Consider the following 55838-nt stretch of genomic DNA (forward strand, 5'->3'; position numbering starts at 1 on the left):
CGGGTCGTAGTCGTAGGCGACCGTCTTGCCGAGCGGGTTCTTGACGGAGGTCAGCTTGCCTTCGGCGTTGTGGCCGTAGGTGGTGGTGTGGGTGTTGGCGTCCGTGCTGGTCTCGAGGAACCCGGCCGTGTTGTAGGTGAAGGACGTGGCTCCGGTGTCCGGCGCGGTGATCTTTTTGATGCGGTCGAGTACGTCGTACTCGTAGGCCGTCAGCTTCTGGCGTGCGTCCGTGACCGTGGTGATGTTGCCGGCGGGGTCGTAGCCGGCGGTCCGCTTGTTGCCGAGCGGGTCGGTGACCGAGGTCGGGTTGCCGGCCTGGTCGTAGCCGTAGGCCCAGGTGTACTTGGCCGGGTCGGCGCCGGTGACGTTGCCCCGCGGGTCGACGACGGTGGCGAGGTGGCCGTCGTCGTCGTAGGTGTAGGTGGTGCGCTCGGCTTCGGGGGATACCTCGGCCGCAAGGTGGCTGTCGTCGTCGTATTCGTAGGAGGTGGTGTAGCCGGCCCAGGTCTTCGACGTCAGGAGCCGGTTGTCGTCGTCGTAGGTCAGCGTCATGCCGTGGCCGAGGCCGTCGGTGGTCTTCACGACGCTGCCGTTGTCGTCGTAGGTGACGCTGCGGGTGTGATTGAGGGGGGCGGTCACCGAGAGCGGGCGGTTGTCGGCGTCCCAGGTGAGGGCTGTGGTCTTGCCGAGCGGGTCGGTGACGGTCTTGCGGTTGCCGACCTTGTCGTAGCCGATGGCCCAGGTGTACGGCTTGGGATCGACGCCGGTGACGTTGCCGCGAGCGCTGATGATCTGGGTCTGGCGGCCGGCCTTGTCGTACTGGTAGGTGACCGTGGCGCCGACGCGGTTGGTCTCTTTGGCCAAGCGGCCCACTGGGTCGTAGCCCAGGAGGGTCTGCTTCTGCGCCGGGTCCGTGATGGTCGTCAGGCGGCCGGCGTTGTCGTAGGCGTAGGAGGTGGTGCGCTGCGCGGCGTCCGTGATCGTGAGCAGGTTGCCGGCTTCGTCGTAGCCGTACGTGGTGGTGTTGCCGCGTGCGTCGGTCGCTGTCTTGACGCGGTCGGCGTTGTCGTAGGTGTACGACGTCGTGTACGTGGCCGGGTCAGCGCCGGTGACGTTGCCGCGCGGGTCGACGACCGTCTTCACCCGCGCCGAGGCGTCGTAGGTGAAGGTGGTCTTGCTGCCCTTCGGGGTGGTGATCGAGGTGAGGTTGCCGTCCGCGTCGTAGCCGTATCTGGTGGTCTTGCCGCGCGGGGTGGTGACCGTCTCCAGCAGGCTCGTGGTGGCGTTGTAGCCGTACGTCGTCGTCTTGCCCAGCGGGTCCTTGACCGAGGTCAGCTGGTTGGCCGCGTTGTAGCCGTAGACCGTCTTGTTGTATTCACCATCGATGTAGGTGGCGACGTTCCCGGCCGCGTCGTACGTCCACTCCTCGTCGGAGGCGGTATTCGAGCGGCTCTTGAGCCGGCCCACGGTGTCGTAGTCGTACTTCGTTTCGCGGATCTCGGCGTCGATGACGCTGGTGCGGTTGAAGAACTTGTCGTAGCGGTAGTAGCTCTTGTTGTTCAGCGGATCGATCTGCGTGAACAGGACGTTCTTGTAATAGACGTCCGTCCACACGCCGCCGTCCGGCGCCGTGACGTCGACCTGGTCGAAGGAGCCGTTCTTGGAGTAGGCGAACGTCGTCTTGTTGTTCAGGGCATCCGTCTGCGACGTCACCCGGCCCTGCGCGTCGTAGACGTTGAACGTGACCTGCTTGCCGCGGGCATCGGTCACCTTGTCCAGGCGGCCGGCAGCGTCGTAACCATAGGTCTCCGTCTTGCCGTCCAAGGCCGTCACGCCGGTGAGCTGGTCACCGGTGTAGGTGAAGTCGACGGTCCGGCCGTCGGCCAGGGTTACTTTGTCCAGCCGGTCACCGGCGTAGGCAAGACTCGCCGTGTGGCCGGCCGCGTCGGTGATCGCGGTCGGCTTGCCCGCGGTGTAGGCAAGCGCCAGCCCATGGCCGGTGCGGTCCTTGACGGCAGTCAGCTGACCCGACGCGTTGAAGGAGTAGGCCGTGTGGCCTGCCGTGGTCAGCTTGTAGCCGCTGCCGTCGACGGCCAGCGTGGAGCGTGCCTGGCCCGGCGTGGTGAACGTACCGCTGGACTGCTTCACGTACGCGTGACGGCTGCCGCCCTCGCCGACCAGGACGGCATCACCATTGGCCGCGATCTGCAGGTGCGTTTCCCACGGCAGCTGCCAGCCCTTACCCAGCGCGCCTGTAGCCGTGTTGTCGGAGGAGTAGACACGCCCGACGGTCAACGGCACGCCGGGGGCCGAGACCTGCGTGTCGGTAAAGACCTCGGTAAAGGCGCCGGTGGCCGTGTTCACCGGGTCCGCGCGCATCACCGTCGTACCGGCCGCGCCGCTGGCGTCACCACAGACGGCGCTGCACTCGGCACCGTCGGGCAGCGCCGGCACGATGTAGAACATGTTGTACGAGCCGCACGACTCCGTGGCCGCCGGGTCGTCCGTCACGGTGGTGCAGGCCCAGATCGTGTAGCTCGGGACCGGCTGCGTGCACTGCGTCGTCGGCACCGTGAACGACGCGCTCACTTCAGGGAAGACCTTGTCGGTGTTCAGCGTCGGCGCCTGAACCGTCTGCCCGAAGTCGAAGTACTGGATGTCGTCGTTGCTCAGCCGGCAGCCGTAGTAGTCCACCTTCCAGCGCACCTTCACCGGGTGCACCTCGGTGTCCGCACCACCGGACTGCCAGATCGCCGCCTTCACCTGCAGCGGCTCACCCGGCACGGCAGCACCGATGTGGTTGCCCAGCGCCATGAGCCAACCGCCCTGCTGGGCAGCCGCGTTACCGAACGGATCCGTCGACACCTGATACAGCGCGCCGCTGGAATACGTAGCAGCGGCTGCCGCCTGCGCGCGAGTGGCGAAGGATGCCTGGCGGGCGTTCCCGTCCGAGGCGGGACGTATCGGCGCCGACTTGGGTCCGGAGGAGCGCAGCTGACGCTGGTTCCGCTTCAGTAGCGCGATCTGCGCCGCCGAGGCCAGCTTGCTCTTCGTCACGGGCAGGCCGCGCGGCTTGCCCGGCTTGGCCCGGTCTTTCGTCTGCGCGCGCCGCTCCTTGAGCGACACAGCACGCTGATGCGCCGCAGGCTGCGGACCACGGTAGGCGTAGCTCGCGCCACCGCCACTGGACGCCTCAGCATCCACCCTGAACAGCCAACCGCCGCTTGCAACGACGGACAACACCAACGCAACGATCAAAAAACGCACACGCGCAGACACAGATGCCAGCACTCCCCCACCCCTTACACAGGCTGTGTGCTAGTGGTCGCGCTCGCACACAAGCTCAAGATCCTTAGGGCCAAGCCACCGCCGCTCAAGACCGAGGTATGAAGACGACCGAATAGTGTCGCCACGGTCGTTCAACGTCATGCGGCAACTTGCCTACTGTCGCAGGTACTTAGCCCGGTGCTAGCGCGAGCGCGGCCGCATCTTCTATGCCAGACCTGGCTGAAACAGCCCGTCCCTGCTGCGCCAAAGCACCTGTCAGATTCAGCAAGTCCTCAGCCACCGCGGCTCCCTGACCTGTAACCCGCGAGCCACCGCACCAGCCTGACGCGGGCCACAGTGGCACGGCGTCGCGCCCGGGCGTGGTGAGGGTCCCCCCGGCTCGGTGAAGGCGGCGGCCCGGGGCGGCGTGGGCGGTGACGGCAGTGAGCATGGCCGCGGGCGTGGCGGCGACGGCGGCGCCGTGAGAGCGCGGTCTCCTGTCCTGCGTGTGGCGCTGTCGCCCACAGGGCGGTTTGCCGGGACAGTCCAAATCTCTGGGTGCGCTCGCGAGCCGTGCTGGCATCGTATGAACCATGGCAGCGATAGACAACACATCCGAACCTGACAGCCCTGTCCGCAGCGCCTATCCACCCCTGGTGGAGACAATGTGGCTGTATCAGGCGGATCAGGTGTGTCCGGAAGACCTGCCGATGACCGCTGCCCAGGCAGTCGCGATGGGAATGGATACGCCGGCCCTATGTGAGCTCGCCGGCCTGCCGCGTCATGCGGACCCCTGGGACATCCGCGACGCATTCGAGCAGGCTCTCGAAGAATTGGGGATCCTGCTGCCCGATCGCCGCCTGGCCCGGCGATACGCGCTGCGCAGGCTGGCCACGCGATTCACCGCCGGGGAGGTGGATCTCGCCGAGTTGGCATCGGACGAGTGGTCGGAGATGGAGGTCGAGACCGCTGAGGAGCAAGCATTCGTTGCGCTACTCCCGCCATGCGCGTGCTGCCTCGAGTACACGCTGGGGCTCGACGAGGCGGCATGGGAAGCGCAACTGCGGGTCGCGGCCTGGGCCTTGGTCTCGCATCTCACTGTCTGGCCGCGCTCCTGACAAGTGGGGTCAGAAGGCGTTCCTGGCGCAACATCTGAAGTCTCGATCGCGGAGGGTCACTGCAGCAGAATCATCTGCGGAGGAGTTCGAATCCGGCGCGCCCGTAAAGCTGCCGCTTGATCTTCTTGATGCGGTTGACGGCGCCCTCGATGCTGCCGGAGCTCCAGTCGAGAGTGAGCCCGGGCGGTCACGGCGTCGAGGTCTCGGCGCAGGTGGAGTGCGAAGCCGTTGAGCCCGGGTAGCTGGCTGGCGTCGACTGCGTCGATCCAGGTGGGGAGCGTGGAGCCGAGACGATCGCTGAGTATCTCGCCGAAGTCGCGGACGTGCCCGGCCGCCATGTCCAGTTCGGGAAAGCGGGCCAGGACCTCCTTCAGGCCGGCCCGGTCTTCCTCGGCAGGGCCGAGGGGTGCCGGGTGATCCAGCCGGTCACCTGCCGCACCGTCGGCGGCCGCGGCGGCGTGACGGACGGAGCCCCGCGCAAGGTGGCGACGTGGGCGCGGACCATGCCGTAGGTGACGGGCGCTTGCTCGACCACCAGCTCGCCGTGGAGTTGGGTGACGCTGGTGCATCCCTCGGCGAATCGTCGCTCCAGGTAGGGCTTGTAGGGATCCAGCCTGCTGGGCCGGGGCCGTTCCCGCGGATGGTGTCCTGCCAGCGTGCGGCAGCCGCGTACCGGAGCACGGTGTTGAGGCCCCAACCCAGGTGCCGGGCGATCGCCCGGCGTGAGTGGCCTTGGACGAGCATCTCGTGGACCAAGGCGTGTGCGGCCTTCTTACGCTCGGCCCGTCGGCCGACAGGCTCCGAGTCGTCCTGCGGTCGATCGGAAGCCGATGGGGTGTCCTGAGGCAGCGTGCCGCTGGGAAAGGGCCCACGCAGGCAGTCGCGGTGGGTGGCGACGCAGGTCTCCACGGCCCGGCCGAGGCCCTGCCACAGATGGAACCGGTCGGCGACCTGCAGAGCTCCGGAGGCACCGCGCCGGGCGCCCTCGGCGTAGGCGCCGGCCCGGTCAGATGATCTCCACACCAGGGTGGTCGTTCAGCCAGGCGGCCAACGGGCCGGCCTCACGCATCGGGAGTATGTCGACCACGCGATGGTCTTCGACGCTGGTCAGCACGGTGGCGTAGGTCTGACCGCGGCGGATCGCGAAGTCGTCCACGCCCAGCACCCGCGGAGTACTGAACCGCGGATCGGGCAGTGCCATGACCCTGCGTAACAAGGTCATCCGTCCCGCGCCGAAGCCCAGCTGGGCCGCCAGACGAGCGCCAGCCCGCCCCGCCAAGGCGAGCCCCACCCGTTCCAGGGCGCGGTTGAGCCGCGTAGTAAACCGTGCATGCGGGGCAGACAGCGGGAGAACGGCTCGGCGAACGTCCGGCGCGGGCAGTCCGCCGACCCGCAGATGAAGCGCCGGACCGTTAGCCGGATCACAAAGCCCTGGTCACCAAGCGGTAGATCCCTCAGCCTGCACTGATAACGGTCGTGTACTCAGTCCGAAAGACGGCCGCAGTCCGGACATGCGGCGCCGCCTGCATGACCTCTCGCCACCACCTCGACCGTGCCGAACGCGGCCCCAACCGCCTCGACCTCCACCTCGTCGATCCCGTCGAACACCCGCGAGTCCCAGAACAGTGCATCGGTCAGCATGACCAGCACCATCACCGTCCACAGCCGACCAGAGCAGCGAACGGAATGTACCTGAGGGAGCGTCATTTCCGGCTGTCAGAGGCCAAGGCATACGCCGTCTCATACGAGCCAGTCATTTTCCCCAACCGGCTGGCCGCTGCCCTGGGGGAAGAACTTTCCCTGGCGGAGCGGCTCGGTATCCGGCCCAACAAGCCGGGATCGGCGGACTGGGAGCGGTACATCGACTTCGACGGCGAGCCCGTCAAGTGGGCGGTGCTTGAGGACGGACAACTGGTCATCATGCCGAAAACAGTCAACGGAAAGGAGCTCTCCCACCCGGTGCTCAGCGGAGGCGGGGCGGTCAGGGCCGCCGGTGAGGCAGAGCTCGCGGGCGGCAACGGTCAATACTTCGGCCTGCGCATCGACAGCCACAGCGGTCACCACTTCGTCCCCGATGACCCGTTCTGGGCACCCGGCGGCGGCGCCGAGCAGATCGGCAAGGAAGCCTTCGCAGCGGCCGGGGTGATGTTCTAGTGACCAGTCCCTTCGACGACCTCGACCGGCTCGATCTCGGGCAGCACATCCGCCGCTGGTCGGCGATCACGCCCGGGACCGCCGAGGGCGATGTGAGTGAATGGATGGCCGCGGCGCAGCAATTCGCCGCCCGAATACAGCATGACCCGAGCCGGATCTCCGGTGATCAGTGGGGCGGCCTCACGCGTGCCTGGGCGTCGCTGCTCGCCGCGGCCCAGGCTGCGACCGGGGAACAGCACAACGACTGGCTGCTGCGCGACCTCTGGCTGCGCACCTCGCTCGTGGATGCGGTGGGACCGCGCGCTGGGGTGCCACTGCTCGATCCCCGGCCGGTACTCGAACAGGCGCTGGACGCCATGCCGGTGAGCCGACAAGAAGCCGTCGCGCTCGCGCCGCGGTGGCGCGAGCTGAAACGCGAGCGCATTCTGGAGCTGCGCATGATCCGACGTCTGCTGAACCCGGTGCGGCCGCTCGCCCCGCTGCTCACCGGTCATCCCCGCTACAGCGAGTACGAGGCGTGGGAGCGCCTGGCCAGCGAGTTGCCGTGACGTGCCCGGTGTGAGGCGAACGCAGGCACGGTACAAACGCCGAGGGCGCCTCCTGACGCAGGAGGCACCCTCGGCGCCATACGACGACTGCCTCGAGATCAGTCGGGATGACGCGACCGCCTTCGACGCCAGGCGTCGCTCGGCTCGGTGCGCCATCGCATCGGCGGACCGTACGACTCGCGCACCAGTCGGGTCGGGCGTACGGCTGCACTGCATCGTCAACCTCGACCCAGAACCAGACGCGTAGCAGCGCGAGACGCGAGCAATCGGAGGGAGGACGCAGGCGCCGGCCGCTGCGGCCGGCGCCTGGCTTTGTTCACGAGATCGGGTTCTGGCTCAGCTTTCGGGCAGTGGCCACGGTGAGTGACGACTCTGGAGTCAGCGGCCCCGCAACCGTTCCCGGTCAGGGCGCGTTACGTGCGGCCGAGGAGTTCTTCGCGCCGGGCCAGCGCCCAGGCGCGCTCCTCCTCGATGTCCGGGATGAAGTCCTGCCGCAGGAATGCCGCCCAGGGGTCAACGCCGCGCGGGCCCAGGCGCGCTATCCGCTCGGTTTCGACGCGTTGCAGCGCCGCCAGCGCGTCCAGCACGTCGGCCGAATCGGCACCGTATGCGTCGCACAGCAGTCGCAGTCGTCGCGCCACCGGTGCGCCGGCAGCGCCGTAGCCGACTCTGCGCTGACGGTCGGGAAGCCGTAAAGGCACGCAGTACCAAGCTAGTTGGGCGACGTCGTCCAACGCCTCGCCTGGGATGGCCAGGTCCCAGTCGATGAAGCCCACCAGGCGATCGTCCGCCCAAACCGAGTTCCAGCTCGTGAGGTCCCCGTGGCGCATGATCTGCCCAGGACGCCAGCGTGCGTCCGGATCGCTCCAGACGGCCTGCGCTGAGGGCCGGAAGTCGCGTACGGCCTCGTGGTAGTCACCTAGCCACTGCCCGAGCGCGGTGATGCCCTCGTCCGCGAGAAGTGGCCGGGGCCACGGGTACAGGCCGACTTCGCCGCGCAGCAGCGACACCACCTCATGCCCGTCGACCGGGCCGTCGCCCAGGGCGCGCGGCACGCCCGCGAATCCCACCTGCTCCAGGTAGCGCAGTAGCTCGCGCACCGCGGGAGTCCACACCCGCCAAGGCCTCAGGATGGTCTCACCCTCACGACGCACCGTCGACAGGCCACCGCGCATCGATCCACCGTCCCGGATCATGGCGGGATCCTAGTGCCCTGACAGGCAACGTTCGCCCTCACCAAAGAGAGAGAGCTAGCACCCGTCGCAGGGAGCGTCAGTGGGCAGTGCGATGCTGACGCCGACAACTCCGCTCACGGTGATCAATGGGGGGCCGATGCCTGGTGAACGGTCAGGGCCTGACCTGTCCTCGGTCGGCTTCGACTCTGTTTGGTGTGCCACCGACCTCGGCGAATACCGACCCTGCCGCTACACCTATGAGTACTACCCCTGCGAGAGCCTGCCGCCTCTCGACTCCACCGAGTTCACGGGCGCCTTTCAATGGCTCGGTGGTACCGGCGAACCTGTTCCCGACCGGGTTACGGCGCTCAATCGCTTGACAAACGACCTTGCAGCCAGGGGCTTGACGTTGCCTCGGGATTTCGTCACCTTCCAGGCCGACTCGAAGCTGCGCGGCTCGCTGGATGAGGTCTCGGTGACCGGCTGCTGGACCGATATCTCAGAGCCCCTGCCCAGTCCGGCAGAGTCTGGTGCCTTCCTCGTGCGATTCCTGCGGGATCAACAGGACTGCGTCATCTGGTACCTCTACCTCCGTCCTTCGGGTGAGGTGTTCGTGGTGCACTCGCATCTCGACTACGAATACGAGTACGAGGCACGGCGCGATGGGGAAGAGACGGAGACCGATCTCGAGGATCCGGAGGAGCAAAGGGCCGCGATCCTCTGGTGTGCAGCTTCTTTCGAGGAGTTCGCGCATCGGTTCTGGATCGAGAACCGTCTCTGGCATGCGCTCAACGGCGATGACCTGTCGGGACTCGAGCCTCAGATGCGTGACTACTTGCGCCACTACGCGCTCGGGACACGGAAGACGTCCCATAGGCCATGAGCCCGGCCGACGGGCCTGCAGTGGATGCGCACCAGCCGGCCGCTGTCGCTGTCGGGCGGGCCGACGGTCACGGTCCAAGGTCTCGTCGACGTACCGCCAGGCGGTGGCCTGGGCTATCCCGAAACCGGCTCCGAGCTGCGAGAACGTCTCGTTCATACGCAGGTGCACCAGCGTGAGCAGTGCCTGCTGGAAGCAGCCGAGCTTGCGCCATCGGATGTTTCGGGCCCGGCGGTGCTCGTGCAGCATCCAGGCGGCATGCTCGACGAGCTCATGCGGGACGTCGAGCGTGGCAGGATAAGGAACCAACAGGGCCCCTTTGGTCGCCGGTGTGCTGAGTGGAATCACACGCCGACGACGAGGGCCCTGCCTCGTCACCACACCCACTGAACAGCCCATTTCACCCTCCAGCAGAAGGTGAAAGAGGCTCAGTCGGCACCAATACGTCATGCGGGATCGTGCGGTCGTAGACGCACATGTGCGGGCACTGAGAATGCCAAAGGACGCTCAGCGAAATGGCTGGGCCGAGGCCATCAGTAGTTCACGGAAGCAGGGACGGATCAACATCGCCCGGCTGCATCGCGCTCTGGCCGAGTTGCCGCTGTCATGGCGTTGCGTACACATCAGGAACTGACGGGAGATCAGAAAAACCAGTACGGCGAGGAGTTCAGCTCAGTGACATCTTGATCGCTGAAGCACGCAGGCCCGGCCTGCTGGGTACGCTACGGAGAGGCAACGAGGTCCGCTCGAGGCGCGAGACCGGCGCAACGGTGAGAGAATGGAGCAAAAGGGGCAGGGGGGAGAGAGGGGGAAGGATCATCATGTTCCCTGGCGCTCCCGATCATGATGTGCATTTCCGGCTCCACGTCGCCAGGCACCCGTACGAACGCTCACGGATGATCATGGCCGTGTGCTGGTTGGCGATCCTCTTCGCTATTGCGCTGTGGACAGCGGGGCTTTTGCTGCTTCTCCTCGTCCCGCCTGTCGTGGTGGGGTACTGGTTCCTCATGCGGCTCTGGAACGCCCGTCTTCTCGGGCGCGCCGTCAAAGTGACGCCGGAGAGCTTTCCAGAGCTGCACGACGAGATCATTCGAGTGCAGCACCAGCTCGACTATCACAGGCCCATCCACGTCTACGTGGCCGACCAGGTCGACGGGAAAGTGACGATCACCAGCCTCTTGGGGACGCGTGTACTGCTCGTCGAAGGCGGATGGGCGGCTGATCTCCAGGCAGAGGGCCCCGCGCCACTCCGCTTCCTGCTGGGCAACTTCATCGGCTACCTCAAGGCCCGGCACGGCCAACTGGCCCTCTTCGTCATCATCCTGGACAGGATGCATTGGGCTGCCTTCATCGACCCGTGGATGTTGCCCTATCAACGTGCCGCCGAGTACACCCGTGACCACATCGGCTATTTGTGCGCCAAAGACCTGGACGCGTCGCTCAAGGTTTTGTCCCGGCTCACCGTCGGAAAGGAGCTAGCCGGATCGGTCTCACCTGCGGGGATTCTCGAGCAAGCCTGTCGAGTGGCCGACAGCCCCATGGCGCACCTTGCGGAACTGTTCCAGGCCGGTCCGCACATGGTGAATCGTTATGCCAACCTCGTCACCTACGCGGCGGAGGTGAATCCCGCAGAATTCCAGAGGTATCGCGCTGGTTTGCCAGACAACGGCCAGCCGTTCCTCGGCAAGCTGCTCACGAAGTCGCCGTACCACCACCCCGCCGCAGGCGCTCCCCACCAGCCAGCCGCCGGGCGGACTTGACCGACGACGCGAGAGGAGGGCCGGCGTCCTCGAGGCGGCTCAACGTGGTGATGTAAAGGGTGGCGCCGATGCCCCAGCCGGGCGGGGGCACGACCAGGAGCGGTCCGCGCCCGGCGACCCTGTAACGGATCCGCTGCCACTCGGCCACACGCCCGGGCCCTGGAGGCACTGCGCCAGCAGGTCCCCGCCTGCGCGCGCCGCCGCCCCGACCCCGCCCTCGGCTTCTCGACTGACCCCCTCACGCCGAGGGCAGGGTGCCCTGCCCGAAGGCTGGCACATCTCCGGGCGCCATGTCCTGACGCAACGGTACGAGCCGGACCGGGTGGCGCCACACGCACGCTCCCACACCGCGTCCACCGCAATCTCAGCGACCAGGCCCGGCTCCACCAGCGTCACGTCCAGCGGCGCACTGGTTCCCCCTGACGCCGTGAAGCGGACGCCCTGCCATGGGTGCCCCGGAGCCGGCACCAGCTGCTCGGCAAGCTCGCGCGCCGCGTCCGGGCGCAGCGGTGTGCTGCGCCCGACCGGATGGAGCCTGGCAGAGTCGTCGTAGCGGCCCAGGATGAGCGTCTGCGGCTGTTCCAGGCTTCCGGTGACGGCTCCGACTACCGCCTCGGTGGTGTCGCGACGACGCACCTTGTACAGGGCGCGGGCGCCGCGCAGGTAGCGCTGCTCGGTGCCCCGGATGATCAGTCCTTCCACGCCGGGGACCTGCGTCCAGGACGTGAGCCATTCCCGCGCCGTCGCCGGGTCGTCCGTCTCCGGACACAGCGTCCACGGGGCGCACAGATCGAGGTCGGTGAAGAGCTGTTCCAGGCAGGCGCGGCGCTCGGCATACGGGACGTGCAGCAGTTCCTTGCCGCCGATCTGGAGGACGTCGAAGACGATCAGTTGGGCGGGCAGGTCGTCCGCGAGCCGTGGGGCGCTGCGGTGGCCGGCGGCCGCCCGCCGCTGCAACCCCTCGAACGACATCCCCTCCCCCGCCCACACGACCAGCTCGCCATCGAGGACCAGGCCCTCAGGCACGTCCGCGGCCGCGCGCACCAGCTCGGGAAACCGGGCCTGGATCAGGCTGCCCCGGCGGGACTGGAGCCGCACGGGCGCGGTGAAGAGCAGGGCGCGGTAGCCGTCGAACTTCGGCTGAAAGACCAGACGACCGGGCAGCGCACCGGGCGCAGGCACCGTGTCACAGGCCTGCGCCAGCATCGGCTCCACCGGAGGCCGCAGCACCATACCTCCGGTCTACGGGCTGGGGTCTCACCGAGGGCACCCGCGCCTCCACATGTAATCCCGTCCAGGGCGTGCGCAAGCTCGGCACGGTCGGACCCGCACTGCCCGGGCAGCGGATCGCCACCACCGCGCCGGACGGCAGCATCCTCCCGCCCGGCGAGGTGGGCGAGGTCGTCGTGCGGGGCCCGAACGTGATGCGCGGCTACCTCAACCGCCCGAAGAAGACCGCCGCGACGCTCGTCGACGGATGGCTGCGCACCGGCGACGTCGGTCGGGTCGACGAGGACGGCTACCTCGTGCTCGTCGACCGGGTAAAGGACATGATCATCCGCGGGGGCGAGAACCTGTACCCCAAGGAGATCGAGTCCGTGTTGTACGGCCACCCGGGTGTCCTGGAGGCCGCCGTGGTCGGCGCCCCGACCCGGTCTACGGCGAGACCCCCATCGCTTACGTCGTGGCCTACTCCGAGGTGTCTGTCACCGCCGGCGAACTGCTCGACCACTGCCGGCAGAGCCTCACCAAGGTCAAGCTGCCGGTCGAGATCCACCTTCGATCGCCCGCTCGCTGTCATTGGACTCACTCCGCAGCGCGTGACCGTACGACTCGGAGGTGCGGGCTACCGTGGCGCGCCGACTTCGAGGCCGGGCCATGCGCTGTGCTGCGCCCTGCGCAACCGCGCATGCGCTGGAAGTTGGACTGGTGGCCGAGGGTCCGCAGCCCTCTGTCTGGGGCACGTGGATGTCCGTACGCTTGTCTTCAGCCGGCACATGAGGGAAGCGAGCGGGGGACTGTGACGAACGGGATGGGGCCGGGCCGTGTGGTCGGTGGACGCTACCGCCTGACCCGGCGGCTGGGTGCAGGCGGGTTCGGGCAGGTGTGGCAGGCGCGGGACGAGATGTTGCGGATCGACGTCGCGGTCAAGGCGGTGTCGATTCCTCCCTCCGCGTCGGACGAGGAGCAGCGGCAGCGGTTGGTGCGGGCGGAGCGAGAGGCTCGCAATGCTGCGCGGCTGCGCGACCACCCGAATGTCGTGGCAGTGCACGACGTGGTTGTCGAGGACGGTGTCCCCTGGATCATCATGCAGTTCGTCGATGGCATCTCGCTGCAGGAACGGTTGGACGCGCACGGCCCGTTGGGGGTCGAGGCGACGGCCTCGGTGGCATCGGCCCTGCTCGACGCGCTGGGCGCGGCCCACGCCGCGGGCATCCAGCACCGCGATGTCAAGCCTGCCAACGTCATGCTCACTGGCGATGGAGGGATTCTGCTCGCGGACTTCGGCATCGCGGTCCATCACGACGACTCCGCGCTGACTGGCACCGGCCTGCTGATCGGGTCCGTGGAGTACATCGCGCCGGAACGCGTGCGTGGCGGCGGCGGTCCGGTCAGTGATCTGTTCTCGCTCGGGGTGACGCTCTATCAGGCCGTCGAGGGCCTCTCACCGTTCCGTCGGGAATCGGCGGGTGATGCGCTGAGCGCCGTCCTGTTCGACGAGCCGCCCGAGCCGCGGCTTGCGGGAGCTCTCACGCAGCTCATCGCCCGGCTGCTGGTGAAGGATCCGAACCAGCGGGCGACGGTTCAAGAGGCCGAGAAGCTGCTGAAGGCGGTGTCCGCGGGCGGTGCCGGCCGCGCGCTCAAACTCGCTACCTCCACGCAATCCACGGCCACCGCCGCGCCGGACGCCCAGCGCAGACGCCGGGCGATCGGGGCATTGGCCGCCGCGGAGCGCGCAGCCCGCGCCTGCGACGAGGACGACCAGGCGCGGTTGATCGCCCGAGCGGCCCGTGTATGGGCGGGCATCGACAGGGCCCGCGCGTTGGCCCTCGCCGACGAAGCCGAACGCGGCGCTCGCGCTGCCGATTCGGCGGATGAGCAGCTGGTCATCCTCGCGGAGGTCGCCGGCAGCCTCGCCGCAGTCGACGTAGGCCGCGCGCGGAGCCTCCTGGACGAGGCCGAGGCCCTACTGGGTCAGATCGACAGCGAAGACCGCGCGGCAGGCCTGTTGTTTCTGACCCGGGCTGCCTTCGCTGTTGATCCCGGTCGGGGAGACCGGCTCGAGGACGAGCTAGAGGGCCTGCTGCGCGCTGAGGACGACAGAACAAATTTGGCCGAGTACCTGTGGTTCCTGGCAGCCGAGTGGTACGACGTCTCCCCGAACCGGGCCAGGGAACTGGAGGCCGAGGTCGCTCTTCTGATCGCCGCCGCCGCCGCTGCGGACCCACGTGTGCCCGCACCGAATGCCGTCGGCCGTATCGTCGCGACCGCTGAGGACAGCGCGGCCGCACGCCAGGCGGAGCGCACCGCACGCGCCCTGCCGCCGGGACGTGAACGGGCCCTCACCCGCCTGCGCGCCGCCCGTCTCCTCGCTCCCGTCGATCCGGAGCGAGCCCAGCAGCTGACCGCGGACGCTGACGCAGACATCGCACGCGTCGCCTTCAACTGGCGCCGGGAGCGCCTGCATCAGGAGGTCCGGTCCACGCGCGTCGAGATCGCCAGGGCGTGGGCGGCCACCGATCCCGAGCGGGCCATCGCCCTCCTGGAAGCGGTGACGGCCGGCCTCACCGGCGATGGCGCCGACGAGGAGGCGAACCGCATCCGGGGCGAAGCCGCCGCAGTACTGGCCACGGCCGCTCAAATGCATGCTGCTTCCGACGCGGACCGCGCCCTGGCGCTGGCAGCAAGCAGCCTGTCCATGGCCGGACCGAGCAGTCCTGAACACACGCCCTACACGGCGCTGGTTGCGGTCGGACAGGCACTGGTGAACTCGGCATGGTGGTTCGCACACCGCGCCGAACAGGTGGTCGTCACCGGCACCGACCTTGACCGCGTCGAGCAGTTGCTGGCCGACACCGAACGCGCCCTCACCCTGCTCTCCGAACACACGGCAGCACACCCGCAGCTCCGGGTGGAAGGGATGCGCGGTGTCCTGGTCCCCTGTACGGAGGCGCGGGCACAGATCGCTGAGGCCGCCACCGGTGTGGTCGGCCGCCTGGCCGCCGTCGATCCGGCACGGTGCCTGCAGGCGATCCCGCTGATCGACCGGCTGACATCCGACGGTGAGATCCACTCCAACCAGCTTGACAAGCGAGGCGATCTGGCCCGCAACCTGACCGTCGGGAGGAGGCGCCTGGCAGCCGAAGAACCCGAGCTGTCCGACCGACTGCTCCAACAGGCCCTACGTCTCGCCCTTGACCTTCAGCAACGCGGCTCCTGGATGGCGGAGGACCTGCTGTTGGACTTGGCGAGGACGCAGTCCCGCACCGACCCGGACAGCGCTGAGCAGACCGCCCGTGCCCTTCCCCAAGGCAGCAGCGAGCGCGCGGAGGCCTGGCTCGCCATCGCACAAGCCTGGCTGCGCCCCACCGCACCCTGACACCAGCCCAAGGACCGGCCGCTCGGCCAGGAGCCGCTGACCAGCCAAGAGGCTTGTTGGCCCGCTGGCTCCTGTACCCCTGAGGCCTGACCGTCCAGGGGTTGTGCGGCTACAGGTCGAGGACGGCGTGCAGCCGGGTAGCTGCCTCGCCCACTGCTGCTCGTTTCATCCCAGCCGCCTTCGTCACCCCGTTCGTCCTCGCCGTCTACCCGCTGATTGCACTTGATGGCCTACGCCCAGGTGCAGGAGCGCCGGACCGCCGCAGCGGAGGGGCGGGCGCCGGTCACCCGGCGCGCAGGCTGACGGGGAACCCGGCCCCGGGCGCGTGCCGGGGAGCCGGACGATTTCGCCGTGGTGCCCGTCGCCTGAGTCGGCCGCCCGCTGGGCGGCAGCGGTTTTCCCATGAACGCCCCTGGCACGCCGGGACCGTCGTCGATGACGTCGATCCGCAGGGTCCTTGAGCCGTGCCGCGACTGGCGGGCAGATGCCATCGGCTACTGCGGGCCCGTGTCAGTTCTCCAGGCGGTAGCCGTGCCCCCTGAGCGTGGTGATGCGGGGCAGCCGGGCCGGGCGGGCAGAGGTTCGGAGGGCGTCGGTGAGGCGGCGGCGCAGGCCGGCCATGGTGACGTCGAGGGTTTTGGTGGAGCCGAACCAGTTCTCGTCCCAGACCTCGGCCATCAGGGTTTCACGGGACACGGCTTGTCCCGCGTGGCGTCCGAGGAGGGCGAGCAGTTCGAATTCTTTCGGGCGCAAGGGGAGCTCTGTGTCGTGCAGGGTGCAGCGTCGGGCTGCGGTGTCGACGACGAGGTCGCCGAGCCGGAGCGGGGTGACGGTTGTGCTGGGGGTGTGGCGGCGCAGGTGGGCGCGGAGGCGGGCGAGCAGGACGGTGAGGCTGAAGGGTTTGACGAGGTAGTCGTCGGCTCCGGCGTCCAGGCCCGCGATCACGTCGATGTCGTCGGTGCGTGCGGTGAGGATGATGATCAGCAGGTCGGGGAGGCGGGCGCGCAGGGTGCGGGCGATGTCGATGCCGTCCGTGTCGGGCAGGCCGAGGTCCAGGAGGATGACGTCGTAGGGCGTGCCGGCGGTTTCGGCGAGGGCGCCCTGGCCGGTGCGGGTCCAGTGGGCGGTGTAGCCGTTGCTGCGCAGGCCCGTTTCCAGGTGGCGGCCGATGGTGTCGTCGTCCTCGACGACGAGGACGCGGGGTCGGTCGTGGTCCGGCATGGCGGGTGTGCGCATGCCTGACAGCGTAGGAGGAGGCGTCGTGGCCGGCTTGGTCGGCGGCCGTGGTGCGGTCACAGGTCTCGCAGTTCCTCGATCGCGGGGCGCTTGGCCCGCCGGATGCCGTTCAGGGCTGCGGCCAGTACGGCCAGCAGCGCGGCGAGCGCGGTGAGCGCCAGGTAGGAGCCGGGGATGGCGAGGCTGGCAGGTGGTGGGTCGAAGACGCCGGTCAGTACCTTGACCAGCATTTCGGACAGGGCCCAGCCGATGAGTGCGCCCCCGGCCAGGCCGCCGGTGATCAGCAGGAGGGCTTCGGTGAGGACCATGCCGCGCAGCTGGCGGTTCTTCGCACCGAGGACGGTGGCGATGGCGAAGGTGCGGCGGCGCTCGGCCAGTCCGAGGGCGAGGACGAGTCCGCCGGCTCCGGCGGCCAGCAGGACGGCGAAGGCGAGTTCGATGCGGGTCAGTCCTGCCAGGTCGACGGAGGTGAGGCTGGTGCCGACGGTGCCGCGGGTCTGGGTGAGGTCGGTGACGGTGGCGCTGGTGCCGAGCTGGTGGCGAAGAGTTGCGGCGATCTGCTTCTGATGGGTGCCGCCGGTGTCGAGGAGGAATGCGCCGACGGTGTTGCTTGCGGTGGTCTTGGCGATGTAGGTGGCGTTGGCGACGAAGAAGCTGTCCTTGGGGGCGGTGGGGAACTCCTTGACGATGCCCGCGTAGTGGAACGGGACGGTGCGCAGGGCCTTGGTGTGGGCGTCCTGGATGCGCAGGTTGACCGTGTCGCCCGGGGAGAGCTGGAAGTCGTTGACCGTTTCGGCGCTGACCAGCAGGTTGTCGGGGCGCTGGGCGAGCTGGTGCATGAGCTGGGTTGCGGTGCCGCCGGAGAAGTAGGCGTCCTGCAGGGAGGTGGCCTGCGCGATGGTGCCGGGGCGGACGCCGTAGAGGTCCTGCAGGTCGGAGCCGACGTAGGCGAAGCGGTGCTGGAGCGGTTCGACGTGCCGCACTCCGGCGATCTTCAGGGTGCCGGCGGCACTGGGCGGCAGCTGGGCGCCGGGGGGTTGGGTGACGGTGACGTCGGCGCCGTTGGTCAGCTGGGCGTCGACCTCCGCCTGCTGCTTGTAGGTCGAGTTGAAGACGGCGGTCGACACGGCGAAGGAGACGGCCAGTGCGAGGAGTACCACTGAGCGGGCGAGCGGGCGGCGGCGCCGGGAGAGGACGGCTGCCGTGGTCCCGGCGAGCGTCGCGGTCAGGGGGCGGGCCAGCCGGGCCAGGACGGGGCGGCCGTGGGTGAGGGCGAGGAGGGTCAGGCGCCACAGCAGCAGGGCGGCGCCGATCCACAGCAGGGCGGGTCCGAGGAAGGCCCAGTAGGACACGGAGATGCTGGGGACGCCTTCGGGGGCCAGGACGAGGGCGTACTGGTTCCCGGAGGAGGCTCGGAAGACGAGCCAGGAGCCGATCAGCAGCAGGAAGTCCAGACCGTACCGCATCCACCAGGGGTTGCGGGTGCTGCGGGCGTCTGCCTCCTTGCGGGTGTCGGACACGGTGAGCGTGCGCAGGTCGCGCAGGGTAGGGACGAGGACGGCGCCGGCGGCGACGGCGGCGCCGAGGACGAAGGCGAGGGCGTACCAGAGGGTCCAGATGCCCCCGGTCCCGAACGACGTGGTGCCGAAGGCGAGGCGGCCGGTCAGCGCGGCGAGCCCGAGACCTGCCAGGCCGCCGGCGACGGCGATCAGTGCTGCCTCCAGGCCCGCGAGGGCGGTGATCTGCCGCGGGCGCAGGCCGCGCAGCCGCAGCAGGCCCTGTTCCTGGCGGCGCCGCTCGCTCCCGGCGGCGGCGACGGCGGCGGTGAGAGAGGCGGCCAGTACGGCGCCGGGGACGCCGAGGAAGAGGAAGAGGATCTGCGCGTACAGGGCGTCCTGGCGGGCGGAGTCGAGGGCGGCACCGACGTTGTTGCCGACGAGTGCGGCCCCGGAGGAGCGGGCTTCGAGGTTGTGTGCGGCGCGGGTGACCGTGGTGAACGCGGCGGCCGGATCGGAGGGCAGCCGGCTGTCGTCGCGGGCGACGTGGATCTGCGTGGTGACGCCGGTGGCGCCCCGGGTGAGGGAGGCGAACCGTGCTGCGGGCAGCAGCACGATGTTGTCCGGGGGCGCGGTCGGCTGGGACTGGCTGGGGGCGCCGACCGTCTGGAACAGCGAGTCGGCCTGAGGCAGGTCGACCACTCCGTCGACCTTCACCTGGCGCACGCCGACGCCGGGGAGGAGGACGCCGACCGTGTCGCCGGGCGCGGCGTGCAGATTGGACGCGGTCTGCTGGGCGAGCAGGACACCGTGGGAGGACCCGGAGAGCACTCGGATCTCGCCGGGGAAGTGGCTGCGGTAGCCGTCGGGCAGACCGAGTGCCACCCCTGGGCCGGTGGTCTGGGTGCTGCCCTGCACGCTGGCGGTGAACCCGGAGGTGTGGGCGAAGCCGACCGGAAGGGCGGCGCGGGTACCAGGCATCTTGTGGACGAGTGACAGCACGGTGTTCGTATCGGCGCCCGGCTGGACCTGTACCTGCCAGTCGACGGCGACCGAGCGCACGGCGCGCTGGGTCATGGTCGCCTTCGACGCGGTCAGGAAGGAACCGAGGGCGGCGATGAGGGCGACCGCAAGTGCGATCCCGGCCAGTGCGGCCAGCAGCCGTCCTGCCCGGTGCCGGGTCAGCCCGCGCGCCCATGCGGTGATCATGACGTCTCCCCGGGTGCGAGCAGGCGGCCGTCGCGCATGGCGCGCCGGACGGTGAGCCGGGCGGCGACGGCCGGGTCGTGGGTGGTGACCACGAGAGCCGCACCAGTGTGGTCGGCCGCCGTCAGCAGCACGTCCAGGACACGCGCGCCGGTGGCGTGGTCGAGGCGCCCGGTGGGCTCGTCGGCGAGAATCAGCCGCGGGCCCTGGGCCAGGACCCGGGCCGCCGCGACGCGCTGCGCCTGCCCGCCGGAGATCTCCTCGGGCAGCCGGTCGGCAAGGTCGGCGGCGCCCAGCCGGTCCAGTGCCGCGCGGGCGGCCGTCTGCGCCTCGGTCTCACTGCGGCCGGCCAGGACAAGCGGTAGGGCGGCATTCTCCAGCACGTTCAGGGCGGGAATGAGGCTTTCGCCCTGGAAGACCAGGCCGATGCCGAATGCGCCCAGCGACGCGGGCCGGGTCACTTCCCCGCTGGTGGGCTGCTCCAGCCCGGCCAGCAGATGCAGCAGCGAGCTCTTGCCCGATCCCGAGGGGCCGACGACGGCGAGCCGATCACCGGCCCGGATCTGAAGGTTCGCCCCGTGCACGGCCACCACGGCCTGCGCACCCCGGCCGAAGGTGAGGGCCGCATCACGGCAGGCCACAAGGATCCCGGAACGCGTCACGAGGGTCTCATCCGGTGACATGCCGCTCCTCCTCCTGCTGCCGCGGGTGGCCATCTGTTATGCCGGTGCTGCCGGTTCTGCCGTCCGTCAACGCGATCACCCGGTCGGCGATCCGCACCGCCTCGGCGCTGTGCGTGACGACCAGCACCGCGCAGCCGTCCGCCGCCCTCTCGCGCAGCATCGCGAGAACCAGCTGCTCGGTTGCGCCGTCGAGTTCACCGGTCGGCTCGTCCGCGAGCAGCACGGCGGGCGCGTTGGCCACGGCGACGGCGAGCCCGGCCCGCGCCACCTCACCACCGGACAGTTGCCGGGGCAGGGCGTGCGCCCGCTCGGCGAGCCCGACCTGCCCCAATAGGTCCCGCCAGGAGACGGCAGAGCGGTGCCCTGCCGCGCGCTGGGCCAGGAGGATGTTGTCGCGCACGTTCAGGTGCGGCAGCAGGTTGCGGGTCTGCAGCAGGACGCCGATGTGCCTGGCGCGCAGCCGGGCCCGCTCGGTCTCCGGCCGGTGGCTGATGCGGACGCCGTTCACGCGGACCTCGCCGCCCGAGGGCTCGTCCAGCCCCGCCAGGCAGGACAGCAGGGTCGACTTGCCCGACCCCGACGGCCCGACGACCGCGACCGTCTCCCCGCGCCCAACCTTGAGGGACACCCCGCGCAGGGCGAGCGTCTCCTCCTCCCCTGCCCGGTAGAAGCGGTACAGCTCACGCGCGGTCAGGACGTCCTCCGCCTCAAGCCGGGAGCCAGCGCCGTCGCGGGATGTGTCGCAGGGCATCCTCCTCACCGCCAGGCGAAGGAGTCGCTGATGGTCCGCCAGGGGTCGACGTTGTCGGCGTTGACCGGGCCGGACAGGGTCACGTCGACCTCATGACCGGACCGGTAGTAGGCATACCGCTCGAAGGCGTCCCGCACGACCTTGCCGGTGACCAGGTCTTTCGCCGAGTCACCCTGGTAGGTGAGCAGGACGATCCGGCCGGCGTGCCGGTTGACCTCGGACACCTTGGGGGAGGCGAACTTGGGCACCTGGCTGCGCAGCTCCGGGACCACCGTGCTGGTGACCGAGCCGACCGTAGGTGCGGCGGACGCAGTGGCGGCCGTGATCCGGACGGTGTTCAGCTTGTCCGTGAACACCGTGGTGTCCTTCTGGACGGTACGGGCCCAGCCCTCGGGAACCTTCAGGGTGAAACCGGTGAAAGAGCCGCCGGTGGGCCGGTACGGGACGTACGCCTGGTTGTCAGGTATGTCTCCGGGTGGGTTGGACTCGGTTGGCGCAGGCGCCGGGTCGTTCTGCCCGCTGCCTGCAGCAGAACCCGCGGCGCGTGACGTCGAGGCGGAGCCGGCGTGGGCCCCCGGACCGGAACAGCCGACACTCACCGTCGCGACCAGCGCGAGTCCGAAGGCGGCGGTCGCCCGTGCGTGTACTGCCATGGCCACGGCCTTTCCAGGAGCGTGCCTGCCAGCCTCTCAGCGCGTCCTTCAGCCGGTCGGCCGCAGGCCGGACGGTCAGGGCACCCACGCTAGGAACCTTCCGGTTAGCGCCCGGCTCGGCGACGGTTAGACGACGGCAAAAGCGTGTGCCGCATCCGCCCGGCCCAGGCGGGAGGCCCGCATGATGAACGGCATGAGACAGCGCGTGGTGAAAGTCGCCCTGACCGCCGCCCTGGTCGCCGTCGTCCTCCTCGCCGTCCCCCTGGCCTGGGCCATCAAGTCGGTGCTTTATGCCGACCAGCGGGACACCCTGGAACGGGCGGCCCTTGCCGGAGCCGTCCATGTCAGCCCGGACTACCGGGCCGGCGACCTGGTGGAACTGCCTGCGCCTCCGGCTGGCGCGCGCCTTGGACTGTACGACCCGCAGCTCAGGCTGCGCGCCGGCAGCGGCCCCCGCCCGGGTGACGCACCGGTCGAGCGGGCCCTGCTCGGCGAGGCCGTCCGGAGCCGCTCGGGCGGCGACCTCGTCGTCGCCGTGCCCGTCGCGCACGCCGAGCAGGTGATCGGCGTCGTCCGCGCGTCCGCTCCTGTCAGCGCGGTACGCGAGCGGGTCCTTGCCATATGGGGCGGGCTGCTGGGCGTAGCCGTGCTCGCGCTGGCCGTCGCCGTCCTCGTCGCCCGCCGCCAGGCACAAGCGCTGGCGGCACCGCTGGAGGACCTCTCACGGCACTGCCGCGCCGTCACAGCCGGCGACCTGACCGCCCGCGCCGCCCCGAGCAGCATCGCCGAGATCGACCAGGTCGCCTCCACCCACAACGAGATGCTCCAAAGCCTCTCCGAGCTCCTGCGCCGCGAGCGGGACTTCACCTCCAACGCATCCCACCAGCTGCGTACGCCCCTGACCGGCCTGCAGCTCACCTTGGAGGCGGGCCTGGAACAGGGCGACGATGCCCGACTGCGGCCTGTCGTCGAGGAGGCACTGGCGACCACCCGCCGCCTGCACGGCACCGTGGAAGAGGTGCTGCGCCTGTCCGGTTCCCATGACCTGCTCCGGCCGGCTCCCGCCGACCGCTCGCTGGAAGACCTCCTGAGGTCCTCGGAGGCACGCTGGCACGGTGCTTTCGCGGACGAGGGCAGGCGCCTGGAGTACGCCGGCGGTGACGTGCCGGGGGACGTCGCGGTGCCTGGCGGCCCCGTGACCGAGATCCTCGACGTCCTGCTGGACAACGCCCGCGCCCACGGACACGGCACGGTCCGCGTCAGCGTGCGCGACCTCGACGACGCTCTGGCCTTCGACGTCGCCGACGAGGGCGAGGTGCGCGGTGACACCGGGCGGCTGTTCGACCGGGGACACACCGGCAGCGGGGCGGGTACGGGCATCGGCCTCGCTCTGGCCCATGACCTGGCAGTCGCGCTGGGCGGGCGGCTCTCTTTGACCAGCCGGACCCCGACTACTTTCACTCTGCTCGTGCCTGTGTCGCAGGAGGAGGCTGGAGCCGACGGACCTGGGTGAGATCTCGTGCCGCCCGCGTGAAACCTCACCATACTGCGCAAGGCGTCTGCGGTCCGCCGCTGGCACTCCCCCTCACGGGCCAAGCCGGATGAAGGGCGCGGCAACCTTCACCGGTTCAAGAGACAGACGGGTTGACGGCAGGATCCTTGAGTCGCACATCGTCGCTTGCTTCTGCGGCGCAGGGCTGGCCAGTTGCGACGCTTCGCCAAGGTGGTGCCTGCGGACTGTTACCGCAGCCCCTCATGGCTGGATGGGGTGCTCGGCGAGTCGGCCACGTATCGGGCAGGCGTTGCGACAGCGGTCGTCTATGTATGGCGGGGCCACCGGACGCGGCGCCAAGAAGGAGGCGCCGGCCGCGTGCCGAGGACGCCGCCGGGCCCTGATTGCCACGTGTTGCCTGGTGAGCACCGCGCCCAGGTCGTGGACCAGGCTGAGCAGGCCACCGCATACGCGGTCGATGCCGTCGTTATCGTGCTCCCGGCACGTCTGGCGCTGAAGCCGCGGCGTGCCGCGCTGGTGCTCACGGTGCTGCTCGTGCCATGACCGGGAAGGTTCACCGGATGGCGGAGTTCGCGGCGCCGTTCGGTGAGCACCGCATGGGGCGATGGGTGATCTGCTGCGTCCCGGCCAGGATGAAACAGGGGGCGGTGCGGGGTTGGGTGTGGTGACAGGGCGCTCGGGTGATCGCTCTGTCGTCACCGGACTGCCACCGAAAGGCAACCTCATGTCCCTGCTACGCCTCGGCGTTTCCCTTCAACCGCGCTGGCCGCTCGACGACGGAGCCAGCGTGCTCCACGCCGCACGCCAGGCCGAAGAATTGAATTTCGATCACGTCGCGGTCGGCAACCGCCTGTTGGACAGCGGCTTTGGGCTCGACACGGACCCGCTTGTTCTGCTGTCGGCCGTCGCGGGGGCGACCACGCGCCTGCGGCTGCTGACGTCCGTGCTCGTCGCGCCGTACTATCCCGCACTGGTGCTCGCCAACCAGGCGGCCACCCTGGACGTCGTATCCGGCGGCCGTCTGATCTTGGGCGTTGGTACCGGCTGGAACCCCGACGAGTTCACCGCCGTCGGCGTACCCGCCCGTGAACGCGGTGCACGCACCGACGACCACCTCGCCGCCGCGAAGGCCCTGTGGACCCGACGTCCCGCAGACTTCGACGGACCGTTCACGACACTCCGCGAGGCGCGCCTCGGAGTGCCGCCGGTCACCGTCGGCGGTCCGCCCGTGTGGATCGGCGGCCACAGCGACGCCGCCCTGCGCCGTGTGCTGCGGTTCGGCGACGGCTGGTACGGCACCGGCGCCGATGCCGCGGAGGTCAGCGATGTCCGGCGCCGCCTGCATGACCTCGCCGGTGACACAGGGAATGCAGACCAACTGACGCTGGCTTCGGCCGCGTTCCTAACTCCGCCCGGTATCCCCGCTGTGGTTCCGCCACCGGGACGACCACTCGGCGGTGCTGCGGCCACCGCAGCGAGCGTCGCCGACGATCTCAGGCGGCTCGCCGAGGCAGGGCTCACCGCTTGCACCCTGTGGCTGCCTGTCGCGGCGGAGCACGTCGACAAGGCGATGGAGTGGATCGCAGCCGAAGTCGCCCCGCGACTCACCTGATGCCGTAGCGGGGGCCGTCCAATTGATCAAGCCGCCGCGTAGAGGGCTCGACCCACTCGGCATGGGCTGGGCCACGTCGAGGGCACGCTGAAGCTCCCGGCGCGCGGGACGGCCGTTCGCCCCCGTGCTCGCCCCGACCAGCGGCGTGCACCCGGTCGCCGTCGGCCTGGGCGACCTGTCGCTGCTCGTGCTGTTCCCGCTCTGCCCAACTCGCCGAGGGGCGCGCGGCGTGCTGCCGGTGTCCGGGTCGGTCCTGCGGGCCGCGTACGGCGCGCAGGACCGGCTGCGGCTCGGGGGATCTCCTCAGAACCGACCGAGCTTCTGACCTGGGAACCATCCACGCTGACCAGCAACGACCACACACGCCCGAACCTGGCCCATCGGGTTTTCGGGATGCTCGAATGGCGCCCCCATACCGCGGACCCCGGCTCGCCCCTGGTGACCCCAGCGGGTGCGCGAGCGCACCAGGGCGGCGATGGCCACTCAGTGTCACCAGTCCGGGTAGCTGGGGCGCAGGCACGTCTGACAGACACTGCCGTTCCAGGGCCCGTTCGAGCCACAGTGGTCGCACATCCAGCTCACGTGCGTGCCGATGGCTCCGCCTGTACGGCCGTCGCCGACGACCGCGACATTGTCGGAGAGGGGGTGCACGCTGGTCCACCGAGCCCGGTTTCGCAGCAGCCCAAGGGCAGGGTGGATGTTCGTGACTGTACGCCCCGAAACAGCCTGGACCACCTTGACGATTTCTGCGCTGGCGGTCTGGAGCGCAGCCAACGTGGCTGCATCAGGACTGGGCTGCTCGGCAGCTTTGCGTACGACGGCCGTTGCTTTGGTGAGCTCGTTCTGCGTCACCATGCGAGCGGCCTCGGAGTGAATCCCCGGTGCACGCTTACGAGCCTTGTCGAGCAGCAGCGTGATGGCAGGGGCGTGGATTGGTGGGCGGGTCCCCTTGCCCCGGTTGCAGGGGCCGCAGCTCGGGACGAGATTGCCGAACCCGAGGAGATCGAAATCATCAGGCAGCCCGTGGAGCGCGAGCAGCTTGGCCCGCTCCTCGATGGCGCCCTCAGCAACGAGGCGCTTGGGCAGCACGTGCTCGACTTCGAACGCGCTGAAGTACAGCGGGCGCCGGCACCAGGCGCACTTCTCTCCCCATGCCACGAACAGCGCAAGGCGCTCGGCATCAGACAGCTTCTTGGGCACGGGGCGATCGTAACGGCGGGCCGACAGGCTGTACTCACCCACCCAGGTCCCGGCTGCTCATCGACGAAAGGTTCGGACGGCCGCGGCCGTGCAACCAACCAGGGTTCGGCCTTCCCGCTGTGGCAGTCGATCTGTCGGCGGGCAGGGTACGGGCGACAGGCGGAAGAGCTGGAGGCTGTGCGCGGCCTACAGGGGCGGTCGGCCGGTGATGGCGCCGCCGGGATCGTCGGCGAGGGCGAGGCGGGCTGTGACCCGTTTGCCGACGGGCTCGCGCCTGAGGAGAGAATCGCCTTGCCGGGAAGGACCAACCCGGTTGGCCGTCTCCCTTGGCCCGTGATGATCGCTGAAGAGGCTTGAAGATCATCCGACGCACTGTCACGGCACTCACCCTGACCGCCGGCGCGCTTCTCGTCACCACCCCCGCCTACGCAGCCCCCACCACCTTGCCTGCGCTGGGCCTGCCCGTCCCACCTGGGCTGGGCCTGACGGTCGTGGCGGCGGCCCTGCGAACGCTTGAGAGAGTCGTCGACTCGCTCGCGGGCGCCGTTCTCTCGCTCATCCCCAGCCAATAGGTCAAGCGTTCACGCGAAGCGCTCCGAAGGCAAGAGATCCCGGGGCGCTTCGCGGCCTTCCATCACGGCCCGCACGGCGCGGTGGCCAGCCGGGTGAGGCTCAGGTGGGCACCTCCGCCTAGAATCGAACCTGCGAACGACCAGCCGTCTCGTCTCGACCTGCTCCGGCCTCGAGGAAGAACCGCTCCAGCTCGGGGCGGGTCGGCTCCGCGACGAACTTTCCGTCCGCGCCGGCCCGCTCATCAATCAGAAACTCCACCGGCACCAGGCAGACCTAGACAGCCAGGAATCCGCCCGGTGATCTTTCCGCGAACCCCAGCGGAGCCCCGACCGGCGTGCTGGCCGAGCATGATCGTCCTGACCGGGTTTTGCTGTACCCCAACTACTCCGGCCGGACTCGTCGTTTATGCTGACCAATCACGGTCGCGGCGCGCCCACTACCCGTTGGCCGCCATGATCGCGTTGATGAGGTCGCCGCCGCTCTCTTTCAAGGCCCTTACCGCCTTCGCTCTTGACGCACCAGTCTGCCCCATGACCAATTCGATGTCCTTGGGGTCAACCCCGGTCTCGTCGACGGTGTCCTCGATGGTGTCGTCCTCAAGCTCAGGGACGTCTTCGAAATCTTCTGACATGAAGTCCTCCAAGGAGCGAAGAAGTACCGCTCAGCCCTTCCACTGCCCAGGCACCGTGAAACAGGTGCCCCACACCCCTCACGGGCGGCGTTCGCTAGCCACTCTGTGTGAGAGCTTCCAGCCGGCCGGCGTGGGGTGCGGGCTCGGTCGCTTGATGAGGCCCGCAGCACGGCGAGCAGGCGATCGCCGACAAACTGGCCCGCTCCTCCCGGGCCGGCACCGTGTTTCGTGCCGCCCTGCGCGATGCGGCCGAACGTCCGGCAGGACCGGCATACCGATGTCCTCGATCCGGCTGTGGCCGTCCTCGAGGCCGCCGACACCCGAACGACCCGGCCGGCCCTGCTCGCCCTGCGCCAGTTGATCGACGGCCTGTCTCGCGAGATCGGCAGCGGTCGATGGGCAGGTACTGGTAGCAGTCGGCCATGGCAGGAGATGTGTGGACCCCCGTGATTTCGATGGCCGGTGTCGCTGTAGGTGGTGCGTTGACGTATCTGACCCAGCGCACGACACGACACGAGCGCCGACGAGACGGACGCCTTCACGGACGAGGGGTACCCGACCGCGGCACTGCGCGTCGGCTCTACCGTGGCCGTGATGTTCGGCAAACATCTGCCCAAGGACCACGACCTGCCGTCCTTCGCCAAGCTCCAGGTCGACCGCATCACCGCCGCCGCCACGGGCAAGAACCCGGACGCCTAGGAAACCCGTTGCCGGGGTTCGAATCGGCACCCCGGCAGAGCGCTGTCGGAAGTGATGAACAACTGCTGCCCGACCTTGGGTTCTGGCACGACTTCCTCGAAGCGGTCACGATGAGTAACGGCTGGAGCTCCGTCTCGTCTCGTGTGGGATGGATGGGCCCGGGGCAGCCGACGAAGCCGGCAAGCAGAGCGGCTGTCCCGGGGCGGAGCTACAGCGCGAAGCAGCTGCGGGCCGTCCAGCTGACGGGGTTGTGCCAGAGGCCGGCCTTCGCGGCGGGCCACTCCATCTGCCAGCCGGGGCGAAGCCCGCTCGCTCCCCAGCCTTCCGGCTGTTTGGCGGGGATCTCGAGTCCGGCCGTGTGGGCGGCGAGCGCGGCGTCGTACACCTCGTGGGCGCGGCGCAGGGCCGCGGCGGGGTCGGCGATACCGGTGAAGACGTGCATGCCGCTGTGACTGAACGCGGCAGTTGGCCGCTCTGAGCATGGCGGTTGGCCACCGGCGCAGGTACAGGACGTCGGGCTATGCCACATTGGTGCACATGTCAGATGCCGTGTACGGATTGATCGGGGCTCTTGGCGGCTCACTGTTGACTGCTGCGGTTGCATACTGGGGCCCGCTTCATCAGCAACGAGAAGTTGCGAAGCAGGCGGAGCTGCAGCGAAGCGCGGATCTGAGACGCGCGGAGATGGAGGTCGAGGCTGCCCGCGCCCAAGCGGACGAGGCGCGCAGAGGCGAGGAGATTCGAGCAGAGATCGCACGGCTGGTGGAGCTCCGTTCAGCACTGCGTGTGTGGCAGTTCGCACTGGACCGGGCCCATGATGAACTGAAGTGGGCGGGTCACCTCGACCTGGATCGGTTCCGGGAGGATGAGCGGGAGCTCTTGGCGAAGGGCATGCGGGCCCTGGACGAAGTCATGCACGATCAGTGGTTCGTGCCGGTGTCGCTCTACGAGCTCGCCCCTGAGGATCCTCCTGCTCGTCGGATGGACAGATCCTCCTCACCGAACGGGCTGGTGGTCGAGGCGTTGAAGGACTATGGGGCGCGCATCAGAGCGCTCGCGCTGGTCGGCCGTCCCACATCTGATGAAGAGAAGGCAGAGCTCGACCAGTTGAAGGCCCGAGCCAACCGGGAGCGGGGCATGATGAGCGAGCTCATCGAAGAGCGCCTGGAGACCATTGTTGAGGATCTTCCACGCAACCAGGTCCCGCCTCGGAGCCGGCAAGCCCGTCCCCGACCCTAGGTCCAGTTTTGGGCCGCCGGTCTCCGCTCGATACCCACGGTCATCATCGCACCTGGGCCGCGCAGCGCTCTGCTCAGCCCGCTCGCCCTGGGAGTCCGCGCCCCCATTGCATTCCTTGGGCGCGGCATCACCTGTTCCAGGCGCCGGGCAGCCGGGCGGGGCGGTTTGGGCAGCGGGGGCCGGGACGCTGCGGGCGGGACCGGCCGATCCGGCGGCGGGGGCGGGGGGTGAGCACGAGTGACGGGGTCTCCTTCTCTCGTGGGCGAGGTGGTGCATGTGGCCGGGCGGCCTCAAGGAGGACGCCCTCCACCTGGAGGGCACGAGCGACGAACTGAAGGTGGACCCGCTGCTGCCGGCCCTCGACGACGTGAAGGTACAAAAGGAGGTCATCGACGCCCGCATCCGCCAGCTCCTCGCCTGGGGCCGGGAAGTCCAGGGCAGCCGCCGGGGCCCCGCGCCGGTTGATCGTCGCGGCTCGGGGTAGCGAAGCGGCATGGCCACCGAGAACATCTCCGCCCCCGCAATCGGCCGGCTCGAGCCCGAGATCGACGTCCCGTCCCTCACCGCGGTCCTCGACGGTGAGTACGCCGAGATCCGGGACCTCGTCCGGGCGAATCTGGTCACCCATGCCGCCGTCCTCGACGAGGCCGACACGCTCGGCATCGACGCGTTCCGCGAGAGGGTCCGCGACGTCGTCGTCCAGCTGGCCGCGACCGGTCAGACCGGCATGGGTTTCCCCGCCCGGTACGGCGGCGGGGACGACGTCGGCGCGTCGATCGCCGCCTTCGAGACCTTGGCGTTCGGCGATCTCTCCGTCCTCGTGAAGGTCGGCGTCCAGTTCGGGCTCTTCGGCGGAGCCATCCTGCATCTCGGCACCGACCACCACCACAAGACGTACCTGCCCCGCCTCGTCACCGGAGAGCTGATGGGCTGCTTCGCCATGACCGAGGCGGGTCACGGTTCCAACGTCCAGGCGCTCGGTACCATCGCCCGCTACGACCCCGAGAGCCGGGAGTTCGTCCTCACCACCCCCGACGAGCAGGCCCGCAAGGACTACATAGGCAACGCCGCCCGCCACGCCGAACTCGCCGTCGTCTTCGCCCAGCTGGAGGTGGACGGCCGCTCCAGGGGCGTCCACGCCTTCGTCGTCCCCCTCCGGGCGGACGGCCGCATCCTGCCCGGTGTCTCCATCGAGGACGACGGCCTGAAGATGGGCCTCAACGGCGTCGACAACGGCCGCATCCGCTTCGACGGTGTACGCGTCCCCCGCGAGGCGCTCCTTGACCGCTTCGCCCGGGTCACTCCCGAAGGTACCTATGAGAGCACCATCGAGAACCCCGGCCGGCGGTTCTTCACGATGCTCGGCACCCTCGTGCAGGGCCGGGTCAGCGTCGCCGGAGCCGGCGTCAGCGTCGCCAAGGTCGCACTGGCGGTCGCCACCAAGTACGCGGACCGGCGACGCCAGTTCAAGGCGTCCCCGGACACCGAGGAACAGGCACTCCTCGACTACGGCCTCCACCAGCGCCGGCTGCTCCCCCTCCTCGCGCGCACCTACGCGCTGCACTTCGCCCAGGACGTCGTACGAGCCCAGTTGCACGAAGTCTTCTCCGGCGTCGAGAACGACCCGCAGGCACGGCGCCGCCTCGAATCGCGGGCCGCCGGCATCAAGGCGCTCGCCACCTGGCACGCCACCCGCGTCGTCCAGGAGTGCCGCGAGGCGTGCGGCGGCGCCGGCTACCTCGCTGTGAACCGCTTCGCCGCCCTCAAACGCGACAGCGACGTCTTCACCACCTTCGAGGGCGACAACCACGTGCTCCTCCAGCTCGTGGCCAAGGGCCTGCTCACCGACCACGCCAGCGACTTCGAGGACCTCGACCAGCTAGGCATGGTCCGCTACGTCACCGGCCTCGCCGTCGAGACCGTCATCGAGCGGACCTCGGCGCACAAGCTCCTCGAACGCGTCCGCGACCTGCTGCCCGGCGGTGACGCGTGGGACCGGGAAGCCGGACTCCTCGACTCCGAGTACCAGCTCGCCATGGTCCGCTTCCGCGAGGAGCACATGCTCGCCGGCCTCGCCCGCCGTATCAAGCACGGCATAGACCGGCACGGCGAACCCGGCGCGGTCTTCTCTCAGGTCCAGGACCACGTGATCGCCCTCGCCCGGGCCCACGTCGAACGGCTGGTCACGGAAGCCTTCGTCGACAAGGTGCGCGCACTTCCCGAAGGCAGCGAGAAGGTTGCCCTCGGGCTGCTGTGTGACCTGTTCGCGCTCTCGACCATCGAAGCCGACCGGGCCTGGTTCATGGAACACGGTCGGCTGACCGTCCAGAGGTCCAAGGCGATCAGCCGCGAGGTGAACGACCTCTGCCGCAAGGTGCGCCCCTTCGCCGTCGACCTCGTCGACGCCTGGGGCATCCCGGCCCCCGTCCTGCGGTCACCGGAGCTCGTCGGCCCCGTCGGCTGAGGTGCCCTCCACCCGGCCGTGGGATGCATCCGGCGCGCTCTCTTTCCCCTCGTTGTCAGGCCTTCGCTCCGCGGATGCGGCCGCCGACAGGACGTGCCGTCGCAGCGTCGGGTGAAGCGCGCGGGCGCGCCGCATTTACGTGTCGAGCGTGGTGAGGTGTGACCGCGCCGGATCGGTGTCGGTGTCGTTGCGGTGTTTTTCGCGGTCGCTGCGGGTGGCACCGATGGATGCCAGTGCCACGGCGGTGATGCCGAGCCACTGCGGCACGGTGAGGTGCTGGTTCAGCAGGAGAAGTCCGATCAGCGCGCCGATGGCGGGTTCGAGGCTCGTGAGTACGCCGAAGACCCGCGGGGAGAGCCTGCGCAGTGCTTCGAGCTGGAAGGAGTAGGGCAGGACACTGGAGAGGATCGCTACGGCGGCGGCCAGGGCCAGGGTGGCGGGGGCGAACAGCCGGGTCCCCGCCTGGGCGAGACCGTAGGGGAGGCTGAGCAGGGCGCCCCAGGTCACCGCCAGGGCGAGGCCGCGGCCGTCGGGAACGCGGTCGGCGAGGCGTTTGCCGACCAGGATGTAGCCGCCCCAGCAGCAGCCTGCCAGGGCGGCGAACCCCAGACCTTCGGCGTTGAGGTGAGAGCCTGAGGCGCTGAGCAGCACCACGCCCGCGGCGGCGAGACAGGCCCACAGCAGGTCGGCTGCGCGGCGGGACCCGACTGCGGCGATGAGGAAGGGCCCGGTGAACTCCACCGTGGTGGCGGCACCCAACGGGATGCGGTCAACGGCCTCGTAGTAGCTGAGGTGGTGTACGGCGAGGAGCGTTCCGGCGCTGATGAGCACGGCCCAGGTGGTCCTGTCCCATCGCAGTCCTGGGCGCCATATGGCGATCAGCACGGCGGCGGCGATGAGGAGCCGCAGGGTCACCACTCCGGCGGGGCCTACGACCGGGTAGAGGCGGGTGGTCAGTGCGGCACCGCCCTGCAGTCCGACGACCCCGCCGATGACGAGTCCGGGGGCTGGGACGGCCCCCAGCCCGCGGCCGATCCATGCCGCCGCGCTGCCGGGATGACTGGTCTGCTGAGTGATCTTCGCTCTCCTTCGAATCGGGTACGGCGGGGCGTGCGGTGGCGGGTGCAGCGGGCCGGGACAGGCCGGCGGATTTCCGGTGAGCTGTCAGTCCGGCTTGGTCCGCAACGTGTCACGCAGGGCGAGCAGTTGGCTGGTGAGCTCCGGGACGCTGTCGGTGGGGTACTTCGCGGAGGTGTCCGGCAAGTGGGCGGCGAGCGCGGAGGCGGCTCGTCGGCCGAAGTGGATCTGGCCGGAGGGGGTGACGACGACGCCGTCGAGCTCGGCCATGCGCTGCTGCCAGGCGATTGCCTCCTCTCTCGTGATGCCGTGCGGCAGGTCGAGAGTGATCTGCTGGTTGCGGATGCGGACCGGATAGCCGCCGGGGAGCCCGAGCGGGCCGGGGAGATCGGCGTACGCTTCGGTGCCGGCGGCCAGCCGGGCCAGGAAGAGCGCCGCGGTGTGCCCGGTGACTGCGTTCAACTCTTCCCGACCGCAGGCGCGGTGCGCGGCGAGGAGTCTGCCCACGTCATGCACCGGCTGGTCGTCCAGCCACGCCCGGAGCTCGTCACGTTGGTCGGCGGGTGCGTGCAGATGGCTGTGGTGCGCGAGCACCCTGAGTCGTACCCCGGGACGCGGCCGCAGTACGGCATGGAGTGCGGCGGCAAGAGTTGCCACGTTGCCGACCCCGCACGCCACCGGGATCCCTTCGGCGTGGAGCACGGGGTTGACCGCGTCCGGATAGCAGGCGTTGACGAACACCGCCGGGACGCCGGCGCTCTGAATGGCGCGTGCCACCTCGCGCGCCAGGACGGCGTGGAGCGGCAGCGCCAGCCCGAAGCCCGCCTCGGAGAGGAGGCGGGTCCAGGCGGACGGCGCGTGGGCCGCTTCCCACGGCGACTGCGCCGAGGCGCAGTTGACCACGACCCGCGGTGCGATGCGTTGCAGCAGCCACGCCGTCTGATCCCGGTCGGAGGCGTCGAGCGCGGTGGCACGGAACCGTGTGGCACGCGAGGAGGCGGCCGCACGCGCGTTGGCGATGCACGCGATCTCCTGCGCCGCGGTTTCGTTCCGGGCCAGCACTGTCACCGTGCCGGGGGCCGGATCGGCGACGGCCAGGGAGTAGCAGATGCTCCGGGCCAGCGAGCCACCGCCGACCACTGCGATGTCCCGGTCCTGTGCGGTGTCGGTCACGGTGTGGGCCGGTGCGCGATCTGGATGCGCCGCAGGTGCCGCCCGACGTCGGTGAACGCGTTGCGTGCGTGCAGCATCCGCCAGTTGTCGAAGACGAGCATGTCGCGCCGCTCGTACTGGACGGCCACGTGTTGGTGTTCGAAGTACTCCTTGGCATCGGCAAGCAGCGGTCCGATGCGTTCTTCGTCGCCGCGCACCAGGTTGTTGAAGGAGTAGCGCACGATGGTTCCGTCCGGGTGGTCCTCGATCACGGGGTGCTCCGGGTGCAGGTCCAGGCCCAGGTGGCGCATCGCGTCGGTGGTCTCCCATGCGAAGACGCGTTCGCGCAGGTAGGCGCGGTCCGCTTCGGTGAGGGTCTCGGTCCAGGCGCGTGCGTCGGCGAGTGTGGTTTCGCCTCCCGCACCGGTGTTGGGCGTCTCGCACCACAGCGCGAGGTACCGCGGGGGCAGACCCTCGAAGTCGTATCCTTCGGAGTGCGGGTAGAGGGGCTTGGTGTTCCCCGCGTGGTAGAACTCCTCCATTCCCGGCTCCGGGGTGACATCGCCGACGAGCACACCCGTGTACTGCGGGACGAAGTCGCCCAGGCGCTTGCAGAAAGCCACCGGGTCGAAGGTGTCAGGGACGTTGCACATGAACACGTAGCCGTGGCGTTCCATGAGGCTGTGGAAGCTCTTCCACAGCAGGTCGTCCGCCAGCGGCGCGCCGTTGAAGTCGGTCAGGGACAGCAGACTGTCGGGCTGCCTGGTCACGGTCCTTACCTTTCCGGTTCTCAGGGGGAGGGCCAGGGGTGCGGCCACAGGATGTGCGGCGCGATCAGGGGCCGTCGGCGGCGCGTACGGCCTCCTCGATGTGCGCCGTCAGCTCCCCGACGTCGGTCGCCGTGAGACGGTGGCCGGCGGGCAGCGGGCAGTAGTCCTGGTCGCTGTAGCTGCCGGAACCGTGAATGAGTACGTCCTCGCCGGCCGGGAGCAGGCCGCGGTCGGCAGCGTTGAGCGTTCCGGTCACCGCCATCACCAGCGACCACTCCCGCAGCCTGCGCGGGTCTGCGGGCAGTGCGACGTCGGCGTCGCAGAGGAGGGCCCGCACCTCCCCGTAGCGAGTGATGCACTCCTGGAGCGAGACGACGATGCCGCCTCCGCCCTGCGCGGCGATGATCGGATCCATCTGGGCCGAAGTGACGGGCCGACGGGTGTAGAAGGTGGGGTCCAGGTGCTCGTCGGGATCGTAGGTGGTCGCCGGAAAGTGCGGGTCCTGGTCCTGGTGGTACAGGCCGGTGGCCGGATCCAGCTCGTAGGCGGGCAGGTTGGCACGGTCGTGCGTGCCGTGACGCAGACTCAGCACCATGTCGGGGGTGCCAAGGTGCTGGACGAGGAAGTAGCGGGCCTGCGGGGACCGGCCTTCCTGGGTGACGATCTGGTGCCCCAGGTGGTGGCCGAGGAGCCCGAACGCGCTGGAGACGGAGTGCACATGGGTGCGTGCCGAGTGATCGGTGGGCAGCAGATCGCGTTCGGCGAAGGCCCGTACCATGTCCGCGGCACGGTAGTTGTCCAGGCCCAGCGTGTACCAGACGCGGATCCCGTACTGCTGGTGCAGGCGCTCCGCATGACCGGTGGCGAATGCGGTCGCGAGCTCCTTCACCGATGCCGGCTCCGCGCACTCGTGCACCACCAGCGGGTTTCGGCGCCGCAGCGATACGTCCTCGCTGAGCGGCGATGCCCACAGCTTGCCGACGGAGGCGCCCGGTACGACGCTGGTGATCTGCAGTTGGTCGGATGTCACCAGCCCGCACGCGATGGCGCGGTGGACGGCGTCGCGCAGCGCGGTGGCTTTGTTCGCCGACGACGGGGTGACGATCATGATGCGATCGCCTGTCTCGGTGATGTGGCGCACTGCCCGGGCCACGATGGTAAGTGAGGCGAGCGTCTTCGTGGTCCGGGTCGCCGGGTTGCGCATCAGGTCCAGCAGGCGCAGCCGATGGCCGCGGTACCGGGGAAGTTGGGTGACTGCGATCTCCGATGCCGAGAAGAACTCCTCCAGGGCGGAACTCGGCTCGGGCAGCCGGAAGGCGGGCGAGAAGACCTCGCCGGCGGCGCGGTGGTGTTCGAGTACGGCCAGTGAATGGCTCAGCTCGGCGTGATAGTGGGTGAGGGCGTTCTTCAGAACCGTCGTCGGTGCGGAAAGCGTGGCGGCCAATTCATTCCCGTTCGTGACAAGGGGCGGGGAGGAAGAAATGGGGGCGTCGGCGTTGCCCGGGTGGGGGCATAGCTCCGCCGCCGATGCCGGGCCCCGGGGTCGGCGTTCCGGTCCGGGGCCCGGTGAGTCAGGCGCCTGCCACCTGGTCGCCGCGGATGAGGCCGCTTCCCGGCGGCACTTCGGCAGGATCGCCGCCGAAGCCGGTGATCTTGTTGTTTGCGTCCACGAAGACGACCTTGGGTACGAACTCCTCGGCTTCCTCGGGAGTTACCGAGGCGTATGACACGATCAGCACGATGTCCCCGACTTGCGCCTGCCGGGCGGAGGGCCCGTTAACGCCGATGACGCCGGAGCCCCTCGGGCCCTCGATGACGTAGGTCGACAAACGGGCTCCGTTGGTCACGTTGACCAGGTCAATCTTCTCGTGACGTCGGATCCCTGCCGCTTCCATCAGGTCCGCGTCGATGGTGATGGACCCGACGTAGTTCAGGTGCGACTGAGTGACGGTCGCGCGGTGGATCTTGGCTTTGAGTGTCTCGAAATGCACGGCTGCCCTTCGCTGATGCGTTCTGTCATGCGGTGAGCTCGGTGTCGCGACAGCCAGAAGAGTGGCATGAGCAAATCCTCACCACAAGGCGAGATGATCGACGAATTCCATAGGTAAACCCGGGTTTAGGCGACGAGAACCGCAGAGTACGGCCCAGCGTGCCCGCCCGGAGCTCGTGCGGTTTCCGTGCCCCACGCGACACTCCAAACTCGGGCTTTGTGCTTCCTTTGCTCAGGGGCCGCCGAGGAGGCGCGTCGGGTATGTGCTGGGAGCGCACCAACTGGGTGGTGTTGCACGGCGGTTGGGCGGGTTCCATCCGGTCGGCGGCACAGCGCGCGACCAACGCGCCTACGACGAACGCCTCGAGATGGCCCGACCGCGCTTTCGGGGCTCTTCCCCGGAAGACCCCGCGGTGGCGTGGTCGGCCACCCCGCCTGACCGACGCGGAACTGCTCACCCTGGCCGTGGCCCAGGCGATGCTGGGCTTCCACTGCGAGGCCCGCCGACTGCGCTTCGCCCACACCCACCTGCCCCACCGGCCCCAGCGCCCTGCCTACAACAAGCGCCTGCGGGCCACGCTGGGCCTCGGATCGTGGACTCCACCCCGGTCGAGTGCGCCCGCTCACGGGAGACCGTCAAACGCTCCGACCTGGTCGGCTGGGCGAACCACGGCTGCTGCCGCTCCCACTCCCCCTTTTCCTGACGGGTCTGCAGGGCATCGTCGGCTGGTTGCGGACCCTGGCCGGGGAGGCGGTGACGGGGGAGCATCTGGGCCACGACGGTGGGCCATGGAGTGCCGCTCGGCCACTGTTCGGGCGGGCACCAGTACGCGGTGACGGTCCGTAGGACCTCGGGCGGGGTCGGCCGCTCAGCGGGTTCCTTGGCCAGGCAAGCGGTGACCAGGCTCCCCGGCGAAGTGCTGGGCGCTGGCCAGGAGGAAGAAGCTGATCGCCGCGTTGATGAAGGCGCCGTAGGGGGTCACAAAGGCGCGGACGAAGCCGTTGACGACAGCGGTGAACGCCGTTCCGATGACGACACCGACCGCTAGGTCGACCACATGGCCGCGCAGGATGAAGCTGCGAAGGCCCTTCACCGTTACACCCTTCCCAGTCCATGACGCCGACGGGCGGCACCCCGGCTCCTCACCCCGGATGCCCTGCCCGGTGACACGCCACCGGCCGATCCGCTGGAGGCGGAGCTGGAGCGGGTGCGTCAGTCTCGTTTCCGCTCGCTGCGCCGCAGTGCGCGGCGCTGCTTTTCCAGCAGGGTGGCGGTCAGCTCGCCCACCAGGGAGACGTCGTGGCAGTCGCTGTCCCGGCTGCCACGGCACCACCACACCGGTGGGCCGTCTGCTGCCGTTGCGCTCTGATACCAGTCATCGTCGGTCCCTGCGGGACGTGGATGCATTCCGATCTTGTGTTCCCAGCAGATCGGCCAGGCCTGCCAGAGCAACTCGGTGATGGTCTCCTGTGCCGCATCCGCGACAAGGGTCAGAACTGTCGCCGGATCGTCTGGCTCTGGCGGGTCACCGCCCTCCAACTCGCACGCATTGACCGGGTTGCCGTGCCAACGGCCGTCCGACATCGCCACATAGACCTGATCCCCGTCGATCTCGCTTGCGGGCAGGGGCTGACAGGACGAGACGACCATCAGTATCAGCGGGTCATGGCCCGGCAGGGTCGCCGTCAGGTCGCCATTGACCACAGCGAGTGCAGCCTCCGGCTTCGGCCACTGGCCGGGCTCGGCCTGCCTGGGTTCCGGGAGATGTTGCCAGTCGTGATCAGGGCCGGGACTGAGATCGGAGAATCGGTTCACCGGGGCATCGTTGCAGTCAGGCAGAGACTTCAGCCATCAGCCCCTGCACACGGGCGACCGCCGCCTCCTCGCGGACGGGCGCGCGGCGGGGCGCTCTGCGGTGGCCGGCGGCCGCGCGTCGCTGCAACGCCTCAAACGCCACCCCCCTCCCCCACCCACACGACCAGCTCGCCATCGAGGACCAAACCCTAGGGCAGACCTACGGCCGCGTGCACCAGCTCGGGAACCCGGGCCTCGATCAGACTGGCCCGGCGGGACTGGATCCGCACCGGACCGGTGAAGAGCAGGGCACGGTAGCCGTCGTTCTCCAGAATTCGATGTGTCTCATGAGACAGGCTGGCAGTTGGCTTCGACAACGAGACCTGGCCCCGAAACGCGGGGCCTGGATTCTCGGCGGTCAGCGCGACGGTTCCATGACCGGTGGGCGTGGTTCGGTGTCAGAGGGTTCGGGCCGCAGCGGCATCGCGGAGGAGTCCGGCGAAGGCCAGGGCGGCGGGGGTGAGCGCGTGGTCGGCCATGCGTACCAGGAGGATGCGGCGGACGGGGGCCGGCGGCTGCAGGGGCAGGACGTTGACGCCGGGTCGGATGCCCTCCAGGGCCAGAGTGGGGGCGAGGGCGACGCCGATGCCGGCGGCGACCATGGCCTGGGCTTCTTGGTAGTCGTGGGCCTCGTAGGCGATCTGGGGCTCGAAACCGACGGCGCGGCAGCCGCGGACGAGGGCTTCCGCCACCGGATGATGGTCGGCGCGGGTGATCCAGGGGTCGGCTGCGAAGTCGGCGAGTGAGACGGCGTCACGGCCGGCGAGTGGATGGTGGTCGCTGACGAGAAGGGCCGGCGGGTCATCGAGGAGTGGGGTGACGACGATGTCCTCCCGGTCGATTCGGCTCCAGTCGTAGTCCCACATCAGCGACATTTCGATCTCCCGGTTCTCCAGCATCGTCCACAGTCCGGCGATGCGCGCGCTGCGGACGGTCAGCCGTACGTCGGGGTGGGCGTCCCGGAAGGCGATCACAGCCTGCGGGAGGAGCGAGGCGCCGACGGTGGGGAAGGTGCCGATACGCAGTGTGCCCGCGCGGAGGCCGGCGTAGTCGGCGAGTTCGTTTTCCGCGGCCTGCAGTTCACGTTCGATCCGTTGCCCTCGTTCGGCCAGCACCCGTCCGGCGTCGGTGAGGGTGACACCCCGGGCGTGCCGCTCCAGCAGGGGCTGTCCCGCCTCCGTTTCCAGGCGGCTGATCTGCTGCGATACCGCTGACGGGGTGTAGTTCAGGGCGCGGGCCGTCGCGGTCACCGAGCCGCGCCGGGCGACCTCCGTGAACAACAGGATGCGCCGGACGTCGAGCATGCAACCACCTTCAGCGTTCACTTGAGCTTAATAGCCATACAGATTTCCGAGATTGTACTTCACGCTGCCGTAACCCACCGTGGAGGACACCACGCACGGCGAGACCGTCGGTGGGCTTCCCCTTCCCTGGTTGTAAGGAGTCGGTTGTGCTGCGTCTGCAGGGCGAGATGATCCGCGGAGGAACCAGCAAGTGCTGGATCTTCGACCACCGCGACGTGGCCGCCACGGGCGTGGACGTCGATGCCCTGCTGCTCGCCGCTTTCAACGCCGCCGACCCCCGTCAGATCGACGGTGTGGGCGGCGCCTCCTCCACCACCTCCAAGGCCGCCGTCGTCCACGCGTCGAGCCGACCTGATGTGGATGTCGAGTACGCCTTCGCGCAGGTCGGCATCGGCGACGAGCGCGTGGAGTGGGCCAGCAACTGCGGCAACTGCGCCACCGCCGTGGCCCTGTACGCCGTCCACCACGAACTCGTGCCGATCACGTCGGGGACCACCACCGTCCGCATGCTCAACGTCAACACCGGGGCCCGCCTCACCGGCGCCATCCCCACCCCCGCGGGCGTGGCCCCGGAGGAGGGCACGGCAGTGGTGCCGGGTACCTCGGCGCCGGGTGTGCCGGTTCTGCTGGGGTTTCAGGACCCGGCGGGCTCGACGACCGGCCGCGCACTGCCGACCGGCCGGACCCTGGACGAACTGACCGGCAGGGACGGCCCCGTCGAGGTATCCCTGGTGGACGCCGGCGCGCCGGCCGCGCTGTTCGAGGCCAAGGCGTTCGGCCTTGACGGCACGGAATCTCTCTCGGCGTTCGCCGCGGCAGTGCCCGCGCTGACGTTGCTGCGCCGGCAGGCAGCGCTGGCCATGGGCCTGGCCCGCGAGGGCGATCCGGTCAGCCACGCGGTGCCGAAGGTGGGCATCGTCGCCCGGCCTGCCGCCTACCGCACCACCCAGGGCACACTCGTCAACCAGGACGAGTACGACCTGGCCGTGCGCATGGTCTCCATGCACGCCCCCCACCCGGCGATCGGACTGACCTCCGCCGTGGCCCTGGCCACGGCCGCCGCCACCCCCGGCACCCTCGCCCACCGCGTCGCCCGGCAGACCGCCGACGGCACTCTGCGCCTGGGCACCCCCGCCGGCGTGATCACCACCCGAGCCGTCCAGGCACCGGACGGCGCGTCCCCCACGGTGCTGCTGCACCGCGCCGCCCGGCGTATCGCCCGAGCCGAACTCCTCGTTCCCGTCCTGGAAGGACGCCCCGCATGAGCCGCAACGACGCCGCCCCGGGTACCGTCACTGCACCACCGGGCCGCATCCGCCGGATGCTGTCCCACCTCTACATCCAGTGCCTTCTCGCCGTCCTCCTCGGCGCCGCCGTGGGCGGGCTGTGGCCCTCCGTGGGCGCTGACCTCAAGCCGCTCGGCGACGGCTTCATCGCGCTGGTGAAGATGTTCATCGCGCCGATCATCTTCTGCACGGTCGTCCACGGCATCGCCTCCATGGGCAACGCCCGCGCGGTCGGCCGCGTGAGCCTGAAGGCTCTGGTCTACTTCGAGGTGCTGACCACCGTGGCCATGGTGATCGGCCTGGTCGTCGTCAACGTCGTCAAGCCGGGCAGCGGTCTGCACGTCGACCTCTCGACCCTGTCCGCCAAGGGTCTGCCGCCGGAGGCGACCGGGGCCCACGAGGGCTTCGCCGAGTTCGCCCTCGCCATCATCCCGGCCACCCTGGTCAGCGCCCTGACCGGCAACGAGATCCTGCCGGTGCTGCTGGTGTCGGTGCTGTTCGGATTCGGCCTGCACGCCAGTGGAGAGGCCGGCCTGGGCATCGCCCGGGGCATCGAGAAGTTCTCCACGGTCCTGTTCACGCTCATCCGATGGATCATGCGGCTGGCCCCCCTCGGCGCGTTCGGCTCGATGGCCTTCACCATCGGCAACTACGGCCTGGGCACCCTGCGCCACCTGGCCCTGTTGGTCGGCTCGTTCTGGCTGACCGCCCTCCTCTTCGTCCTGGTCGTCCTCGGGACCGTCATGCGCCTGAACGGACTGCGACTGCTGCCCTTCCTGCGCTACATCAAGGAAGAACTGCTGATCGTCCTGGGCACCTCCTCGACCGAGCCCGTACTGCCGCGCATGATGGCCAAGCTCCAGCACGCGGGCGCCTCGAAACCGGTCGTCGGCATCACGCTGCCCGCCGGGTACTCCTTCAACCTCGACGGCACCGCCATCTACCTGACCATGGGCTCGGTCTTCCTCGCCCAGGCCCTCGGCATCGACCTCAGCCTCACCCAGCAGCTCACCATGCTCGGCGTCATGCTGCTCACCTCCAAGGGCGCCGCAGGCGTCACCGGCTCGGGCTTCATCGCCCTGGCCGCCACCCTCAGCGCCGTTCCGCACGTGCCGGTCGCCGCCCTCGCGCTGATCTTCGGCATCGACCGGTTCATGTCCGAAGCCCGCGCCCTCACCAGCCTGGTCGGCAACGGCGTCGCCACCCTGGCCGTCGCCCGCTGGGAGGGCGAGCTGGACGAGGACCGGGCCAAAGCCGTCCTTCGCGGAGAGATCCCCTACGCCCCCGCCCCCGCTTTCTCCGCGGTGACAGCCGAGCCCGATCCGAGGGAGACACCCGCACCAGCCCACGCCCCCGTCGCCGCCGCAAACTGATAGGGCGTGGGCCGGCCCGGAGCAGATACTCCGGGCCGGCCCACCCACGCCTCGACAGAACGTCGGACTCGCGATGGGGTCGGCAGGCCAGTCGTTGTCCTCGACGGACAACGTGGGGTGCACGGCACCGTCTCCGCGTCGGCGGACTCGATCCTGTCGGCCACGAACGGGGCGTTGGCGTAAGTGACACGGTGCCCGCGGTCCACCAGCTGACGGCAAGCGCGAGGCTGGGCGGGACATGGCCGGCGACGGGGGCGCCGACCGTCGCGATCATGGCGCGGGGATGGGACATGGGCGATCACTCGTTTCTGGCGCAAGACGAGTGCCGGTGCGGGCGTTGTGTCGAGGACGTGGGGTCAGGGCTGGTCGATCTGCGCGGCGGCCGCCTCCAGGTCGGCAATGGTCCCCGACATGATCGTCCGTACATGCGTGGTGATGTGCTGCACGGGCCAGTCCCACCACGCCACGGCGAGGAGCCGGGCGGTGTCCGCGGCGTCGTAGCGGGTGCGGAGGAGCCGAGCGGGGTTGCCGCCGACGATGCCGTAGTCCGGGACGTCTCCGGTGACCACAGCGCCGGTAGCGATGATCGCGCCGTGGCCGATGCGTACACCGGGCATGACCGTGGCGCCGTGACCGAACCACACGTCGTTGCCGACGACTGTGTCACCCCGGCCCGGCAGGCCGGTGATCAGGTCGAAGTGCTCCGCCCAGGAGCCCCCCATGGTGGGGAACGGGAAGGTGGAAGGACCGTCCATGCGGTGGTTGGCGCCGTTCATGATGAACCGGGTGCCCGTCCCCAACGCGCAGTACTTGCCGATGACAAGCCGCTCGGGGCCGTAGTGGTACAGGACGTTGCGCGTCTCGAAGGCGGTCGGGTCGTCCGGGTCGTCGTAGTAGGTGAAGTCACCGACCTCGATCAGCGGCGACGTCACCAGCGGCTTGAGCAGAACCACGCGCGGCTGCTCAGGCATCGGGTGGAGCACGGTGGGGTCGGCGGGAACGGGCGGCATCGCGGAGGCGGTTCCTCTCTAGCGGACTTAGAGCGACGATTGTCGCGTTAAGATGCTGGCACAGCCCTGCCGCCTTGATCAACCGGATACTGATTGCCGATGACAGAGCCACTCGACACGACGCCGGACCGCCGTCCGGGCGGTCGCACCGCCCGCATCCGCGCCCAGGTTCTCGATGCGGTGCGCGTGGAACTCACTGAACGCGGTCATGAAGGACTCACGATGGAGGGCGTGGCGACGCGGGCCGGAGTGCACCGCGCCACGGTCTACCGACGCTGGCGCGATGTAGGCGGCCTGCTCGTCGACGTCATCGACGCCGCCGGCGAGATCGACTGGCAGCCGCCGGACACCGGCTCCCTGCTCGGCGACCTGACGGCCCTCAACGAGGAAATCCAGGAATCCCTGGTCGTGCAACCGTCGCTCGCCATCGCCCTGATGGCTGCCTCGTTCCACTCCGAACAGGCCGCCCGGGCCCAGACGCAGTTGTGGACGGACCGGTACGCCCAGTGCGAGATCCTCGTCGAGCGCGCCATAGAGCGCGGTGAACTCTCCCCACGCACGGACGCACGGAGCCTGCTGATCGCTGCCACCGCGCCCCTCTATCACCAGCTGGTGCTCCTGCGGGCCGATCCGGACCCCCAACTCCCGGAACGGGCCGCCGAGGCGGCAACCCTGGCGGCTGCCGCGGGTGCCTTCTCCGTCCGTCCGGAAGAGAGCGTGTGATCAAGAGGACGGGGAACGAACGCAAGCGCCATCACGAGCGCGACAAGACCTGGGTCACGGTTCAGTGGTCCTGCTCCGGACACCACGGAGCACATAGCCGCGAGGCCAACTTTTGAGGGCTCACCTACGGCGGCGGGCAGCCGGGGCGCGCTCGGCCACGTGCCGGGCGACCGCGTCGCCTACATGTCCGCCCCATCTGGGAACGCATCCCCAAGGTCTCCGACACGCGACGACCCGTCGAGCGCCCTCAGCGTGCAGATCTCACAGGGCGACAAGCCAGGACGGGTCGACGCGACGGCCGGTCTGCCGCTCGCCGGGGACCTGACCGTGAGCGCGGCCGTCTCTGCGGCCAGGGGCAACAGCATCGCCTTCTCGGACATCCGCGTCACGCAAGGCGACCTGATCCCTCCGGCCAAGGCGCCGCTCGACAGGGCCCTGTCGAAGCCCATTGCCGCTCCAGAACGTCCCCGAGGGCCTGCACCTGCGTTCGGTGACTCCCACGGAGAGCGGGATCGATGCCCGCTTCACCGGCAAGTCCGTTACGTTGCGCCCGAGTTCGTCGTCGGTCGCGTGAAGTGTCAGCCGAGGTCGGGGAGGGGCCGCCGGGCGACCTCGTGCGCGTCGTCCGCCGGGAGACCCAGCATGCGCAGGACCATCTCGGCAAGGTTCACCGCGGCCTCGTCGCCGTCCAGGTCGGGGCGGGCGAACCTCAGCTCCACCAGGGACAGCAGCGTTCCGCCCAGTGCCGACAGGGCGACGGTCGGGTCGACGGCGGTGAAGCGGCCGGCCGCCATGCCGACCTGGAGGTCACGCAGCGCCCGGGACGACAGTCCGTTCTCCGAGTGGACGTGACCGAGGCCGCGGCGGCGCAGGATCTGCATCAGCTCCGGGTGGGACTCGGCCATCCGCGCACTGAGCCGGAAGCCCGCCGCCAGCAGTTCGGCCGGATCGTCGATCCCCGCCAAGCGCTCGTCGAAGTTCTGGCCGAACTCCTCCAGGGCGTCCGTCACGGCCGCCTCGAACAGTTCCGTCTTCGACTCGAAGTGGTTGTAGAAGGAGCCGAAGCCGACGTCGGCGCGCTCGGCGATCGCCTGGATGCTGGCGCTGGTGTCCCCGGTCTCGGCGAGGATCTGCCGGGCCGCGCGAACGAGCGCCCGACGGGTCTCGGCGCGGCGCCGCTCGAACCGGTTGCTGGGCGGGGCTGACGTAGGCATGCGCCGAGTCTAACGGCAGGGCGATCACGATCGCAGTCCTGATGAATTCATCATTTCCTGTCGCGGACTCTTGACGATGAAACTGTCACAGTTGATGATTTCATCATTACGGCAATGTTGCTCGGAGGGCACCATGTCTGAAACCCGCGTCAAGGCGGCCGACGTCAAGACCGCCCACCAGGACCTCCACAGCGCTGAGGGGGCCCTGCGCGGCGAGCATCCGGGCAGGTCCCGGAATCCGCTGATCAAGGTCGTCGACCTGGCCTGGCTGGAGTTCGAGAAGCCCGACCTCGACCGGGCCGAGGTCTTCGCCCGCGACTTCGGCTTCCAGATCGCCGCACGCACCGGGCGGGAGCTGTGGCTCCGGGGCACCTTCGCGGGCTCGCCCTGCATGGTGATCCGCCGCGGCCGTACGTCCCGTTTCATCGGCCCGGCGTTCCGCGCCTCCGAGCGGGCCGACCTCGACCGGCTGGCCCGCGCCACCGGCACGTCCGTGCGGGACGCCGACGTGCCCGGCAGTGGCAAGGCGGTCGACCTGCTCGACCCGTCAGGCTTCCCGGTGCGGGTGGTGCACTGCGGCGAGGAGTTGCCGGCGCTGCCCGAGCAGCGGCCGATGCTGCTCAACTTCGGCACGGATCACCGCCGTACGAACGCCACCCAGCGGCCGCCGCGCGAGCCGTCGCGCATCGAGCGCCTGGGCCACGTCGTCCTGGAGACCCGGGTGTTCGCCCGGGCCCTGGACTGGTACCTGGACACCCTGGGCATGATCGTGTCCGACTTCCTCTTCCTGGACGGCCAGCGCGACCGGGGTCCGACGATGGCGTTCATCCGCTGTGATCTGGGCAGTGTGCCGGCCGACCACCACACCCTCGCCATGCACCTGGGGCCGGGGACGGGTTATGTCCACTCGGCCTACCAGGTGACCGACCTGGACTCGATCGCGGCCGGTGGTGAGTACCTGGGCGAGCGTGGATACAAGCGGAGTTGGGGTATCGGTCGGCACATCCAGGGCAGTCAGCTCTTCGACTACTGGCGCGACCCCGACCACTTCATGCTGGAGCACTTCGCCGACGGCGACCTGTTCTCCTGCGACGTCGAACCCGGCTGGGCGCCGATGTCCACGAGCGGCCTCGCCCAGTGGGGCCCACCGGCCACCCGCGACTTCCTCGGCGCGAGCCCCTCCCCGCAGCGGATCCGCGACGTGATCGAGGCCCTGCGCGGCGACAACGAGATGGACCGCGCACGCCTGTTCGGCCTGCTCAAGGCCGCGAATTCCTGAAACCCCCGACCTCTCACAAGGGCACTGACATGAGCACCAACGTCCTGCGCACCGTCGACGGCTGGTGGGCCGTCCGCGGCCACCGCGCCGTACCCGTCGACACCAAAGCCGCGACCACCGCGGAACTGATCGCCGACCGAGCAGCCGTAAGCGAGGCGGCTCTCTCCGACGACGCGGGCACGCCCGTCGCCGACCTGGCCGCCCTCTCGCCGGTCACCACCCCCTGCCGGGTGGTCGCCCAGATGGTCAACTACCGCAGTCACGCCCGCGACTCGGGCTTCACCGGTGACATCCCGCCCGCCTTCTTCCGCAAGGCGTCCGGCTCGGTCAGCGGACCCCAGGAGAGCATCGTCCGGCCGCCGCATGTGAAGTTCCTCGACTACGAGGTCGAGCTCGGCCTGGTCATGGGGGCACCGCTGCCCGTCGGTACCGTGGTCGAGGAGCGGGACCTGCCGTCGTACGTCGCCGGGCTCGTGATCACCAACGACGTCAGCGCCCGTGACGTACAGCTCACCAAGACACAGTTCTACGAGAGCAAGTCCTACCCGACCTTCACCCCGACCGGCCCGTACCTGACCCTGCTGGAGCCGGAGGAGTTCGCCCATCTCCTCGACCTGCGGCTGACCTTGTCGGTCAACGGCGAGCTGCGCCAGGACCGCACCCTCGCCGACATGATCGTCCGCCCGGCGCAGGCCCTGACCCTGCTGGCCCGCTTCCAGACCCTGGACCCCGGCGACCTGCTGCTCACCGGAACCCCCGGCGGCACGGCCCTCAAGGCTCCGCCCAAGGCGGTGGAGAAGATCGGTTCCCTGCTGCCGCCCGCCGCGAAATGGAAGGCGTTCTTCAAGAGCCAGGCCCGCAACCCGCACTACCTGCACACGGGTGACGTGATCACGGCGACGATCTCGACCCCGGACGGCCGCATCGACCTCGGCGAGCAGCGCACGCCCGTCACGGACGCTGGAGGTGCCCCCTGCTCGACGAGCTTGGGGCAAGGACCCGAGGTGAGCCGCACATGACCGCCGACCAGCCCCCACCCCCGCACTCCGCACAGCACACACCCGTCGTGATCATCGGCGCGGGGCCGGTGGGCGTGACCGCCGCCCTCCTCCTCGCCCGGCGGGGAGTCCGCAGCGTCGTCCTGGAACGCCACCGGGACATCTACCCGCTGCCACGCGCCGTCGCCACCGACGACGAGGTGTGCAGAATCCTCCAGGCCGCCGGCGTGGAAAAGGAGTTCGCCGCCCTCTCCCGTCCCGCCAAGGGCCTGCGGCTGCTGGACGGCCGGCACCGGGTGATGGCCGAGTTCCAGCGCTCACGACACGGCCGTCACGGCTACCCACAGACCAGCATGTTCGACCAGCCCGAGCTGGAGCGCCTGCTGCGCGACACCCTGGCCCGGCGCCCCGAGTGCGAACTGCGGGGCGGCGCGGAGGTCACCGCCGTCGGCCCCGACACCGGGGGTCCCGTGCGCGTGACCTACCGCGACGACGACGGCGAGCATCACCTGTGGGCGCAGGCGGTCCTCGGCTGCGACGGCGCCAACAGCATCACCCGCGACGCCATCGGTGCCGTCTGGGAGGACCTCCGCTTCGAGGAACACTGGACGGTCATCGACGTCCGGACGAACGCCGACGTCCGCTGCTGGGAGGGGGTCGACCAGGTCTGCGACCCGGAGCGGCCGGCTACCTTCATGCGCGTCGGCGAGGACCGCTACCGCTGGGAGTTCCGCCTGCGGGACGGGGACGAGCCGGTCCGCGAGCTGGTCGCCCCCTGGGTGCCGCCGTCGTACGACGGGGACTTCGAGGTCGTCCGCAAGACGCAGTACACCTTCCGGGCACGCGTCGCCGACCGGTGGCACAAGGGACGCGTCTTCCTCCTCGGGGACGCCGCCCACCTCACCCCGCCGTTCATCGGGCAGGGGCTGTGCTCGGGCCTGCGGGACGCCTACAACCTCACGTGGAAGCTCGCCCGTGTCCTGCGACAGGGGGCGGACGAAAGGCTGCTGGACACGTACGAGAGCGAGCGCAAGCCGCACGCACGGCATGTGATCCGGCTCGCGGTCGCCATGGGCTGGGCCATGACCGGCGGCCAGGACGGCGCCGCCGCACTGCGTCGCAACCTCCTGGCTGCCGCCTGCCGCATCCCCGGCCTGGCCGAACTGGCCGGCCGCGACCTCAGCCCGCCCCTGACGGCAGGACCTCTGGTGCGGTGTCGTGCCCGCCGGGGTCTTGCGGGCACCCACTGCCCGCAGCCCTGGGTGAACGCCGACGGTCGGCGCGCCCGTCTCGACGAGGTGCTCGGTGACTCCTTCACCGTCCTGACCGCCCCCGACCCGTGGCCCTCGCTGACCGCGCTCGCCCACGGGCTCGGCGTGAGAGCGATTCCCGTCGCCGACTTGCGCGACGACGGCACGCTCGCCGCCTGGCTGCACGCCGGCCGGGCGGACGCCGTACTGCTGCGCCCCGACCGCGTCGTCATGGACGTCGTCCCGGCCGGCGCCCACGACTTCACGGACGCCGCCGCCTGGGCGTCCCTGCTGCACACCACACGCAGCCCCCACTCTTCCCCATGGACCGCCCAGAAGAGCCCGTTGAGGAGCACGACGCGATGAGCACGCCGTACCCGGAACCGTTCTTCACCCCCGACCCGAAGGACGCGGCCGCCAGCCGGATCGCGGACTTCGCCCGGCACGCCGGGGTCGGCGGCTTCGACTACGCCGCCCTGCACCGCTGGTCGGTCACCGACCTGGAGGGCTTCTGGGGTGCGGTGTGGGAGTACTTCGACATCGACGCGGACACGCCGTACGAGCGGATCCTGGCCGAGGAGACCATGCCGGGCGCCCGATGGTTCCCCGGCGCCACCCTCAACTACGCCCACCACGCCCTGCGCCATGTGCCGGACGACGGCGTGGCGATTCTGGCCCTGGACGAGACCGGCGCCGCGTACGAGGTCACCGGACAGCGGCTGCGCACCCAGGTCGCCTCGGTGGCCGCGACCCTGCGCGATCTCGGGGTGGGACCGGGCGACCGGGTGGTGGGCTACCTGCCCAACACCCCGCACGCGATCGTCGCGTTCCTGGGCGCAGCGAGTCTCGGCGCGGTGTGGTCGGTGTGCGGGCAGGACTACGCGCCCAAGGCCGCGGCCGACCGGTTCGCCCAGCTCGAACCCACCGTGCTGATCGCCGCCGACGGCTACCTCTTCAACGGGACCACGCATGACCGCCGCGACGCCGCCCTCGAACTGGCCGGCTCACTGCCGACGTTGAAGGCGACGCTGCTGGTGGACCATGTGGGCCTGCCGTGGCCGTCGCGGAACCACCCTTCGCTCGTGATCCCCTGGGAGGACGCCTCCTCCCGGACCGAGGAACTCACCTTCGCGCCGGTACCGTTCGACCACCCGCTGTGGGTCGTGTTCTCCTCCGGCACCACCGGCCTGCCCAAGGGCATCGTCCACGGCCACGGCGGCGTCCTGCTGGAGCACCTGAAGACCCTCGCCCTGCACTCCGACCTCGGCCCCGGCGACCGTCTCCTGTGGTACACCACCACCCACTGGATGATGTGGAACCTGGTCGCCTCCACCCTGCTGACCGGTGCCACGACCTGTACCTACGACGGCAGCCCGGCGCCCTTCGCCAAGCTCGACGTCCTGTGGGAGCTCGCCGCGCGCCACCGGGTGACCGTCTTCGGCACCAGCCCCCAGTACCTGCTGGGCATGGCCAAGTACGGCATCGACCCGTCCCGGCACGACCTGTCGTCGATCCGCGTGGTCGGCTGCACCGGCTCCGCCCTGCCGGCCTCCGCCTATCCCTGGGTCCGCCACCACGTCGGCGCCCACGCCCTGCTCGCCTCCATCAGCGGCGGCACCGACGTGGTGTCGGGCTTCGCCGGGAGCGCACCCAACACGCCCGTCTGGGCCGGCGAGTTGTCTGCACCCCACCTCGGCGTAGCGCTGGCCGCGTACGACGCCGAGGGTACTGCGGTCACCGACCAGGTCGGCGAGCTGGTGGTCACCCGGCCCATGCCGTCGATGCCGCTGTACTTCTGGAACGACCCCGACGGCACCCGCTACCGCGACGCCTACTTCTGCTCCTACCCCGGCGTCTGGCGGCACGGCGACTGGATCACGGTCACCGGTCACGGCTCGGTGATCGTCCACGGCCGCTCGGACAGCACGCTGAACCGCAACGGCGTACGGCTGGGCAGCGCCGACATCCACGACGTCGTCGAACGCCTCCCGGAGATCACCGAGGCCCTGGTCATCGGCGCGGAAGAACCCGACGGCGGCTACTGGATGCCGCTGTTCGTGGTCCCGGCCCTCGGGACGACTCTGGACGACGCCCTCCGCGAGAAGATCAAGAACGCGATCCGCACCGGGGCCTCCCCCCGGCATGTCCCCGACGATATCCTCGAAGTACCGGGCATCCCGCACACCCGCACGGGCAAGAAACTCGAAGTCCCCGTCAAGCGCCTCCTCCAGGGGGCTCCGCTCGAGCAGGTCGTCAACCCCGCCGCCGTCGACACCCCCGAGCTGATCGACCACTACGCTCGGCTGGGAGCCGAACGCCGGGACCGGTCGGCATGATCACGGCACATCACCCTCGCCGTCGCCCTGGCCCTGATCTTCGTCCCGCTGGGCCTGGTGAAGATCGCTGCGGTGCCGTTCATGCGCCGGGCGGCGGTGCACCTGGGCATGAAGGCCGGGCTCTACCGCATCGGCTCGGATCTGGGCATCGAGCCGAGTGACATCACCTGTATCGGTGCCTGAACCACGCCCCCTCTTGATCGACCTGTTACACGGCGCACCGTCAGAAATGCGCTGTTCATCATTTTTCTCGGTCTTATGGTGTAACGAGGCCTCCGCCCTGCGAAGATCAGACCGTCGGGCGAGCAGCCCCTCGTACCGCCAGCACGACGCAGACCACTGCCAGTGGCAGTTCCGCGCCGAGCGCCATCGCTATCGCCGAGACCTGATCCGCGCCCGGTGCCGCGGTCATCGTGTCGAACCAGGCGTCGATCACCAGCAGCGTCGCGGTGGCGGTGGCCGTCAGGGCGTGCAGCTGGTGGCCGCGTACGGCCAGCAGCCCCGTGGCGATCAGCCCCAGCGCCTCCAAGGCGTCCAGGCCGATCCAGGCGATGCACCAGTTCGAGGCGATGGCGGTCCCCGGCAGACCGTTGGCCAGCACGACCAGCCACGGCAGCAGGGCCAGCCCGCAGCCGACCAGGACGTGTTCCAGGCGGTACCGGCGGCCGATGCGCAGGCCGGTCGAGCGGCGGGCCTCGTCCTGAAGTCGGCACACGCTCAGCGTGCTCATCGGATCGGTCTCCTCGCGTTCCCGGTTCTCCTTCACGGCCTCCAGCCTCGCCCGCCAGGCGCTCACGGTCAGTAACGCGGATGTCCGTTGCGGGGGTGGCACCAGCTCCACCCCGAGGCGGATGCTCTTGCCATGGCCCACCCCCGCCCGGACACCTACCGTTTCCCCATGCACACAACCGCCCGCCTGCGGCGCCTACTTCTGTTCCCGTTCCAGGGAGCCGGACGACCGGTCTCGTTCCTCGTCACGGGCGTCCTCGTCCAGCTCGGCGTTCTCTTCGTCGTGTCCCTGCCGTGGTTGCTCCTCCTCCCGGTCCTCGACCCGGCGGGCCAACTGCTCCTCGCGGTGTTCATCCCGTTCACGGCCATCGTTCTCGCCGGGCCGCTGCTGACCGAGGTGCAGCGCGGCCGCTTCCGCACCCGGCTCGACGTGGCCATCCCCTCGCCCTACCCGGGGCAGCGGCCCCGGCTGCCGAAGTGGCTGCGATCCCGGGCGGGGCACCGGCAGCTCAGGTACCACCTGATGGACGGGCCGCTGCTCGCTCTCGCGGGGACCTTCACCCTTCTGGCATGGGCCGTGGCTGTCACTGCTACCTCGGTCTACCTGTGGATCTGGCTGGTGCCGCCGGACTGGCGCGTCGACCATCCCGGCTACTACACCTGGGCGGCGTACGTCACCGCGGCGGGGCTCGCCCTGCTCCACGTCGCGCGGTTGTCGACCGACGCCCTCTCCCGGCTCGACACCCGCACTGCCACCGTCCTGCTCGGGCCCAGCCGCGAGGAGCAGTTGGCCCGCCGGGTCGAGGACCTGGCCGAGAGCCGGGCCGGCCTGGTCGACGCGGCCGATGCCGAACGGCGGCGGATCGAACGGGACCTGCACGACGGGGCCCAGCAGCGGCTGGTCTCCCTGGCCGTCAACCTCGGCCTGGCCAAGGCCACGCTCGGGGACCTGCCCGAGGACGCCCGCCAGGTGATCGATGAGGCGCACCGGGAGGCGAAGGAGGCGATAGAGGAGCTGAGCGGCCTGGTGCGCGGGCTGCACCCGGCCGTTCTGGAGGACCGCGGCCTGGACGCCGCACTGTCCGGCATCGCCGCCCGCGCGCCCATCCCCGTCCGGGTGAAGGTGGACCTGTCGTCGCGACCGTCGCCCACGATCGAGGCGGTTGCCTACTTCGTCGTCTCCGAAGCACTGACGAACGTGGTGAAACACGCGGAGGCGTCCAGCGCCGAGCTCACCGTGGAGCGCTTCGGGAAGACACTGCTGGTCGTCATCAGCGATGACGGTGTGGGCGGCGCGGAACCCACCGGTGGCAGCGGGCTGGCGGGGCTGGCCAAGCGGGTCGCCTCGGTCGATGGCACGCTGTCGGTCGACAGCCCCGTCGGGGGACCGACCGTCATCACCGTGGAGCTGCCGTGCGTGCCGTGATCGCCGAGGATTCCGTACTGCTCAGGGTCGGGGTGGCCAAGGTCCTGGAGAGCGCCGGGTTCGAGGTGGTCGCCGAAGTCGGCGATGGCGAGGCCCTGTTGGCGGCGGTGGAGGAACACCGTCCGGACATCGCTGTGGTGGACGTCCGCATGCCCCCCGGTTTCACCGACGAGGGAGTGCGCGCCGCGCTGGTCATCAGGCAACAACGGCCTGAGACCGCGGTGTTGCTGCTCTCGCAGTATGTGGAGGAGCGGTACGCGGCCGATCTGCTGTCCGCCAACACCTCCAGCATCGGCTATCTGCTCAAGCAACGCGTCGCGGACGTGGCGGAGTTCGTGGACGCGCTGCTGCGGGTCGCGGCCGGCGGGACGGCGCTGGACCCGCAGGTCGTCTCGCAGCTTCTGGTGCGCCGCCACAGTGGGCCGCTGGACCGGCTCACCCCGCGGGAGCGCGAGGTCCTGGAGCTGATGGCGGGCGGCCGGTCCAACGCCGGGATAGCGGGGCAACTCGTGGTCAGCGAGAGCGCGGTGGCCAAACACATCAACAACATTTTCGCCAAGCTCGACCTGCCGAAGGCGGACGCCGACCACCGCCGGGTGCTCGCCGTACTGAGCTTCCTCGGCGTGGCCTGATCCCGGCCGACCCTGCGGACCGCATCCCCTTCCACTTGGGCCGTTCCGGCCTTTCTCCGGCATGCCATCCGGGCGTCCGAGGTGATGCCGGCGCGTCCCGGGACTCCGTGCCCGAGATCGCCGACTTCCTGTCCTGAGACGATGCAGGACACGGTGTCAATCACTGGCGCTGATACGGACGGGCTCCTGCCGATCTCAGCAGTCAACTCAGCCCAACGAGGGTTCCCGGCAGCCGAAGGCCTCCGGGAACCCTCGTCAGGCAGTCACACAAACGTGGTGTCCGACCCGCTCAGGGGCCCGGCTGAAAAGAACGGGCCCTCGTTGACGAGGACGAGGCGGTTGACCCGGGCGCCAGCGCCGTTCGGCTCACAGAGGCTGCCCCTGGGCCGAGTCGCCCTTCAGGTAGAGCTGGTCACCGGACCACGCGAGGGTCGCCTTGCCGACCACCGGTTCGCTGAGGGTTCCCGACGCCTTCCCTGTGCCGGTGACCGTCAGGTTTGCCCGGGTCATGGATGGGTGCTCGACCGGGGCGTAGACCGTCGACAGGTTCACGGCGGGCAGGGCGCTCAACTCCTGCGCCGCCGACGCGCCCTGCTGGGCCGGCGACACGCGGGAGCCCTTGCCCGCGTGCAGATTGGCCGGGCGGTGACGCCGAGGGCCAAAAGGGACCGGATCGGCGGTATGCCATCGCCGCACCACACAGACGGCAGCGACGACCGCCCGCACGTGCAGGGTGGTGCGCGCGGCACCGTCCCTGCTCCCTCCGGCACGGCCGGCGGGCGGACCGCCCTGGCCGAGCCGGTCGCTGTCCGGCTGCGCTCCTGGTCCTCCGGCTGCCGGGCGCGCTGCCTTCCGGGCTCGCCCGCACCACCCGCCGTGACCCGCCAGGCCATCGGCGGCAAGACCGGGAGCGCCCTACTCCCCAGGCAGAGCCAAGACACCAGGAGCGGCCCGGTGGCTCGGTCCGGCCGCGTATGTCAGAGGAGGAGCGATTGCCTGGGCATCCGCTCCCTCGCCGACCCGCAGAGCGATGAACAGCGCGGCGGTCGCTTCCAGGGGTCCCGCACGTTCGAGACCGCCGCCAGCCACGGGTTCACAGCCGGCCGACGATGCCACGCACTGCTGTCTCCGCCTCGGTGATCAGAGAGCGGACGAGGTCCGCGGCCGGTACGACGTCGTGGATGAGGCCGGCGCTCTGTCCCGTCAGTGGAATCAGTTCGTGGGCCGTGCCCTCGCGCATCGATGTCCTGACCTGGGCGCGCAGCTCCTCGGCCGAGGCCGCGACGCTTTCGTGACGGTCGATCCACTCATCGACGAAGTGGGTACGCAGCGAGCGAGGCACGGTCTCGTAACCACCCTCGGTCGGCCCCGGCAGAATGTGTTCGACGAACTCGACCTTGACGGCGTCCTGACTGGCGGCAGACACGATCCGGGCCTTCCACGCGTCGGGAACCCCGCACTCGGCCGAGGCCAGGAACCGGGTGCCGATGTTCACGCCCTGCGCTCCCAGGGCCAGTGCCGCGGCCAGTCCCCGGCCGTCGGCGATACCGCCGGAGGCGAGCACGGGCAGCGGCCCCACAGCGTCGACGACCTGCGGTACCAGCGCCATCGTGCTGACCCTCCCGCTGAACCCTCCGGACTCGGTCCCTTGTGCACTGATGACGTCAACGCCGGCCTCGGCAGCCCGCCACGCCTGCTCGACCGTCGTAACCTGCTGCAGGAACACTGCCCCGGCGTCATGGACGCGTCCCACCAGATCACCCGGCTCACCGAGCGCGAAGGACACGACCGGCGGGGAAAGAGCGAGCACGGTGTCGAACATCTCCGGGTCGAACGGCCTCCGGGTCAGGTTCACCGCGAACGGTCGACCGGTGAGATCACGCAGCCGCGCGACATCATCACGGACCTGAGCCGGGCTACGCAACGTTGTGGGAACACTGCCCAGGGCCCCGGCGTCGCTCACCGCCGCGACGAGC

52 protein-coding genes and 3 pseudogenes (2 of these 55 cut by a window edge) are annotated in these 55838 nt (G+C 69.7%); 26 read left to right on the top strand and 29 right to left on the bottom strand.

Features of this window, described 5'->3' with window-relative positions:
• A protein-coding gene (locus ACZ64A_RS33480; protein WP_469815698.1) for a DUF6531 domain-containing protein crosses the window boundary here: on the bottom strand, nucleotides 1-3126 show its 5' portion. It extends 2250 nt beyond the left edge of the window; only the first 3126 of its 5376 coding nucleotides appear in the window; it begins with the start codon at nucleotides 3124-3126; its stop codon lies off the left edge, out of view.
• 734 nt (nucleotides 3127-3860) lie between these two features.
• Between ACZ64A_RS33480 and ACZ64A_RS33485 the strand changes: the two genes are divergently transcribed.
• Nucleotides 3861-4385 (top strand): hypothetical protein, encoded by a 525-nt coding sequence (locus ACZ64A_RS33485; RefSeq protein ID WP_469815699.1) that lies wholly within the window; start codon nucleotides 3861-3863, stop codon nucleotides 4383-4385.
• A gap of 370 nt (nucleotides 4386-4755) precedes the next feature.
• Here ACZ64A_RS33485 and ACZ64A_RS33490 read toward each other — a convergent pair whose 3' ends face one another.
• The 3 genes from ACZ64A_RS33490 to ACZ64A_RS33500 form a co-directional block, all read right to left on the bottom strand.
• The gene (locus tag ACZ64A_RS33490) at nucleotides 4756-4920 is read right to left on the bottom strand and encodes a hypothetical protein (RefSeq protein WP_469815700.1); all 165 of its coding nucleotides are present in this window, start codon (nucleotides 4918-4920) and stop codon (nucleotides 4756-4758) included.
• 471 nt (nucleotides 4921-5391) lie between these two features.
• The gene (locus ACZ64A_RS33495) at nucleotides 5392-5586 is read right to left on the bottom strand and encodes a transposase (protein WP_469815701.1); all 195 of its coding nucleotides are present in this window, start codon (nucleotides 5584-5586) and stop codon (nucleotides 5392-5394) included.
• A 281-nt stretch (nucleotides 5587-5867) separates the two neighbouring features.
• Complete coding sequence (locus ACZ64A_RS33500) at nucleotides 5868-6041, bottom strand: hypothetical protein (protein ID WP_469815702.1); 174 nt, start codon at nucleotides 6039-6041, stop codon at nucleotides 5868-5870.
• Between the two features lie 30 nt (nucleotides 6042-6071).
• On the opposite strand from ACZ64A_RS33500, the gene ACZ64A_RS33505 reads away from it, so the two are divergent.
• Genes ACZ64A_RS33505 through ACZ64A_RS33515 form a run of 3 tightly spaced genes read left to right on the top strand, consistent with a single transcriptional unit; the run spans nucleotide 6072 to nucleotide 7334 of the window.
• Nucleotides 6072-6539 carry a hypothetical protein gene (locus ACZ64A_RS33505; protein ID WP_469815703.1) on the top strand — a complete coding sequence of 156 codons (468 nt, stop codon included), beginning with the start codon at nucleotides 6072-6074 and terminating at the stop codon, nucleotides 6537-6539.
• Entirely contained in the window at nucleotides 6539-7087 is a 549-nt protein-coding gene (locus ACZ64A_RS33510; protein ID WP_469815704.1) for a hypothetical protein, read from the top strand. Before ACZ64A_RS33505 ends, ACZ64A_RS33510 begins: the two co-directional genes overlap by 1 nt.
• A gap of 10 nt (nucleotides 7088-7097) precedes the next feature.
• Nucleotides 7098-7334, top strand: a complete 237-nt coding sequence (locus tag ACZ64A_RS33515; protein WP_469815705.1) for a DUF6207 family protein — start codon at nucleotides 7098-7100, stop codon at nucleotides 7332-7334.
• Nucleotides 7335-7500: 166 nt separating this feature from the next.
• Here the strand turns inward: ACZ64A_RS33515 and ACZ64A_RS33520 are convergent, their stop codons facing one another.
• On the bottom strand, nucleotides 7501-8283 hold the full coding sequence (locus tag ACZ64A_RS33520; RefSeq protein ID WP_469815706.1) for a phosphotransferase: 783 nt from the start codon (nucleotides 8281-8283) through the stop codon (nucleotides 7501-7503).
• 79 nt (nucleotides 8284-8362) lie between these two features.
• Between ACZ64A_RS33520 and ACZ64A_RS33525 the strand changes: the two genes are divergently transcribed.
• A complete protein-coding gene (locus ACZ64A_RS33525) occupies nucleotides 8363-9145 on the top strand; it encodes a hypothetical protein (RefSeq protein ID WP_469815707.1) in 783 nt (260 codons plus the stop codon).
• A gap of 72 nt (nucleotides 9146-9217) precedes the next feature.
• Here ACZ64A_RS33525 and ACZ64A_RS33530 read toward each other — a convergent pair.
• Nucleotides 9218-9541, bottom strand: a pseudogene (locus ACZ64A_RS33530) (helix-turn-helix domain-containing protein); the annotation flags it as partial.
• Nucleotides 9542-10038: 497 nt separating this feature from the next.
• Between ACZ64A_RS33530 and ACZ64A_RS33535 the strand changes: the two are divergent.
• Nucleotides 10039-10902: a M48 family metalloprotease gene (locus ACZ64A_RS33535; RefSeq protein ID WP_469815708.1), complete on the top strand. Its 864-nt coding sequence runs from the start codon at nucleotides 10039-10041 to the stop codon at nucleotides 10900-10902.
• A 39-nt stretch (nucleotides 10903-10941) separates the two neighbouring features.
• Here the strand turns inward: ACZ64A_RS33535 and ACZ64A_RS33540 are convergent, their stop codons facing one another.
• Complete coding sequence (locus tag ACZ64A_RS33540) at nucleotides 10942-12135, bottom strand: ATP-dependent DNA ligase (RefSeq protein ID WP_469815709.1); 1194 nt, start codon at nucleotides 12133-12135, stop codon at nucleotides 10942-10944.
• 68 nt (nucleotides 12136-12203) lie between these two features.
• On the opposite strand from ACZ64A_RS33540, the gene ACZ64A_RS33545 reads away from it, so the two are divergent.
• Nucleotides 12204-12926, top strand: coding sequence for a class I adenylate-forming enzyme family protein (locus ACZ64A_RS33545; RefSeq protein ID WP_469815710.1), 723 nt, complete (start codon nucleotides 12204-12206; stop codon nucleotides 12924-12926).
• Nucleotides 12923-15502, top strand: coding sequence for a serine/threonine-protein kinase (locus ACZ64A_RS33550; RefSeq protein WP_469815711.1), 2580 nt, complete (start codon nucleotides 12923-12925; stop codon nucleotides 15500-15502). Before ACZ64A_RS33545 ends, ACZ64A_RS33550 begins: the two co-directional genes overlap by 4 nt.
• A 510-nt stretch (nucleotides 15503-16012) precedes the next feature.
• Here ACZ64A_RS33550 and ACZ64A_RS33555 read toward each other — a convergent pair.
• The 5 genes from ACZ64A_RS33555 to ACZ64A_RS33575 are packed head-to-tail and all read right to left on the bottom strand — an operon-like array spanning nucleotide 16013 to nucleotide 21527.
• Entirely contained in the window at nucleotides 16013-16738 is a 726-nt protein-coding gene (locus tag ACZ64A_RS33555; protein ID WP_469815712.1) for a response regulator transcription factor, read from the bottom strand.
• 56 nt (nucleotides 16739-16794) lie between these two features.
• Nucleotides 16795-19443 (bottom strand): FtsX-like permease family protein, encoded by a 2649-nt coding sequence (locus ACZ64A_RS33560; RefSeq protein WP_469815713.1) that lies wholly within the window; start codon nucleotides 19441-19443, stop codon nucleotides 16795-16797.
• Nucleotides 19440-20123: an ABC transporter ATP-binding protein gene (locus ACZ64A_RS33565; protein WP_469815714.1), complete on the bottom strand. Its 684-nt coding sequence runs from the start codon at nucleotides 20121-20123 to the stop codon at nucleotides 19440-19442. The genes ACZ64A_RS33560 and ACZ64A_RS33565 overlap by 4 nt, the downstream gene beginning before the upstream one ends.
• Nucleotides 20110-20874, bottom strand: a complete 765-nt coding sequence (locus ACZ64A_RS33570) for an ABC transporter ATP-binding protein (RefSeq protein WP_469815715.1) — start codon at nucleotides 20872-20874, stop codon at nucleotides 20110-20112. Before ACZ64A_RS33570 ends, ACZ64A_RS33565 begins: the two co-directional genes overlap by 14 nt.
• Nucleotides 20875-20879: 5 nt before the next feature.
• The gene (locus ACZ64A_RS33575; RefSeq protein ID WP_469815716.1) at nucleotides 20880-21527 is read right to left on the bottom strand and encodes a hypothetical protein; all 648 of its coding nucleotides are present in this window, start codon (nucleotides 21525-21527) and stop codon (nucleotides 20880-20882) included.
• A 193-nt stretch (nucleotides 21528-21720) separates the two neighbouring features.
• Between ACZ64A_RS33575 and ACZ64A_RS33580 the strand changes: the two genes are divergently transcribed.
• The 4 genes from ACZ64A_RS33580 to ACZ64A_RS33595 all read left to right on the top strand — a co-directional run bounded on the left by ACZ64A_RS33580 (nucleotide 21721) and on the right by ACZ64A_RS33595 (nucleotide 24977).
• A complete protein-coding gene (locus ACZ64A_RS33580; protein WP_469815717.1) occupies nucleotides 21721-23040 on the top strand; it encodes a HAMP domain-containing sensor histidine kinase in 1320 nt (439 codons plus the stop codon).
• A 357-nt stretch (nucleotides 23041-23397) separates the two neighbouring features.
• Nucleotides 23398-23583, top strand: a complete 186-nt coding sequence (locus tag ACZ64A_RS33585; protein WP_469815718.1) for a hypothetical protein — start codon at nucleotides 23398-23400, stop codon at nucleotides 23581-23583.
• Between the two features lie 61 nt (nucleotides 23584-23644).
• Entirely contained in the window at nucleotides 23645-24652 is a 1008-nt protein-coding gene (locus tag ACZ64A_RS33590; protein ID WP_469815719.1) for a TIGR03619 family F420-dependent LLM class oxidoreductase, read from the top strand.
• 124 nt (nucleotides 24653-24776) lie between these two features.
• Complete coding sequence (locus tag ACZ64A_RS33595) at nucleotides 24777-24977, top strand: hypothetical protein (RefSeq protein ID WP_469815720.1); 201 nt, start codon at nucleotides 24777-24779, stop codon at nucleotides 24975-24977.
• 164 nt (nucleotides 24978-25141) lie between these two features.
• Here ACZ64A_RS33595 and ACZ64A_RS33600 read toward each other — a convergent pair whose 3' ends face one another.
• From ACZ64A_RS33600 to ACZ64A_RS33610, 3 genes are all read right to left on the bottom strand, one after another.
• Nucleotides 25142-25852, bottom strand: coding sequence for an HNH endonuclease (locus ACZ64A_RS33600; RefSeq protein WP_469815721.1), 711 nt, complete (start codon nucleotides 25850-25852; stop codon nucleotides 25142-25144).
• Nucleotides 25853-26861: 1009 nt separating this feature from the next.
• Nucleotides 26862-27056, bottom strand: coding sequence for a ubiquitin-like domain-containing protein (locus tag ACZ64A_RS33605; RefSeq protein WP_469815722.1), 195 nt, complete (start codon nucleotides 27054-27056; stop codon nucleotides 26862-26864).
• Between the two features lie 907 nt (nucleotides 27057-27963).
• The gene (locus ACZ64A_RS33610) at nucleotides 27964-28197 is read right to left on the bottom strand and encodes a hypothetical protein (protein ID WP_469815723.1); all 234 of its coding nucleotides are present in this window, start codon (nucleotides 28195-28197) and stop codon (nucleotides 27964-27966) included.
• Between the two features lie 95 nt (nucleotides 28198-28292).
• Here ACZ64A_RS33610 and ACZ64A_RS33615 point away from each other — a divergent pair, with 95 nt between their 5' ends.
• From ACZ64A_RS33615 to ACZ64A_RS33625, 3 genes are all read left to right on the top strand, one after another.
• Nucleotides 28293-28994: a hypothetical protein gene (locus tag ACZ64A_RS33615; protein WP_469815724.1), complete on the top strand. Its 702-nt coding sequence runs from the start codon at nucleotides 28293-28295 to the stop codon at nucleotides 28992-28994.
• 274 nt (nucleotides 28995-29268) lie between these two features.
• On the top strand, nucleotides 29269-29478 hold the full coding sequence (locus ACZ64A_RS33620; protein WP_469815725.1) for a hypothetical protein: 210 nt from the start codon (nucleotides 29269-29271) through the stop codon (nucleotides 29476-29478).
• A gap of 9 nt (nucleotides 29479-29487) precedes the next feature.
• The gene (locus ACZ64A_RS33625) at nucleotides 29488-31458 is read left to right on the top strand and encodes an acyl-CoA dehydrogenase family protein (protein WP_469815726.1); all 1971 of its coding nucleotides are present in this window, start codon (nucleotides 29488-29490) and stop codon (nucleotides 31456-31458) included.
• A 135-nt stretch (nucleotides 31459-31593) separates the two neighbouring features.
• Here the strand turns inward: ACZ64A_RS33625 and ACZ64A_RS33630 are convergent, their stop codons facing one another.
• The 5 genes from ACZ64A_RS33630 to panD form a co-directional block, all read right to left on the bottom strand.
• Nucleotides 31594-32373 carry an EamA family transporter gene (locus ACZ64A_RS33630; RefSeq protein WP_469815727.1) on the bottom strand — a complete coding sequence of 260 codons (780 nt, stop codon included), beginning with the start codon at nucleotides 32371-32373 and terminating at the stop codon, nucleotides 31594-31596.
• Between the two features lie 249 nt (nucleotides 32374-32622).
• Entirely contained in the window at nucleotides 32623-33708 is a 1086-nt protein-coding gene (locus tag ACZ64A_RS33635; protein ID WP_469815728.1) for a hypothetical protein, read from the bottom strand.
• Complete coding sequence (locus ACZ64A_RS33640; RefSeq protein ID WP_469815729.1) at nucleotides 33705-34457, bottom strand: TauD/TfdA family dioxygenase; 753 nt, start codon at nucleotides 34455-34457, stop codon at nucleotides 33705-33707. The genes ACZ64A_RS33635 and ACZ64A_RS33640 overlap by 4 nt, the downstream gene beginning before the upstream one ends.
• A 64-nt stretch (nucleotides 34458-34521) precedes the next feature.
• The gene (locus ACZ64A_RS33645; RefSeq protein WP_469815730.1) at nucleotides 34522-35901 is read right to left on the bottom strand and encodes a DUF6002 family protein; all 1380 of its coding nucleotides are present in this window, start codon (nucleotides 35899-35901) and stop codon (nucleotides 34522-34524) included.
• Nucleotides 35902-36028: 127 nt separating this feature from the next.
• Complete coding sequence (panD, locus tag ACZ64A_RS33650; protein ID WP_361199248.1) at nucleotides 36029-36448, bottom strand: aspartate 1-decarboxylase; 420 nt, start codon at nucleotides 36446-36448, stop codon at nucleotides 36029-36031.
• A 314-nt stretch (nucleotides 36449-36762) separates the two neighbouring features.
• Here panD and ACZ64A_RS33655 point away from each other — a divergent pair.
• Nucleotides 36763-37145, top strand: a pseudogene (locus tag ACZ64A_RS33655) (hypothetical protein); the annotation flags it as partial.
• Between the two features lie 171 nt (nucleotides 37146-37316).
• On the opposite strand, the gene ACZ64A_RS33660 reads toward ACZ64A_RS33655, so the two are convergent.
• The 3 genes from ACZ64A_RS33660 to ACZ64A_RS33670 all read right to left on the bottom strand — a co-directional run bounded on the left by ACZ64A_RS33660 (nucleotide 37317) and on the right by ACZ64A_RS33670 (nucleotide 39606).
• Nucleotides 37317-37541, bottom strand: coding sequence for a large conductance mechanosensitive channel protein MscL (locus tag ACZ64A_RS33660; protein ID WP_469815731.1), 225 nt, complete (start codon nucleotides 37539-37541; stop codon nucleotides 37317-37319).
• Between the two features lie 119 nt (nucleotides 37542-37660).
• A complete protein-coding gene (locus ACZ64A_RS33665; RefSeq protein ID WP_469815732.1) occupies nucleotides 37661-38263 on the bottom strand; it encodes a hypothetical protein in 603 nt (200 codons plus the stop codon).
• Nucleotides 38264-38700: 437 nt separating this feature from the next.
• The gene (locus tag ACZ64A_RS33670; protein WP_469815733.1) at nucleotides 38701-39606 is read right to left on the bottom strand and encodes a LysR family transcriptional regulator; all 906 of its coding nucleotides are present in this window, start codon (nucleotides 39604-39606) and stop codon (nucleotides 38701-38703) included.
• A gap of 146 nt (nucleotides 39607-39752) precedes the next feature.
• Here ACZ64A_RS33670 and ACZ64A_RS33675 point away from each other — a divergent pair, with 146 nt between their 5' ends.
• Together ACZ64A_RS33675 and dctA are read left to right on the top strand one after the other, a co-directional pair.
• Nucleotides 39753-40871 (top strand): PrpF domain-containing protein, encoded by a 1119-nt coding sequence (locus tag ACZ64A_RS33675; RefSeq protein WP_469815734.1) that lies wholly within the window; start codon nucleotides 39753-39755, stop codon nucleotides 40869-40871.
• Nucleotides 40868-42265, top strand: a complete 1398-nt coding sequence (gene dctA, locus ACZ64A_RS33680; RefSeq protein WP_469815735.1) for a C4-dicarboxylate transporter DctA — start codon at nucleotides 40868-40870, stop codon at nucleotides 42263-42265. The genes ACZ64A_RS33675 and dctA overlap by 4 nt, the downstream gene beginning before the upstream one ends.
• A gap of 356 nt (nucleotides 42266-42621) precedes the next feature.
• Here the strand turns inward: dctA and ACZ64A_RS33685 are convergent, their stop codons facing one another.
• A complete protein-coding gene (locus tag ACZ64A_RS33685) occupies nucleotides 42622-43275 on the bottom strand; it encodes a CatB-related O-acetyltransferase (protein ID WP_469815736.1) in 654 nt (217 codons plus the stop codon).
• Nucleotides 43276-43374: 99 nt separating this feature from the next.
• Here ACZ64A_RS33685 and ACZ64A_RS33690 point away from each other — a divergent pair, with 99 nt between their 5' ends.
• Nucleotides 43375-43998: a TetR/AcrR family transcriptional regulator gene (locus ACZ64A_RS33690; protein ID WP_469815737.1), complete on the top strand. Its 624-nt coding sequence runs from the start codon at nucleotides 43375-43377 to the stop codon at nucleotides 43996-43998.
• Between the two features lie 578 nt (nucleotides 43999-44576).
• Here ACZ64A_RS33690 and ACZ64A_RS33695 read toward each other — a convergent pair.
• Nucleotides 44577-45212, bottom strand: coding sequence for a TetR/AcrR family transcriptional regulator (locus tag ACZ64A_RS33695; RefSeq protein WP_469815738.1), 636 nt, complete (start codon nucleotides 45210-45212; stop codon nucleotides 44577-44579).
• Nucleotides 45213-45345: 133 nt separating this feature from the next.
• On the opposite strand from ACZ64A_RS33695, the gene ACZ64A_RS33700 reads away from it, so the two are divergent.
• The 5 genes from ACZ64A_RS33700 to ACZ64A_RS33720 are packed head-to-tail and all read left to right on the top strand — an operon-like array spanning nucleotide 45346 to nucleotide 51258.
• Entirely contained in the window at nucleotides 45346-46491 is a 1146-nt protein-coding gene (locus tag ACZ64A_RS33700; RefSeq protein WP_469815739.1) for a VOC family protein, read from the top strand.
• Nucleotides 46492-46520: 29 nt separating this feature from the next.
• The gene (locus ACZ64A_RS33705; RefSeq protein ID WP_469815740.1) at nucleotides 46521-47510 is read left to right on the top strand and encodes a fumarylacetoacetate hydrolase family protein; all 990 of its coding nucleotides are present in this window, start codon (nucleotides 46521-46523) and stop codon (nucleotides 47508-47510) included.
• Nucleotides 47507-49105 (top strand): bifunctional 3-(3-hydroxy-phenyl)propionate/3-hydroxycinnamic acid hydroxylase MhpA, encoded by a 1599-nt coding sequence (mhpA, locus tag ACZ64A_RS33710; protein WP_469815741.1) that lies wholly within the window; start codon nucleotides 47507-47509, stop codon nucleotides 49103-49105. Before ACZ64A_RS33705 ends, mhpA begins: the two co-directional genes overlap by 4 nt.
• Nucleotides 49102-51075 carry an acetoacetate--CoA ligase gene (locus ACZ64A_RS33715; RefSeq protein ID WP_469815742.1) on the top strand — a complete coding sequence of 658 codons (1974 nt, stop codon included), beginning with the start codon at nucleotides 49102-49104 and terminating at the stop codon, nucleotides 51073-51075. Before mhpA ends, ACZ64A_RS33715 begins: the two co-directional genes overlap by 4 nt.
• Nucleotides 51076-51132: 57 nt before the next feature.
• Nucleotides 51133-51258, top strand: coding sequence for a hypothetical protein (locus tag ACZ64A_RS33720; protein WP_469815743.1), 126 nt, complete (start codon nucleotides 51133-51135; stop codon nucleotides 51256-51258).
• A gap of 106 nt (nucleotides 51259-51364) precedes the next feature.
• Here ACZ64A_RS33720 and ACZ64A_RS33725 read toward each other — a convergent pair whose 3' ends face one another.
• Nucleotides 51365-51946: a hypothetical protein gene (locus tag ACZ64A_RS33725; protein WP_469815744.1), complete on the bottom strand. Its 582-nt coding sequence runs from the start codon at nucleotides 51944-51946 to the stop codon at nucleotides 51365-51367.
• A gap of 27 nt (nucleotides 51947-51973) precedes the next feature.
• On the opposite strand from ACZ64A_RS33725, the gene ACZ64A_RS33730 reads away from it, so the two are divergent.
• Both ACZ64A_RS33730 and ACZ64A_RS33735 read left to right on the top strand, forming a co-directional pair.
• The gene (locus ACZ64A_RS33730; RefSeq protein ID WP_469815745.1) at nucleotides 51974-53230 is read left to right on the top strand and encodes a sensor histidine kinase; all 1257 of its coding nucleotides are present in this window, start codon (nucleotides 51974-51976) and stop codon (nucleotides 53228-53230) included.
• Nucleotides 53218-53862, top strand: coding sequence for a response regulator (locus ACZ64A_RS33735; RefSeq protein ID WP_469815746.1), 645 nt, complete (start codon nucleotides 53218-53220; stop codon nucleotides 53860-53862). Before ACZ64A_RS33730 ends, ACZ64A_RS33735 begins: the two co-directional genes overlap by 13 nt.
• Nucleotides 53863-54228: 366 nt before the next feature.
• Here the strand turns inward: ACZ64A_RS33735 and ACZ64A_RS33740 are convergent, their stop codons facing one another.
• The 3 genes and pseudogenes from ACZ64A_RS33740 to ACZ64A_RS33750 form a co-directional block, all read right to left on the bottom strand.
• Complete coding sequence (locus ACZ64A_RS33740) at nucleotides 54229-54471, bottom strand: hypothetical protein (protein WP_469815747.1); 243 nt, start codon at nucleotides 54469-54471, stop codon at nucleotides 54229-54231.
• A 306-nt stretch (nucleotides 54472-54777) separates the two neighbouring features.
• Nucleotides 54778-54966 (bottom strand): annotated as a pseudogene (locus ACZ64A_RS33745) (hypothetical protein); the annotation flags it as partial.
• Nucleotides 54956-55838, bottom strand: partial view of an NAD(P)H-dependent flavin oxidoreductase gene (locus tag ACZ64A_RS33750; RefSeq protein ID WP_469815748.1) — the 3' portion only. It continues 122 nt past the right edge of the window; only the last 883 of its 1005 coding nucleotides appear in the window; its start codon lies beyond the right edge, outside the window; its stop codon occupies nucleotides 54956-54958. The pseudogene ACZ64A_RS33745 and the gene ACZ64A_RS33750, both read right to left, overlap by 11 nt.

The sequence above is a fragment of the Streptomyces sp. NPDC104814 genome (assembly GCF_055583185.1).

Excerpts from the sequence above, each read along its gene's own strand:
- ACZ64A_RS33715 (WP_469815742.1), top strand. The coding sequence starts at position 49,102 with ATGAGCACGCCGTACCCGGAACCGTTCTTCACCCCCGACCCGAAGGAC.
- ACZ64A_RS33555 (WP_469815712.1), bottom strand. The coding sequence starts at position 16,738 with ATGCGCACACCCGCCATGCCGGACCACGACCGACCCCGCGTCCTCGTC.
- ACZ64A_RS33505 (WP_469815703.1), top strand. The coding sequence starts at position 6,072 with ATGTACCTGAGGGAGCGTCATTTCCGGCTGTCAGAGGCCAAGGCATAC.
- ACZ64A_RS33535 (WP_469815708.1), top strand. The coding sequence starts at position 10,039 with ATGATCATGGCCGTGTGCTGGTTGGCGATCCTCTTCGCTATTGCGCTG.
- ACZ64A_RS33610 (WP_469815723.1), bottom strand. The coding sequence starts at position 28,197 with ATGCACGTCTTCACCGGTATCGCCGACCCCGCCGCGGCCCTGCGCCGC.
- ACZ64A_RS33670 (WP_469815733.1), bottom strand. The coding sequence starts at position 39,606 with ATGCTCGACGTCCGGCGCATCCTGTTGTTCACGGAGGTCGCCCGGCGC.
- ACZ64A_RS33580 (WP_469815717.1), top strand. The coding sequence starts at position 21,721 with ATGAGACAGCGCGTGGTGAAAGTCGCCCTGACCGCCGCCCTGGTCGCC.
- ACZ64A_RS33690 (WP_469815737.1), top strand. The coding sequence starts at position 43,375 with ATGACAGAGCCACTCGACACGACGCCGGACCGCCGTCCGGGCGGTCGC.
- ACZ64A_RS33730 (WP_469815745.1), top strand. The coding sequence starts at position 51,974 with ATGCACACAACCGCCCGCCTGCGGCGCCTACTTCTGTTCCCGTTCCAG.
- dctA (WP_469815735.1), top strand. The coding sequence starts at position 40,868 with ATGAGCCGCAACGACGCCGCCCCGGGTACCGTCACTGCACCACCGGGC.
- ACZ64A_RS33695 (WP_469815738.1), bottom strand. The coding sequence starts at position 45,212 with ATGCCTACGTCAGCCCCGCCCAGCAACCGGTTCGAGCGGCGCCGCGCC.
- ACZ64A_RS33625 (WP_469815726.1), top strand. The coding sequence starts at position 29,488 with ATGGCCACCGAGAACATCTCCGCCCCCGCAATCGGCCGGCTCGAGCCC.
- ACZ64A_RS33495 (WP_469815701.1), bottom strand. The coding sequence starts at position 5,586 with ATGGCACTGCCCGATCCGCGGTTCAGTACTCCGCGGGTGCTGGGCGTG.
- ACZ64A_RS33620 (WP_469815725.1), top strand. The coding sequence starts at position 29,269 with ATGTGGCCGGGCGGCCTCAAGGAGGACGCCCTCCACCTGGAGGGCACG.
- ACZ64A_RS33705 (WP_469815740.1), top strand. The coding sequence starts at position 46,521 with ATGAGCACCAACGTCCTGCGCACCGTCGACGGCTGGTGGGCCGTCCGC.
- ACZ64A_RS33590 (WP_469815719.1), top strand. The coding sequence starts at position 23,645 with ATGGGTGATCTGCTGCGTCCCGGCCAGGATGAAACAGGGGGCGGTGCG.
- ACZ64A_RS33560 (WP_469815713.1), bottom strand. The coding sequence starts at position 19,443 with ATGATCACCGCATGGGCGCGCGGGCTGACCCGGCACCGGGCAGGACGG.
- ACZ64A_RS33685 (WP_469815736.1), bottom strand. The coding sequence starts at position 43,275 with ATGCCGCCCGTTCCCGCCGACCCCACCGTGCTCCACCCGATGCCTGAG.
- ACZ64A_RS33700 (WP_469815739.1), top strand. The coding sequence starts at position 45,346 with ATGTCTGAAACCCGCGTCAAGGCGGCCGACGTCAAGACCGCCCACCAG.
- ACZ64A_RS33520 (WP_469815706.1), bottom strand. The coding sequence starts at position 8,283 with ATGATCCGGGACGGTGGATCGATGCGCGGTGGCCTGTCGACGGTGCGT.
- ACZ64A_RS33615 (WP_469815724.1), top strand. The coding sequence starts at position 28,293 with ATGTCAGATGCCGTGTACGGATTGATCGGGGCTCTTGGCGGCTCACTG.
- ACZ64A_RS33570 (WP_469815715.1), bottom strand. The coding sequence starts at position 20,874 with ATGCCCTGCGACACATCCCGCGACGGCGCTGGCTCCCGGCTTGAGGCG.
- ACZ64A_RS33605 (WP_469815722.1), bottom strand. The coding sequence starts at position 27,056 with ATGTCAGAAGATTTCGAAGACGTCCCTGAGCTTGAGGACGACACCATC.
- mhpA (WP_469815741.1), top strand. The coding sequence starts at position 47,507 with ATGACCGCCGACCAGCCCCCACCCCCGCACTCCGCACAGCACACACCC.
- ACZ64A_RS33565 (WP_469815714.1), bottom strand. The coding sequence starts at position 20,123 with ATGTCACCGGATGAGACCCTCGTGACGCGTTCCGGGATCCTTGTGGCC.
- ACZ64A_RS33575 (WP_469815716.1), bottom strand. The coding sequence starts at position 21,527 with ATGGCAGTACACGCACGGGCGACCGCCGCCTTCGGACTCGCGCTGGTC.
- ACZ64A_RS33540 (WP_469815709.1), bottom strand. The coding sequence starts at position 12,135 with ATGGTGCTGCGGCCTCCGGTGGAGCCGATGCTGGCGCAGGCCTGTGAC.
- ACZ64A_RS33485 (WP_469815699.1), top strand. The coding sequence starts at position 3,861 with ATGGCAGCGATAGACAACACATCCGAACCTGACAGCCCTGTCCGCAGC.